General features: G+C 56.8%; 47 protein-coding genes (1 of these 47 only partly in view). 26 read left to right on the top strand and 21 right to left on the bottom strand.

What is annotated here, in order from left to right:
- The 3 genes in view from fepD to fepC are tightly spaced (each overlapping or abutting the next) and all read left to right on the top strand, a layout consistent with a single transcriptional unit that may run on beyond the window.
- Window positions 1-747 carry the 3' portion of a Fe(3+)-siderophore ABC transporter permease gene (gene fepD, locus ABLU86_RS01885; RefSeq protein ID WP_086630825.1) on the top strand. 261 nt of this gene lie to the left of the window's left edge, so the window shows 747 of its 1,008 coding nt (coding positions 262-1,008); the start codon falls outside the window, past its left edge; its stop codon occupies window positions 745-747.
- Window positions 747-1,736: an iron-enterobactin ABC transporter permease gene (fepG, locus tag ABLU86_RS01880; RefSeq protein WP_086630824.1), complete on the top strand. Its 990-nt coding sequence runs from the start codon at window positions 747-749 to the stop codon at window positions 1,734-1,736. Before fepD ends, fepG begins: the two co-directional genes overlap by 1 nt.
- Window positions 1,733-2,527, top strand: coding sequence for an iron-enterobactin ABC transporter ATP-binding protein (gene fepC, locus ABLU86_RS01875; protein WP_020079374.1), 795 nt, complete (start codon window positions 1,733-1,735; stop codon window positions 2,525-2,527). Before fepG ends, fepC begins: the two co-directional genes overlap by 4 nt.
- Before the next feature lie 87 nt (window positions 2,528-2,614).
- Here fepC and entF read toward each other — a convergent pair whose 3' ends face one another.
- The 3 genes from entF to fes are packed head-to-tail and all read right to left on the bottom strand — an operon-like array spanning window position 2,615 to window position 7,982.
- Window positions 2,615-6,496 carry an enterobactin non-ribosomal peptide synthetase EntF gene (gene entF, locus ABLU86_RS01870; protein WP_348796170.1) on the bottom strand — a complete coding sequence of 1,294 codons (3,882 nt, stop codon included), beginning with the start codon at window positions 6,494-6,496 and terminating at the stop codon, window positions 2,615-2,617.
- 10 nt (window positions 6,497-6,506) lie between these two features.
- A complete protein-coding gene (locus tag ABLU86_RS01865; protein WP_015367778.1) occupies window positions 6,507-6,710 on the bottom strand; it encodes an MbtH family NRPS accessory protein in 204 nt (67 codons plus the stop codon).
- A 3-nt stretch (window positions 6,711-6,713) separates the two neighbouring features.
- Complete coding sequence (fes, locus tag ABLU86_RS01860) at window positions 6,714-7,982, bottom strand: enterochelin esterase (RefSeq protein ID WP_348796181.1); 1,269 nt, start codon at window positions 7,980-7,982, stop codon at window positions 6,714-6,716.
- Between the two features lie 236 nt (window positions 7,983-8,218).
- On the opposite strand from fes, the gene fepA reads away from it, so the two are divergent.
- Window positions 8,219-10,447, top strand: coding sequence for a siderophore enterobactin receptor FepA (gene fepA / locus ABLU86_RS01855; RefSeq protein ID WP_171830062.1), 2,229 nt, complete (start codon window positions 8,219-8,221; stop codon window positions 10,445-10,447).
- A 44-nt stretch (window positions 10,448-10,491) separates the two neighbouring features.
- On the opposite strand, the gene ABLU86_RS01850 is transcribed toward fepA, so the two are convergent.
- Together ABLU86_RS01850 and ABLU86_RS01845 are read right to left on the bottom strand one after the other, a co-directional pair.
- Window positions 10,492-11,433 (bottom strand): transketolase C-terminal domain-containing protein, encoded by a 942-nt coding sequence (locus tag ABLU86_RS01850; protein WP_047063586.1) that lies wholly within the window; start codon window positions 11,431-11,433, stop codon window positions 10,492-10,494.
- The gene (locus ABLU86_RS01845) at window positions 11,426-12,256 is read right to left on the bottom strand and encodes a transketolase (protein ID WP_015367782.1); all 831 of its coding nucleotides are present in this window, start codon (window positions 12,254-12,256) and stop codon (window positions 11,426-11,428) included. The genes ABLU86_RS01850 and ABLU86_RS01845 overlap by 8 nt, the downstream gene beginning before the upstream one ends.
- A 372-nt stretch (window positions 12,257-12,628) precedes the next feature.
- On the opposite strand from ABLU86_RS01845, the gene ABLU86_RS01840 reads away from it, so the two are divergent.
- From ABLU86_RS01840 to ABLU86_RS01795, 10 genes are all read left to right on the top strand, one after another.
- Entirely contained in the window at window positions 12,629-13,579 is a 951-nt protein-coding gene (locus tag ABLU86_RS01840) for a sugar-binding transcriptional regulator (RefSeq protein WP_015367784.1), read from the top strand.
- Between the two features lie 348 nt (window positions 13,580-13,927).
- Window positions 13,928-15,448, top strand: coding sequence for an FGGY-family carbohydrate kinase (locus ABLU86_RS01835; RefSeq protein WP_149270615.1), 1,521 nt, complete (start codon window positions 13,928-13,930; stop codon window positions 15,446-15,448).
- A gap of 170 nt (window positions 15,449-15,618) precedes the next feature.
- On the top strand, window positions 15,619-16,554 hold the full coding sequence (locus ABLU86_RS01830; protein ID WP_015367786.1) for a D-ribose ABC transporter substrate-binding protein: 936 nt from the start codon (window positions 15,619-15,621) through the stop codon (window positions 16,552-16,554).
- Between the two features lie 43 nt (window positions 16,555-16,597).
- Entirely contained in the window at window positions 16,598-17,218 is a 621-nt protein-coding gene (locus ABLU86_RS01825) for a DUF2291 domain-containing protein (protein ID WP_348796169.1), read from the top strand.
- Between the two features lies 1 nt (window position 17,219).
- Entirely contained in the window at window positions 17,220-18,764 is a 1,545-nt protein-coding gene (locus ABLU86_RS01820) for a sugar ABC transporter ATP-binding protein (RefSeq protein ID WP_047047098.1), read from the top strand.
- A 17-nt stretch (window positions 18,765-18,781) separates the two neighbouring features.
- A complete protein-coding gene (locus ABLU86_RS01815) occupies window positions 18,782-19,849 on the top strand; it encodes an ABC transporter permease (protein WP_032712823.1) in 1,068 nt (355 codons plus the stop codon).
- A 62-nt stretch (window positions 19,850-19,911) separates the two neighbouring features.
- Complete coding sequence (locus ABLU86_RS01810; protein WP_045361948.1) at window positions 19,912-20,709, top strand: SDR family oxidoreductase; 798 nt, start codon at window positions 19,912-19,914, stop codon at window positions 20,707-20,709.
- Window positions 20,710-20,797: 88 nt separating this feature from the next.
- Window positions 20,798-21,583, top strand: coding sequence for an SDR family oxidoreductase (locus ABLU86_RS01805; RefSeq protein WP_015367791.1), 786 nt, complete (start codon window positions 20,798-20,800; stop codon window positions 21,581-21,583).
- 307 nt (window positions 21,584-21,890) lie between these two features.
- Entirely contained in the window at window positions 21,891-22,871 is a 981-nt protein-coding gene (locus ABLU86_RS01800) for a DUF1852 domain-containing protein (RefSeq protein ID WP_045411852.1), read from the top strand.
- Window positions 22,872-22,897: 26 nt separating this feature from the next.
- Window positions 22,898-23,929: a methionine synthase gene (locus tag ABLU86_RS01795; RefSeq protein WP_015367793.1), complete on the top strand. Its 1,032-nt coding sequence runs from the start codon at window positions 22,898-22,900 to the stop codon at window positions 23,927-23,929.
- A gap of 98 nt (window positions 23,930-24,027) precedes the next feature.
- On the opposite strand, the gene ABLU86_RS01790 is transcribed toward ABLU86_RS01795, so the two are convergent.
- Genes ABLU86_RS01790 through ABLU86_RS01780 form a run of 3 tightly spaced genes read right to left on the bottom strand, consistent with a single transcriptional unit; the run spans window position 24,028 to window position 27,011 of the window.
- Window positions 24,028-25,491, bottom strand: coding sequence for a DUF1254 domain-containing protein (locus tag ABLU86_RS01790; protein WP_171830088.1), 1,464 nt, complete (start codon window positions 25,489-25,491; stop codon window positions 24,028-24,030).
- A 17-nt stretch (window positions 25,492-25,508) separates the two neighbouring features.
- On the bottom strand, window positions 25,509-26,414 hold the full coding sequence (locus ABLU86_RS01785) for a DUF1214 domain-containing protein (protein ID WP_348796168.1): 906 nt from the start codon (window positions 26,412-26,414) through the stop codon (window positions 25,509-25,511).
- Window positions 26,415-26,471: 57 nt separating this feature from the next.
- Window positions 26,472-27,011 carry a DUF1254 domain-containing protein gene (locus tag ABLU86_RS01780; protein ID WP_348796167.1) on the bottom strand — a complete coding sequence of 180 codons (540 nt, stop codon included), beginning with the start codon at window positions 27,009-27,011 and terminating at the stop codon, window positions 26,472-26,474.
- 273 nt (window positions 27,012-27,284) lie between these two features.
- Between ABLU86_RS01780 and ABLU86_RS01775 the strand changes: the two genes are divergently transcribed.
- Complete coding sequence (locus ABLU86_RS01775; RefSeq protein ID WP_020079389.1) at window positions 27,285-27,923, top strand: helix-turn-helix domain-containing protein; 639 nt, start codon at window positions 27,285-27,287, stop codon at window positions 27,921-27,923.
- 80 nt (window positions 27,924-28,003) lie between these two features.
- Here the strand turns inward: ABLU86_RS01775 and ABLU86_RS01770 are convergent, their stop codons facing one another.
- Together ABLU86_RS01770 and betT are read right to left on the bottom strand one after the other, a co-directional pair.
- Window positions 28,004-28,366, bottom strand: coding sequence for a hypothetical protein (locus tag ABLU86_RS01770; protein ID WP_171830065.1), 363 nt, complete (start codon window positions 28,364-28,366; stop codon window positions 28,004-28,006).
- 313 nt (window positions 28,367-28,679) lie between these two features.
- Entirely contained in the window at window positions 28,680-30,713 is a 2,034-nt protein-coding gene (betT, locus tag ABLU86_RS01765) for a choline BCCT transporter BetT (RefSeq protein WP_015704693.1), read from the bottom strand.
- A gap of 128 nt (window positions 30,714-30,841) precedes the next feature.
- Between betT and betI the strand changes: the two genes are divergently transcribed.
- From betI to betA, 3 genes are read left to right on the top strand one after another with little or no spacing between them, the layout of a single operon-like run.
- Window positions 30,842-31,435: a transcriptional regulator BetI gene (gene betI, locus ABLU86_RS01760; protein WP_015367796.1), complete on the top strand. Its 594-nt coding sequence runs from the start codon at window positions 30,842-30,844 to the stop codon at window positions 31,433-31,435.
- Window positions 31,436-31,446: 11 nt separating this feature from the next.
- Window positions 31,447-32,919, top strand: a complete 1,473-nt coding sequence (betB, locus tag ABLU86_RS01755) for a betaine-aldehyde dehydrogenase (RefSeq protein WP_045388609.1) — start codon at window positions 31,447-31,449, stop codon at window positions 32,917-32,919.
- Between the two features lie 14 nt (window positions 32,920-32,933).
- Window positions 32,934-34,598, top strand: a complete 1,665-nt coding sequence (gene betA, locus ABLU86_RS01750; RefSeq protein WP_015367798.1) for a choline dehydrogenase — start codon at window positions 32,934-32,936, stop codon at window positions 34,596-34,598.
- Here the strand turns inward: betA and ABLU86_RS01745 are convergent.
- A complete protein-coding gene (locus ABLU86_RS01745; protein WP_253906604.1) occupies window positions 34,595-34,945 on the bottom strand; it encodes a hypothetical protein in 351 nt (116 codons plus the stop codon). The two genes, betA and ABLU86_RS01745, sit on opposite strands and share 4 nt — an antisense overlap.
- Before the next feature lie 181 nt (window positions 34,946-35,126).
- Here ABLU86_RS01745 and ABLU86_RS01740 point away from each other — a divergent pair, with 181 nt between their 5' ends.
- Both ABLU86_RS01740 and ABLU86_RS01735 read left to right on the top strand, forming a co-directional pair.
- The gene (locus ABLU86_RS01740; protein WP_015704689.1) at window positions 35,127-36,242 is read left to right on the top strand and encodes a YbdK family carboxylate-amine ligase; all 1,116 of its coding nucleotides are present in this window, start codon (window positions 35,127-35,129) and stop codon (window positions 36,240-36,242) included.
- 48 nt (window positions 36,243-36,290) lie between these two features.
- The gene (locus ABLU86_RS01735) at window positions 36,291-37,019 is read left to right on the top strand and encodes a phosphodiester glycosidase family protein (RefSeq protein ID WP_015704688.1); all 729 of its coding nucleotides are present in this window, start codon (window positions 36,291-36,293) and stop codon (window positions 37,017-37,019) included.
- A gap of 44 nt (window positions 37,020-37,063) precedes the next feature.
- On the opposite strand, the gene ABLU86_RS01730 is transcribed toward ABLU86_RS01735, so the two are convergent.
- The gene (locus ABLU86_RS01730; RefSeq protein ID WP_348796367.1) at window positions 37,064-39,787 is read right to left on the bottom strand and encodes a cation-transporting P-type ATPase; all 2,724 of its coding nucleotides are present in this window, start codon (window positions 39,785-39,787) and stop codon (window positions 37,064-37,066) included.
- Between the two features lie 501 nt (window positions 39,788-40,288).
- On the opposite strand from ABLU86_RS01730, the gene ABLU86_RS01725 reads away from it, so the two are divergent.
- Window positions 40,289-40,537 (top strand): DUF1158 domain-containing protein, encoded by a 249-nt coding sequence (locus ABLU86_RS01725; protein ID WP_045366499.1) that lies wholly within the window; start codon window positions 40,289-40,291, stop codon window positions 40,535-40,537.
- A 58-nt stretch (window positions 40,538-40,595) separates the two neighbouring features.
- On the opposite strand, the gene ABLU86_RS01720 is transcribed toward ABLU86_RS01725, so the two are convergent.
- On the bottom strand, window positions 40,596-40,937 hold the full coding sequence (locus tag ABLU86_RS01720; RefSeq protein ID WP_015367806.1) for a RamA family antibiotic efflux transcriptional regulator: 342 nt from the start codon (window positions 40,935-40,937) through the stop codon (window positions 40,596-40,598).
- A gap of 32 nt (window positions 40,938-40,969) precedes the next feature.
- A complete protein-coding gene (locus tag ABLU86_RS01715; protein WP_020079396.1) occupies window positions 40,970-42,070 on the bottom strand; it encodes an MBL fold metallo-hydrolase in 1,101 nt (366 codons plus the stop codon).
- Between the two features lie 188 nt (window positions 42,071-42,258).
- Here ABLU86_RS01715 and ABLU86_RS01710 point away from each other — a divergent pair, with 188 nt between their 5' ends.
- The 3 genes from ABLU86_RS01710 (at window position 42,259) to nfsB (ending at window position 43,982) form a co-directional block, all read left to right on the top strand.
- Entirely contained in the window at window positions 42,259-42,840 is a 582-nt protein-coding gene (locus tag ABLU86_RS01710) for a TetR/AcrR family transcriptional regulator (protein WP_032714030.1), read from the top strand.
- The gene (locus ABLU86_RS01705) at window positions 42,840-43,208 is read left to right on the top strand and encodes an MmcQ/YjbR family DNA-binding protein (RefSeq protein ID WP_045366501.1); all 369 of its coding nucleotides are present in this window, start codon (window positions 42,840-42,842) and stop codon (window positions 43,206-43,208) included. The genes ABLU86_RS01710 and ABLU86_RS01705 overlap by 1 nt, the downstream gene beginning before the upstream one ends.
- A 120-nt stretch (window positions 43,209-43,328) precedes the next feature.
- Window positions 43,329-43,982, top strand: coding sequence for an oxygen-insensitive NAD(P)H nitroreductase (gene nfsB / locus ABLU86_RS01700; protein WP_015367810.1), 654 nt, complete (start codon window positions 43,329-43,331; stop codon window positions 43,980-43,982).
- A 472-nt stretch (window positions 43,983-44,454) separates the two neighbouring features.
- On the opposite strand, the gene ABLU86_RS01695 is transcribed toward nfsB, so the two are convergent.
- Together ABLU86_RS01695 and ABLU86_RS01690 are read right to left on the bottom strand one after the other, a co-directional pair.
- Window positions 44,455-45,492: a DUF2157 domain-containing protein gene (locus ABLU86_RS01695; RefSeq protein WP_015367811.1), complete on the bottom strand. Its 1,038-nt coding sequence runs from the start codon at window positions 45,490-45,492 to the stop codon at window positions 44,455-44,457.
- A gap of 24 nt (window positions 45,493-45,516) precedes the next feature.
- The gene (locus tag ABLU86_RS01690; protein WP_020079399.1) at window positions 45,517-46,386 is read right to left on the bottom strand and encodes a helix-turn-helix transcriptional regulator; all 870 of its coding nucleotides are present in this window, start codon (window positions 46,384-46,386) and stop codon (window positions 45,517-45,519) included.
- A 109-nt stretch (window positions 46,387-46,495) separates the two neighbouring features.
- Between ABLU86_RS01690 and ABLU86_RS01685 the strand changes: the two genes are divergently transcribed.
- Both ABLU86_RS01685 and ABLU86_RS01680 read left to right on the top strand, forming a co-directional pair.
- Window positions 46,496-47,923 carry an MFS transporter gene (locus tag ABLU86_RS01685; RefSeq protein WP_348796366.1) on the top strand — a complete coding sequence of 476 codons (1,428 nt, stop codon included), beginning with the start codon at window positions 46,496-46,498 and terminating at the stop codon, window positions 47,921-47,923.
- Window positions 47,924-48,000: 77 nt separating this feature from the next.
- Window positions 48,001-49,245, top strand: coding sequence for a mechanosensitive ion channel family protein (locus tag ABLU86_RS01680; RefSeq protein WP_047049418.1), 1,245 nt, complete (start codon window positions 48,001-48,003; stop codon window positions 49,243-49,245).
- A 41-nt stretch (window positions 49,246-49,286) separates the two neighbouring features.
- Here the strand turns inward: ABLU86_RS01680 and pheP are convergent, their stop codons facing one another.
- The 5 genes from pheP to ABLU86_RS01655 all read right to left on the bottom strand — a co-directional run bounded on the left by pheP (window position 49,287) and on the right by ABLU86_RS01655 (window position 57,596).
- Window positions 49,287-50,663, bottom strand: a complete 1,377-nt coding sequence (gene pheP, locus ABLU86_RS01675) for a phenylalanine transporter (protein ID WP_015367815.1) — start codon at window positions 50,661-50,663, stop codon at window positions 49,287-49,289.
- A 106-nt stretch (window positions 50,664-50,769) separates the two neighbouring features.
- Entirely contained in the window at window positions 50,770-52,968 is a 2,199-nt protein-coding gene (locus ABLU86_RS01670) for a TonB-dependent siderophore receptor (RefSeq protein WP_020079400.1), read from the bottom strand.
- Window positions 52,969-53,027: 59 nt separating this feature from the next.
- Entirely contained in the window at window positions 53,028-54,110 is a 1,083-nt protein-coding gene (locus tag ABLU86_RS01665; RefSeq protein ID WP_046883721.1) for an SMP-30/gluconolactonase/LRE family protein, read from the bottom strand.
- Between the two features lie 368 nt (window positions 54,111-54,478).
- On the bottom strand, window positions 54,479-55,783 hold the full coding sequence (locus ABLU86_RS01660) for an NAD(P)/FAD-dependent oxidoreductase (protein WP_045388587.1): 1,305 nt from the start codon (window positions 55,781-55,783) through the stop codon (window positions 54,479-54,481).
- A gap of 328 nt (window positions 55,784-56,111) precedes the next feature.
- On the bottom strand, window positions 56,112-57,596 hold the full coding sequence (locus ABLU86_RS01655) for an aldehyde dehydrogenase family protein (protein WP_020079403.1): 1,485 nt from the start codon (window positions 57,594-57,596) through the stop codon (window positions 56,112-56,114).
- Window positions 57,597-57,671: the final 75 nt, after the last annotated feature.

Genomic DNA, 57,671 nt, shown 5'->3' with positions numbered 1-57,671 from the left:
CCGTTGGCCGACCCGGGCCTGCTCGGCGTCAACTCCGGCGCCAGCTTCGCCATCGTGCTCGGTGCGGCGCTGTTGGGCATCACTTCGCCGCAGGAGCAGTTGCTGATGGCCTTCTGTGGCGCCTTCGCCGCGTCGCTACTGGTCGCGTTTACCGGCAGCCAGGGCGGCGGCCAGCTTAGCCCGGTGCGCCTGACCCTCGCGGGCGTGGCGCTAGCGGCGGTACTGGAAGGCTTATCTAACGGCATCGCCCTGCTCAACCCGGACGTGTATGACCAGCTGCGCTTCTGGCAGGCCGGCTCGCTGGATATTCGCACCCTGCAAACGCTGAAAATCGTCCTGCTGCCGGTGCTGATTGCCGCCGTGGTAACCCTGTTTCTTAGCCGGGCGCTGAACAGCCTGAGCCTCGGCGCCGACACCGCCACCGCGCTCGGTAGCCGGGTCGCGCGCGCGCAGCTTATCGGCCTGCTGGCAATTACCGTCCTGTGCGGCAGCGCGACGGCGCTGGTCGGCCCTATCGCCTTTATCGGCCTGATGATGCCGCATATGGCCCGCTGGCTGGTGGGGGCGGATCACCGCTGGTCATTGCCGGTTACGCTGCTCGCCACCCCCGCCCTGTTGCTGTTTGCCGACGTGCTTGGCCGCCTGTTGGTGCCTGGTGAACTGCGCGTTTCGGTGGTCAGCGCCTTTATCGGCGCGCCGGTGCTGATCTGGCTGGTTCGCCGTCAGCCGCGAGGAGGTGCGCTGTGATGGCTCCCTCCCGCCGCCTGATCTTCTGCTGCCTGCTGCTGATCGCCGCCAGTCTGCTGGTGTCCCTGCTCGGTCTGGGTAATGGCCTGGTGCCGCTCAGCCTGGAACAGGTGGTTTCCGCGCTGCTCGGCGACGCGCCTCGCAACGTCAGCATGGTGGTCAACGAATGGCGCTTGCCGCGCGTGCTGATGGCGCTGCTGATCGGCGCCGGGCTTGGCGTCAGCGGCGCCATTTTTCAGTCATTGATGCGTAACCCGCTGGGTAGCCCGGACGTGATGGGCTTCAACACCGGCGCCTGGAGCGGCGTGCTGGTGGCGATGGTGATGTTCGGCCAGAACCTGACCGCCATCGCGCTGGCGGCGATGCTTGGCGGCGTGCTGACCTCGCTGGTGGTGTGGCTGCTGGCGTGGCGCAACGGCATTGAAACCTTCCGCCTGATCATTATCGGCATCGGCGTGCGCGCCATGCTGGTGGCATTCAATACCTGGCTGCTGCTGCGCGCGTCGCTTGAGACTGCCCTTTCCGCCGGGTTGTGGAATGCCGGTTCGCTCAACGGCCTGACGTGGGGCAAAACCTGGCCATCGGCGCCGCTGATCCTGCTGATGTTAGCGTGCGGCGCGCTGCTGGCGAGGCGGATGCGGCTGCTGGAGATGGGCGACGATACCGCCTGCGCGCTGGGGGTTCAAGTCGAACGTTCACGCCTGCTGCTGATGCTGGTGGCGGTGCTGCTGACCGCTTCCGCCACCGCGCTGGCCGGGCCTATTTCTTTCGTCGCGCTGGTCGCCCCGCATATCGCCCGGCGGATAAGCGGCACCGCACGCTGGGGGTTAACCCAGTCGGCGCTGTGCGGCGCGCTGCTGCTGGCGCTGGCCGATTACTGCGCCCAGCGCCTGTTCATGCCTTATCAGTTACCGGTAGGGGTGGTCACCGTCAGTCTTGGCGGTATCTACCTCATCGCGTTATTAATTCAGGAGTCCCGCAAAAAATGACCGCTGTAACTTCCCGTTTGCGCGGCGACCAGTTGACCCTGGCCTACGGCAAAAAGACCATCGCCGAATCGCTGAACGTCACGATTCCTGACGGCCATTTCACGGCGATTATCGGCCCCAACGGCTGTGGTAAATCAACCCTTCTGCGCACCCTCAGCCGCCTGATGACCCCGTCCAGCGGCCACGTTTATCTCGATGGCGAGCAGATCCAGCGCTACGCCAGCAAAGAGGTGGCAAAGCGGATCGGCCTGCTGGCGCAGAATGCCACCACGCCCGGCGATATCACCGTACAGGAACTGGTGGCGCGCGGGCGCTATCCGCACCAGCCGATGTTTACCCGTTGGCGTAAAGAAGACGAAGCAGCGGTAAATAACGCGATGCGGGCGACGGGTATTGTCGACCTCGCGCTGCAGAGCGTGGATACCCTCTCCGGCGGCCAGCGCCAGCGAGCGTGGATTGCGATGGTACTGGCGCAGGAGACGGCGATTATGCTGCTTGATGAGCCGACGACCTGGCTGGATATCAGCCATCAGATCGACCTGCTGGAACTGTTAAGCGAGCTGAATCGCGAGAAGGGATATACGCTGGCGGCGGTACTGCACGATCTCAATCAGGCCTGTCGTTACGCCACCCATCTGATCGCCCTGCGCGACGGTAAGATCGTTGCCGAAGGCGCGCCGAAAGAGATCGTCACGGCGGATCTGATTGAGCGTATCTACGGTCTGCGCTGCACGATCATCGACGATCCGGTGGCGCATACGCCGCTGGTAGTGCCGCTGGGTCGCCGATAATCTTTTCTATACCATCTCAACCAACGCATTCCCGGCTTGCGCTGCGCTGAGCCGGGCTACCCAAAACGGGTAGCCCGGGCTCTACCGTTACCCCAGAATCTCCCGCACTACCGGGCCTATCGCTTCAAAGGTCTGCGGTGAGATAATCTCGACGTGGGCGCAGTTCTGGCTGAACACCTCCAGCTCGCCAACCCATGGCCCCCATGCGACCTGCGGATCCATCCCTTTCTGACGCGTTTTCTCCGCCACAAATAGCGTTGCCTTACCGTCAAACTTCGCGCTGTGCGCGGTCGTCAACAGGCGCACCGCATCGGCGTAGTTACCTTCGATCGCGCTGAACAGCTCGCCGGAAGCCTGCCCCTGCTGAGCAGCGAGAAACGCTTCGCGCTCGCGGGCGATTTCCGCCAGCACTTCGGGATCCAGACCGTTCGCCTCTTTCTCCGCCCAGTTTTGCGTCTCCGGCGGCCAGGTATCCAGCAGGCCGAGGAACGCCACCTCTTCGCCGCGCTGGCGTAAACGGGCGGCAATCCCCTGCGCCAGCGTTCCGCCGAGCGAATAACCAAACAGATAGTAAGGCCCATGCGGCTGCTGCGCTAAAAGCGTGCGCAGATGGTGCTCGCAGACTTCGTCGAGGTTGGCGGCGGAAGCCATCGGCCCCGTCGGACGCGGCGACTGAATACCGGTAATTGACCAGCGCGGGTTAAGATAACGCGCCAGCACGCTGAACTGCCAGGCAAAACCGGAGGCCGGATGGAAGCAGAACAGCGTCGGACCGTCGCTCTCACGCAGCGGCAACAGCGCATCGAAGCCCAGGCGCTGCGCCTGCTCGTCGCTCAGGTCGGAAGCCAGCAGCGCGCTCAGCTTGCCGACTGTCGAAGCGACCATCACCTGCCCCGGCGTCACCTGCCGCGCCAGCTCGCGGCTAAGCTGCGCCGCCAGCCGCATTGCCAGCAGCGAATGGCCGCCGAGGGCGAAGAAATCGGCGTCGATGTCATTTACCTCGCAGCCCAGCAGCTGGCTGAACGCCGCGGCAACGGCCATTTCGGTAGCCGATTGCGGCGGGCGACCGCAGCGCTCGCTGCTTAAGGAGGGGAGCGGTAGCGCTTTACGATCCAGCTTACCGTTGGCGCTGAGCGGGAAGGATTCCAGCTGGATTAACACCACCGGCACCATGTGCGGCGGCAGCTGTTCGCTAAGACGCGCCTTCAGTGCCGCCACGTCCAGCGGCTGGCCGGACTCGCTCACCAGATAACCGACGAGCTGGCGGGCATCGCCGCCGGTGGCCGCCGCCTGATTGAAGACGCAGGCGTGGCACACCGCCTGCGCGACGTCCGGCAGCGCCGCCATCACCCGGTCGATCTCGCCAAGCTCAATGCGCTGGCCGCGAATTTTCAACTGATCGTCGCTGCGGCCAAGATACTCTACCGCCCCGTTATCCAGCCAGCGCGCCACATCGCCGGTGCGGTACATGCGCTCGCCGGGGGCAAACGGGTCGGCAATAAAGCGGCTGGCGGTGAGATCAGGGCGCCCCATATATCCCTGTGCCAGCTGAATGCCCGTTAAGTACAAATCACCCGCCACGCCCGGCGGCACAGGGCGCATCGCAGCATCAAGAATACGTAATCCGGTGTTCCATACCGGCCAGCCGATAGGCACGCTGTTGCCGGTTACCGCCGCCAGCTCTGGCCCGCAGGCGGGATACCAGCTGACATCCACCGCCGCTTCTGTCGGCCCGTACAGGTTATGCAATGGCGCGCCGGTTAAGCGCTCCCATTCGCGACACAGTTCCGTCGGCAGCGCTTCGCCGCTACAGAAAACGCGTTTTAGCGTCCGGCAGGAAGACACATTATCGCTATCCAGCGAGGCGACAAACGCCGCCAGCATCGACGGAACAAAGTGGGTGGTGGTCACGCCATAATCCGTGAAGAACCGCTGCATCGCCTGTGGATCGCGATGCGCCTCCGGCGCCGCCATCACCAGCTGGGCGCCGGTCATAAACGGCCACCAGAACTCCCATACCGAGACATCAAAGCTGCACGGCGTCTTCTGCGCCACCACATCGGCGGCGGTTAACGGATAGTGATTTTGCATCCACAGCAGGCGGTTCACGATGGCGGTCTGCCCGACCATCACCCCTTTCGGCCGTCCGGTGGAACCGGAGGTGAAGATGATATACGCGGTATGTTCCGGTTTTGACAGCGCCAGCGGCGTATCATCTTCAGCAGCCAGCGGCTGCTCATAACACAAGCTGGTCAGTCCCGGAATATCGCTAAAACGGGCCAGTTGATCGTCAGAGGTAATCAGCAGCGAAGGCCGCGCATCTTCCAGCATCATCCGCAGACGATCATCCGGGTAGCCGGTGTCCAGCGGCAGCCAGGCGGCGCCGGCTTCGACAATGCCGTGCAGCGCCAGCGTCAGGAACACCGAACGCGGTAAGGCAACCGCCACGCTATCCCCCGGCTTCACGCCGCGTTGCCGCAGCAGGTTGGCCAGCGCCACCACCTGTTGGCGCATTTCGCGGTAGCTAAAGCGCCAGTTGGCATCCGCCAGCGCCGGGGCATCCGGCGTTTTCCGCGCCTGTTCCGCCACCAACGCGCTGAGGGTAGTGGTCGGCAGTGGCATCGCGGTATTGTTGATCAATGCCAGCTGCGCGCCTTCTTCCGCCGACAGCATCTCCGCCTCGCCGCAGCGTAGCGCCGGGTTGGCAGCGAACTGCGCCAGCAGCGCGGTCAGCCGCGACACGTGGCGGTTCAGCGTCGCCTCATCATAACGCGCTTTATTGGCGAGGATCTCCAGCGACAGACCGCCGCGTTCGTCCGGGAACAGTGCCAGCTCGAGGTCATTCACCGGGCCGGTGGCGAGGGTATGCGTCTGCGCCTGCACGTCGTCGATATCCAACTGGTAATCAAAGACTTTGATGTTCAGCACCGGGCCAAACAGCGGTTCGTCGCCCGCCGCTTTACCGCTATCGCGGACAATTTGCTCGGCATCGTAGCGCTGATGGCGGCGCATTTTTTTCAGTTGTCCGGAGAGACGCGTCGCCAGTTGCGCCAGCGTCTCCTGCGCGTCGATATTCACCGCCAGCGGCAGTACGTTGAGTACCGGGCCGGTGGCGGTCAGCGCCGCCGATCCCATGCGGCGCATAAAGATAAAGCCAGCCGCGTAATCCATTCGGCCGCACAACCGCCCCAGCCACAACGTCGTCAGCGCCAACGCCAGATCGGCGCGCTGGCACTGCGGCGCGCTGGCCGCGAGCTGGCTGAAGACAGCCGGATCGGCCTCCAGTTTCAGGCGCCAGATATCGCTGCTGGTCGCCCGCCCGGCCAGCGGCGCGTCTGATAGCGAGGCCGGAGACGGCAACGCCTGACGCTGCGCCTGCCAGAAGGCTTTATCGCGCTGCCACGCCTCGCTGCCGTAGTAGCGCTGATACTCTTCCACCACTTCGGCGAACGGCGTAAACGGTGAATCCGGCGTCTCTTCGCCGCGTTGCCAGGCACGATAAATAGCGGCGATCTGGCGGGTAATGGCCGGGAAACTAAAACCATCGACCAGTAAATGGTGATAGCGCTGATACCAGTACCAGCAGTCGTCGCCAACGCGCATGAGCTGATGGCAGACCAGCGGATTACCGCTGTCGACGCGCAGATTCTGCCCGAGATCGCTTTGCATCAGCGTCAGCGCGGACATATGCGGATCGGCCTGCTGGCGCAGGTCGACGCTTTGCGGCTCGGCAAACTCGCGCGCGTCATCAACCCACTGCCACGCTTCGCCATTATCTTCGCAAAAGCGCATGCTCAGGGTATCGGCCTGCTTAAGCCCGGCGACGATCGCCTTACTCAGCAGCGCCGGATCAAGATTGCCGCGCAGTTCAACATAGTGGGCAACGCTCCAGGCGCCGGGTAGCGTGGAGAGGCGTTCAGCCATCCAAATTCCCGGCTGCGCCGCAACCAGCGGTAAACGTGTACTCATCGAAAGCTCCTCAGGAGGCGTAGTGCGCTGGGATAAGGGTTGACCAGTTGGCGGCAAGCCAGGCGTTACACGCCTCTAATGACTGCGGCGGACACTCCACCGTCCAGCCTGTCGGCAGCGCGCAGTGATGCGGCCACAAACTATATTGCCCCTGTGCGTTGCGCAGAATGTAAAACTGCCCTTGCGGATTGTCGAAGGGGTTGCTGAATTGCATCTCTCACTCCTCATTAAGCGCGTGTTGTTGCCCGCGGCGCAAAGGCTGCCATAGCTGGATAAGCCCGGACGTCAGCCCGCCGCGCCAGCATAGCGCGTCATGACCGCCGTCAACCTGGCGCCAGAAAACGGACGGCGTGGTCTGCCGTAGTTGCGCGAAAAGCGCCTGGTTGGCGCGAAAAATAATCGGCTCACGCACGCCGGCTTCCAGCCAGATACGCAGCCCCTGCGGTCGAAGCTCGCCGCGCTGCAGTTGTTCAAGTATCACTCCCGGCTGGCTACTGCCGCGCTGCGGCCACCAGTACGACCCCGACTGGCTCAGAACGCAGCCAAAACGCTGCGGCCAGTGGAGCGCGGCATACATCGCCGCCAGACCGCCGAAGCTCTGCCCCGCAACTACCGTCCTGTCGGCGCGATCGCTGAATGGCGCCACGGCCTGCACCAGCGGCAGCAGTTCTTCCTGTACCGCCAGCCAGAAATCACGATTGCAGGGCAGCTCCACGCCGCGGTGTTGATTGTCGATAACGTCGATCAGCACATAGACCGCCGGCGGCAGGCGGCCTTCCCGCGTCAGCCCCGCCAGCGGCGCAAAGACAGGCATGCTTTCGGCCCAGAACTGGCCGTCAAGCAGGACCGCCAGCGGGCGATCCGCCCCACTGCCGGTGGTGTAAATCCACACTCGTCGCTGGTTTCCTAATCGCTGGCTGCGCCATTCAATACAGCGCGGCGCAGGCGAAACCGGCTCGCGATAATGCCAACCCGGCTGTTCCGGCGCCTGCGGCAGTTCCAGCGCCGAGACCGCGTGGCCGCGTCCCCCCTTCCAGCTTTGCGGATTGCGGGGATCGGCAATCGCCCGTGGCAGCAGTTTGCGCCAGCCTTCGCGCAGCAGCGCGCGGTCCGGCGCTTCATCGTTAAAAAGCTGCGGGGAAAAATCGTCGTCGCGTTCGGAGGGAATAAAACAGTAGCTGCCGCGCCAGCTGGCGGGGAGCGTGGTTTGCCAGCGCCAGGCATCGGTACCGGGGATGCGCTGCAGGGTTTGCGGCGCCGCGTTGTGGTGATGATCGGTGACGCCGGTAATGTAAACCCACACCCGCCGAATCGGCGATGTGGTTTCGCTGCCCGCCGGATCGCGCCACCAGAAGGTCACCCGATATGCGTCGCCCAGCGCCTCTGTCTGCGGGCCGGCGATCCCCCGCCACCAGTCGTCACTTCCCGTTATTTGCATTCCGTCAGTAACCCTATGTTTACCGTGATTTTTATCAACAAAGGTAATATTTATTGATAATATTATTGATAACTATTTGCATTTGCAATAGCGTATTAACGCGCCTATGGGTAGCGCGTCTTCTCATTACATTAAATCAAGGTCAGAGAGGGTCTTTTCAGAGCGTTTGGCTCGGTCGGCTACGGAAAGCGTTCACCTTCTACTGGCTACATTTATGCCGCCTCCTCTCCCGGTGGGAAGGGGCTTCTGGGGAAAGCGGCAAAGAAAAGCGGAACTGACTTACAATGAATAACAGGATTAAGTCCCTGGCCTTAATGGTCAATCTGGGTATCTACGGGGTGGCATTCCCGCTGTGCGCGGCGGAAGAAACCACCGACAGTAAACAAGCCGCCGGTGAAGAAACGATGGTGGTCACCGCCGAGGTGCAAAACCTACAGGCGCCGGGCGTTTCCACTATTACCGCCGATGAAATTCGCAAACGTCCGCCGGCGCGCGACGTCTCTGAAATCATCCGTACCATGCCGGGCGTCAACCTGACCGGCAACTCCACCAGCGGCCAGCGCGGCAACAATCGCCAGATTGATATTCGCGGTATGGGCCCGGAAAACACTTTAATCCTGATTGATGGTAAGCCCGTGACCAGCCGTAACTCTGTTCGTCTCGGCTGGCGCGGCGAACGCGACACCCGCGGTGATACCAGCTGGGTACCGCCGGAAATGATCGAACGTATAGACGTTATCCGCGGCCCGGCGGCGGCGCGTTACGGTAACGGCGCGGCGGGCGGCGTGGTCAACATCATTACGAAAAAATTCGACAACCAGTGGCATGGTTCGTGGAACGCCTACATGAACATGCCGGAGCATAAAGACGAAGGCGCGACCAAGCGTACCGACTTTAGCCTCAGCGGCCCGCTGGGCGGCGATTTCAGCTTCCGCATGTACGGTAACCTCGATAAAACCCAAGCTGACGCCTGGGATATCAACCAGGGCCACCAGTCTGAACGTACCGGCATTTACGCCGATACCCTGCCCGCCGGGCGTGAAGGGGTAGAAAACAAAAACATCAACGGCGTGGTGCGCTGGGATTTCGCGCCGATGCAGTCGCTGGAGTTTGAAGCTGGCTATAGCCGCCAGGGCAACCTGTACGCCGGTGATACGCAAAACACCAACAGCAACGATCTGGTGAAAGAGAACTACGGTAAAGAGACCAACCGTCTCTATCGCAATACTTACTCCGTGACCTGGAACGGCGGCTGGGATAACGGCGTGACCACCAGCAACTGGGCACAGTACGAACACACCCGCAACTCGCGTAAAGGCGAAGGTCTGGCGGGCGGCACCGAGGGGATCTTCAGCAGCAACCAGTTCTCGGATATCGATCTCTCCGACGTGATGCTGCACAGCGAAGTCAATATTCCGTTCGATCTGTGGGTTAACCAGAATCTGACGCTGGGTACCGAATGGAACCAGCAGCGCATGAAGGACAACGCCTCTAATACCCAGGAACTCTCCGGCGGTGAAATCCCGGGCTACGACAGCACCGGCCGCAGCCCGTATTCAAAAGCGGAAATCTTCTCGCTGTTCGCCGAGAACAACATGGAAGTGACCGATACCACCATGCTGACGCCGGCGCTGCGTTTCGATCACCACAGCATCGTTGGTAATAACTGGAGCCCGTCGCTGAACCTGTCGCAGGGTCTGGGCGACGACTTTACCCTGAAAATGGGTATCGCTCGCGCCTATAAAGCGCCGAGCCTGTATCAAACCAACCCCAACTATATTCTCTACAGTAGAGGCCAGGGCTGCTATGCCAGTAAAGAAGGCTGCTATCTGCAAGGGAATGATGACTTAAAAGCAGAGACCAGCATCAACAAAGAGATCGGCCTGGAGTTCAAACGCGACGGCTGGCTGGCGGGCGTCACCTGGTTCCGTAACGACTACCGCAACAAGATTGAAGCAGGCTATGCTCCGGTCTATACCAACGGCAAAGGCACCGATCTGTACAAATGGGAAAACGTGCCGAAAGCGGTAGTTGAAGGGCTGGAAGGCACGTTGAACGTGCCGGTCAGCGAGACGGTGAACTGGACCAACAACATCACCTACATGCTGCAGAGTAAGAACAAAGAGACCGGCGATCGCCTGTCGATTATTCCGGAATACACGCTGAACTCAACGCTGAGCTGGCAGGTTTATCAGGACGTTTCTGTGCAATCGACCTTCACCTGGTACGGCAAGCAGGAACCGAAGAAGTACAACTACAAAGGCCAGCCGGTCACCGGCAGCGAGAAGAACGAGGTCAGCCCGTATAGCATCCTCGGCCTGAGCGCGACCTGGGACGTGACCAAAAACGTCAGCCTGACCGGCGGCGTGGATAACGTCTTCGACAAGCGCCACTGGCGCGCGGGTAACGCCCAAACCACCGGCGGCGACAAAGGTTATATGTACGGCGCTGGCGCGGAGACCTATAACGAATCCGGCCGTACCTGGTATATGAGCGTCAACACCCACTTCTGATAATATTAATGTCTGACGCCCTCCCCGCCGGAAGGGCGTTTTTTTCAACACTGCGCTATTTTCTGTACCCGCGCGACAATCGACGCCGCGTCAAAACCGTGATGTTGACGCAGCCATCCGCGATCGGCGGCCGCCGCATACTCGCCATCCGGGATCCCCAGACGCTGCAAGGCAATCCCCGTACCCGCTTCCGCCAGCACTTCGGCGACCAGGCTCCCCAGCCCGCCATTGACGTTATGTTCTTCGACGGTAATAACTGAACGGCATGACTGCAGCGCCGCCAGCAGCGCCGCGGTATCGCAGGGACGAATCGACGGCACGCTGACCACTTTCGCCTCAATGCCGAGGTCGGCAAGCTGCTGCGCCGCCTCCACCACTTCGTGCACGGTTGAACCGGTCGCCACCAGCGCCACCGCTGCGCCTTCGCGCAGGGTCAGCACCGCGCCGGGCACAAAACGGTACGCTTCGTCATGCAACTCCGGCAGCGCCTTGCCGTCAAGGCGGATATAAACCGGCCCCTGATACGCCAGGGCGTAGTCGATAATCTGCCGACATTCGCGCGGCGTGGAGGGGGCGAAAATCTGGATATTGCCGAAACCGCGCATTACCGCCAGGTCGTCAATAGCATGGTGGGTACTGGCCAATGGGCCATAGCTGGCCCCGGCGTTAAGGCCAAAGAGCTTGACGTTGGTGTTGTTGTAGCAGACATCGACTTTAATCTGCTCGTTAGCGCGGGAGACAAGGAACGGCGCGGCGTTACAGGTCACCGCCACTTTACCGCCGAGCGCCAGCCCCGCGGCGGTGCCGACCATGCTCTGCTCGGCGATACCGACGTTAACCAGCCGTCCGGGGAACAGCTTAATAAAGGGAGCGATCTTGGCCGTTGAGGTGGAGTCCGCGACCACCGGCACCAGATCGACGCCCTTTTCCACCGCGGCGATAAACGCCTCGACCATCACGTTCGCCAGGTGTTCTGCATTACTCATCTTTCAGTTCCTCCAGCGCCAGTGCGATTTCCTCGCCTTTCGGCACCCGGTGGTGCCACTCCGGGCGCCCCTGGATAAAGGAGATGCCCGCGCCCTTCGTGGTGTTGGCAATAATGACGTTAGGTTTACCGTTCTGCTGCAGCCCTTCGATAGCCGCGACCACCGAGGCCATATCGTTGCCGTCGCATTCGCTGACCTCCATGCCGAAGGCCCGCCATTTATCGGCCAGCGGATCGGTATTCATAATTTCACGGGTTGGCCCGGCCAGCTGAAGATTGTTCTTATCATTAATAATGACCAGGTTATCGAGGCCATAATGGGCCGCCGCCAGCGCCGCCTCCCAGTTACTGCCTTCTGCCAGTTCGCCGTCGCCGGTGATTAAAAAGATGCGGCGGGGGCTGTTGCTTTTCTTTGCGGCCAGCGCCAGCCCCACCGCAACAGGCAAACCGTGGCCCAGCGCGCCGGTGTTAAGCTCAATGCCCGGCGTTTTCTGCCGCACCGGATGACCGGGAAGGTGCGAGTTCGCGTGCTGGTAGGTCTCCAGCCAATCGATCGGGAAAAAACCGGCTTCCGCCAGTACGCAGTAGTAGCAGCCCACCGCATGGCCTTTCGACTGGATATAGATATCGCGCTGCGGGTCGTCAAGACGATCGGGCGCCGCATTGAGTACGCGGAAATAGAGCGCGGTTAACAATTCGACCTGCGACAGGTCAGCCCCGGTGTGACCGCCAGCCGGACTATTGGCGTTTAAGCGGACAATGTGGCGGCGCACGGCGCGCGCTTTGCGCTCAAGCGTCTGGATATCAAATCTGTAGGGATTCATTTAATACCTCTGAATTTATTTTCAATATGGAATATTTATTCCAACAGGAACTAAAAAAACCAGATATCCCCATGTCGGTGGTTAGCCTTACACCACTGCGCCGTACTCAGGAACATTCTGCCTCCCGCTCCAGGCAAGCCCGGATAAACTCGTTGACTCAAAGCCACCTTGAATATATATTCAATGATGATTCTTTATTCGATTATGGCCTGGCTGTTTTGTTTTTGTCCATAGTCGATTTTGATGAGTGGTAAAAATTTGACCACCATCACACTTAAGTGTGATTTTTTTTCGCGTATGATAGAAGTCACTACGATAATGGCTGCAGCTAAACGCCTGAAGAAAGGCGATAAATGATTTACGAGGATAAATATGGCTAAGCAGGATGAACAACGGCTATTGGTGAAGATTGCCACGCTTTACTATCTGGAAGGACGAAAGCAGTCTGATATCGCCCAACTTCTCTCGCTGTCTCAGTCATTTGTCTCTCGTGCGATTACCCGCTGCCAAAAAGAGGGCGTCGTCAAAATCAGCGTCGTGCAGCCATCGAATATCTTTCTCAATCTCGAAAAGGGGCTTGAGGATCGCTACGGGCTTAAACAGGCGGTGGTGGTCGATACCGAAGAAGAGGCCAGCGACCATACCATCAAGCGGGCGATTGGCTCCGCCGCCGCGCACTACCTGGAAACCCGCCTGCGGCCAAAAGATCTGATTGGCGTCTCTTCATGGAGTTCGACCATCCGCGCGATGGTTGATGAGGTCCACGCGCAAAACCTGAAGGCCAGCGGCGTCATCCAACTGCTTGGCGGTGTCGGGCCCAACGGCAACGTGCAGGCGACGATCCTCACCCAGACGCTGGCCCAGCGTCTTAACTGCGATGCCTGGCTGCTGCCGTCGCAGAGCATCGAAGGCTCCATGGAAGAGCGCAATCGCCTGCTGGCCAGCAAAGATGTCGCCGACGTGGTTTCACGCTTTGACGAGGTCGATATCGCCATTGTCGGCATTGGAATTCTCGAACCTTCCCAGTTGCTGAAAACGTCGGGTAACTATTATCACGAAGATATGCTGCAGGTGCTGGCGGCGCGCGGCGCAGTTGGCGATATCTGCCTGCACTACTACGACAAATACGGCCAGCCGGTGTTACGCGAAGATGAAGATCCGGTGATCGGCATGGCGTTGGAGAAAGTCAAAAAATGCCCGAACGTGGTCGCGCTGGCCGGCGGCACCGACAAAGTCGCGGCAATTAAAGGCGCGCTTACCGGCGGCTATATCGATGTTTTAATCACCGATTACCCCACCGCCAGACTACTGGTTAGCGACTAATCCTCCGCAGTTTTATGCCTCGTCAATCCCTGAGGCTGTTTTTCAGCAACAGGGATTGCAAAACAACTCATTATAATTCAATACATTAAACAACCACCCTCCCCGCCTTCGTGTCATATTCCCAATCTGTGAAATGTGATTGCCAGCACAATTGATGATTTTTCAGGTAGCCCATCACTGGGTTTGTGGCTTAAGGTATCAAATAAATAATCACTATCGAATATATATTCAGTGATTAAAAAGCGATAACGATATGTCACATCATGGCCTGCATAGACGCATGCAATGGCCGGAGACCATCTCTGTTTCCGCCGTTCCAGGACAATGGGTGACCGAGGAGAGCATCATATGCAGGCGACAGCCAAAGAGTTCATCATTGCGCTGGATGAAGGCACCACCAACGCGAAAGCCGTGGTGCTGGACAGCAAAGGCAAGGTTAGCGTCAAGTTCTCGCAGCCGCTGGCGATCCAAACCCCGCGCGAAGGTTGGGTGGAACAATCCGGCGAGGCGCTGATGGCGGCCTCGCTGGCGGTGATCGCCAAAGCGGTGGCTCACGTCGGCGCGGAAAACGTTGCGGCGCTGGCTATCAGCAATCAACGCGAAACCGCCATCGGCTGGTATCGCGCCAGCGGCGAACCCATTAACGCCGCCATCACCTGGCAGTGCACCCGCAGCGCCGCGTTCTGCGACACGCTGCGTCGCGATCGTCAGGAGCAGCGCATTAAACACGCCACGGGCCTGCCGATTGCGCCGCTGTTTTCCGCCTCCAAAATGCGCTGGCTGCTGGACGCCACTCCCGATGGCTATCAGCTTGCCGCACGCGGCGAGATTTGCCTCGGCACTATCGACAGCTGGCTGCTGTGGAATTTAACCGGCGGACAATCCTTCTTCTGCGATTATTCCAACGCCGCCCGCACCCAATTGCTGAATCTGCACCGCGGCGAGTGGGATGACGAAATGCTGACGCTGTTTAGTATTCCGCGCGCGGCGCTGCCGGAGATTAAACCGTCGAGCGGTCTGTTCGGCTACACCAAAGGGCTGGCGGCGATCCCCGACGGTATTCCGGTGATGGCGATGATTGGCGACTCCCACGCCGCGCTCTTCGGCCACGCGCTTGGCGAAGCTGGCTGTGTAAAAGCCACTTACGGCACCGGCTCCTCGGTGATGGCGCCGGTCAAATCGGCCCAGTGCGATATTGCCGCCCTGGCGACCACCGTCGCCTGGCACGATGGCGACCAGCTGGTGTGGGGGCTGGAAGGCAACATTCCCCATACCGGCGATGCGGTAGCATGGATGGCGGACAGCACCGGACTGAGCGAACTCTCAGCAGCCGACCTGGCCCACGAGCTGAATACCCTGCCCGCCTCCGTCGATTCGACCTTAGGGGTCTACTTCGTGCCAGCGCTGACCGGGCTCGGCGCCCCCTGGTGGGATGACAGCGCCCGCGGGGTGATCTGCGGCCTCAGCCGCGGCGTCAAGCGCGCGCACCTGATCCGCGCGGCGCTGGAATCCATTACCTATCAAATCGCCGACGTGGTGGCGGCGATGCGCCAGCACAATGAATTCACCCTGACGGCGTTAATGGTCGACGGCGGCCCAACCAACAACGACTGGCTGATGCAATATCAGGCCGACCTGCTCGGCTGCCCGGTGATGCGCAGCGATATCCCGGAGCTGTCCGCCATCGGCGCGGCGCTACTCGCCCGCAAAGCCCTCACTCCGGGCGAGACCGCCGACCTGCAAGCCTTTTTAACCGAACACAGCGCTTTTCAACCCGACATGGCCCGCCACCAGCGCCTACAGCAGCGCTGGCGGGAGTGGCGCCATGCGGTAGACAGAACATTATGGAAACCGGATTCGCCAGCCTGATGCCCATCGGCATCAGATTGAGCGACGAACCTTATTAACCCACTACAGGAGAACCCCGGCCCATAACGATGTATCGCACCCCCGAATTTATTCTGGGGAAATTTCAGACCGTAAAATCCTGCCCGCTCAGGGGCTCATTTGTTCGAATATAAAAATATAGGAACAGAGTCATGAAATTACGTTTAACTCTTTTAACCGCTGCGACCCTGACTGCCTTTTCCTTTGCCGCGCATAGCGCCGAAAAAGGCACCATTATGATAATGGTTAACTCGCTGGATAATCCTTATTACGCCTCGGAAGCCAAAGGCGCCAGCGAAAAAGCGCAAGCCCTCGGCTATAAAACGACCGTGCTCTCGCATGGCGAAGATGTCAAAAAGCAAAATGAGCTGATTGATACCGCCATTGGTAAAAAGGTGCAGGGAATTATTCTCGATAACGCCGACTCCACCGCCAGCGTCGCGGCCATTGAAAAAGCCAAAAAAGCGGGTATTCCGGTGGTCTTAATTAACCGTGAAATTCCGGTTGATGATGTCGCGCTGGAACAAATTACCCACAATAACTTCCAGGCCGGTTCAGAAGTCGCCAACGTATTTGTTGAGAAAATGGCGGAAAAAGGCAAATACGCCGAACTGACCTGCAACCTTGCCGATAATAACTGCGTCACCCGTTCTAAATCCTTCCACCAGGTGATTGACCAGTACCCGGATATGGTCAGCGTGGCAAAACAGGATGCCAAAGGCACCCTGATCGACGGCAAACGCATAATGGATAGCATTCTCCAGGCTCACCCGGATGTCAAAGGGGTGATCTGCGGTAACGGCCCGGTGGCCCTTGGCGCCATCGCGGCGCTAAAAGCGGCCAATCGTAACGATGTGATCGTCGTCGGTATCGACGGTAGCAACGACGAACGCGATGCGGTGAAGGCCGGTACGCTACAGGCGACCGTGATGCTCCAGGCGCAGGCCATCGCCGCCCAGGGCGTTACCGATCTGGATAACTACCTGCAAAAAGGCGAGAAGCCGGCGAAGCAGCGCGTGATGTTCCGCGGCATTCTGATTACCCAGGATAACGCAGATAAAGTTCAGGACTTCAACATCAAGTCCTGAGTTCGGGTGGTTGCGCCCCTGCGGGGGCGCAGAGGAGAGCATTATGTACAAGAAAACCTGTCTCGCGCTGGCCGTCCTGGCGCTTGGCGGCTGCCGCATCGTCTCGCAGCAGGAGCTGGCAGACCTGAAATCCCCGCCCAATCCGCATATGGCGAACATCGATAAAACCTGGCAGCAGAGCATCGTGCCGCAGGTGGTCGCCCACGCCCGCCCGGCGGCGGAGTTAATGAGCGCGCTGAAGGCGCAAAAAGATATCGATAGCGCCTGCAAAGCGCTGGGCTACCGCGCCCAGGACGAAAACCCGTGCATCTTTTACGTTAAGGTGACAGGCGCCGTCAGCAAGCTGGATAGCGCCTCGCGCAGCGGCAAAATGACCCTCACCGATGGCAGCATAGGTAATGTGATGGTGCAGATTGGCCCTACCCTGCGCGGCACCCTGCTGCGTGACGGTTATCACGACGCCAGCTACCAGGACTTTAACGACCAGGTGCTGTTTGGCGAATACAGCAAAAATATTAACAGTCAGGCGGTCAAAATGATTCAGGCGGCCAACCTGAAAACCGGCGACAACGTAGAAGTGTATGGCGTCTTTTCGGCCTGGGATATTCCACAAACTATTCCGGAAATCACCCCGGCGAAAATCGTTCATCCGGGAGGTCAATAATATGACGCCGCAAGATATCGTCGCTCCCCAACCAGTCGAATCTGAAGTGATTATCGAAACCCGCGGCCTTTCGCGCATTTATCCCGGCGTGACCGCGCTGGATAACGTGAATTACCGGGTCTATCGAAATAAGGTTAACGTTCTGATCGGAGAAAATGGTGCGGGTAAATCCACCATGATGAAAATGCTTGCCGGCGTTGAAACGCCCTCCTCCGGTCAAATTATTCTCGATGGCGAGGCGGTGACTTTAAACTCTACCCATCAGGCAGAGAAATTCGGCATCAGCATTATTTTCCAGGAACTGAATTTATTCCCCAATATGAATGTGATGGACAACATATTCATGGCTAATGAATTCTTTCAGAAAGGACGCATCAACGAAAAATATCAATATGCGTTAGCCAAATCGCTACTGGAGCGGCTGGAGCTCGACGTCGATCCCTACACGCAGCTGGGCGAACTGGGGATTGGCCATCAGCAGTTGGTTGAAATCGCCCGTGCGCTATCAAAAGACACCCGCGTGCTGATTATGGATGAACCCACCTCGGCACTGAGCCAGTCCGAGGTCAAAGTGCTGTTTAAGGTCATCGAGCAGCTTAAGCGCCGCGGCGTCACCATTATCTATATTTCGCATCGCCTCGAAGAGCTGATGGAGATTGGCGACAACATCACCATTTTCCGCGACGGTCGCTTCATCAGCGAACGCAACGTCAGCGACGCCAGCGTGCCGTGGATCATCGAGCAGATGGTCGGCGATAAGAAAAAGCACTTTGATTATCAGCCCGCGCCAAAAGGCAACGCGGTGCTTGACGTCAAGGGGCTGACCGCGTTGCATCCGAGCGGCGGCTACAAACTCAATGATGTCACCTTTACCCTCAGCAAAGGCGAAGTGATCGGCATTTACGGCCTGCTGGGCGCCGGGCGCACCGAGCTGTTTAAAGGGCTGGTTGGCTTGATGCCCTGCCAGAACGGCGAGGTACATCTTAACGGCGAAAGCATCGGCAAATCTCGCTTTCAACACCGTCTGAAAAAGGGGCTGGCGCTGGTGCCTGAAGACCGTCAGGGCGAAGGCGTGGTGCAGATGATGTCGATTCAATCCAACATGACGCTCTCTGATTTTAGCCTGCAGGGTTTTCGCCGCGCCTGGCGCTGGCTGAATCCGCAGAAAGAAGAGTCCTGCGTAAAAGAGATGATTCAGCAATTGGCTATCAAGGTGAGCGACGCCAATTTGCCCATCACCTCGCTGAGCGGCGGCAATCAACAAAAAGTGGTGCTGGGTAAGGCGCTGATGACCCAGCCGCAGGTGGTGTTCCTTGATGAACCGACGCGCGGCATCGACGTCGGCGCGAAAACCGACGTCTATCACCTGATCGGCAAAATGGCCCAGCAGGGGCTGGCGGTTATGTTCTCCTCTTCGGAGCTGGATGAAGTGATGGCGCTGGCCGACCGCATCCTGGTGATGGCCGATGGCCGCATTACCGCCGATTTACCGCGCCATGCGGTGACCCGCGAAAAGTTAATCGCGGCTTCAACACCTCAAGATTAATCAGGCTGGAATCCATCATGAACCAGAAATATATGATTTATATGTACCTGCTGAAGGCCAGAACCTTCATCGCCCTGCTGCTGGTGATCGCATTCTTCAGCGTGATGGTACCGAACTTCCTGACCGCCTCTAACCTGCTGATCATGACCCAGCACGTGGCGATTACCGGCCTGTTGGCCATCGGTATGACGCTGGTGATCCTCACCGGCGGCATTGACCTGTCCGTCGGCGCGGTGGCGGGGATCTGCGGGATGGTCGCGGGCGCGCTGCTGACCAACGGGTTGCCGCTATGGAACGGCGACATCATCTTCTTTAACGTCCCGGAAGTGATCCTTTGCGTCGCGGTCTTCGGCGTGCTGGTGGGGCTGGTTAACGGCGCGGTGATTACCCGCTTCGGCGTCGCGCCGTTTATCTGCACCTTAGGGATGATGTACGTCGCCCGCGGCTCCGCCCTGCTGTTTAACAACGGCAGTACCTACCCGAACCTCAACGGCATGGAAGCGTTGGGCAATACCGGTTTCGCCACGCTGGGCTCCGGTACCCTGCTCGGGATTTATCTGCCGATCTGGCTGATGATCGGCTTCCTGGTACTGGGCTACTGGCTGACCACTAAAACGCCGCTCGGCCGCTACATCTACGCTATCGGCGGCAACGAATCCGCCGCTCGCCTCGCCGGCGTACCGATCGTCAAAGCCAAAATTTTCGTCTACGCCTTCTCCGGCCTGTGCGCCGCCTTCGTCGGCTTGATCGTCGCCTCCCAGCTACAAACCGCGCACCCGATGACCGGCAACATGTTTGAGATGGATGCCATCGGCGCCACCGTGCTCGGCGGTACCGCGCTGGCTGGGGGCCGCGGCCGGGTGACCGGCTCGATTATCGGTGCCTTCGTGATCGTCTTCCTTGCCGACGGCATGGTGATGATGGGCGTTAGCGACTTCTGGCAGATGGTCATTAAGGGCCTGGTGATCGTCACCGCCGTTGTCGTCGACCAGTTCCAGCAGAAACTGCAGAACAAAGTCATCCTGATGCGCCGCCATGAAGAGAAACTGGCCGCCATCCCGCCGAACGGCGCCACCTCCAGCTAATCGGCAACCGTATTCACGTATTCCGCCGGGCCTGACGCCCGGCTTATCGAAAGGGAAAAAATATGCAACGAGATTTCCATAATAAAACGGTGGTTATCACCGGCGCCTGCCGCGGCATCGGCGCAGGTATTGCGGAGCGCTTTGCCCGCGACGGCGCTAATCTGGTGATGGTCTCCAACGCCGAGCGCGTTCACGAGACCGCCGAAATCCTGCGTCAGCGCTATCAGGCGGATATTTTATCGCTGCAGGTCGATGTGACCGACGAAGCCCAGGTACAGTCGCTGTATGAGCAGGCCGCTGCGCGCTTCGGCACCATTGACGTCTCCATTCAGAACGCCGGGGTGATCACCATCGATTACTACGATCGGATGCCAAAAGCCGATTTTGAAAAAGTGCTCGCGGTTAACACCACCGGCGTGTGGCTGTGCTGCCGCGAGGCCGCTAAATATATGGTGAAACAGAACCACGGCAGCCTGATTAACACCTCTTCCGGCCAGGGGCGTCAGGGCTTTATCTACACGCCGCACTACGCCGCCAGCAAAATGGGCGTGATCGGTATTACCCAAAGCCTGGCCCACGAACTGGCGCCGTGGAACATCACCGTCAACGCCTTCTGCCCCGGCATTATTGAGAGCGAAATGTGGGATTACAACGATCGCGTGTGGGGAGAAATTCTCAGCACCGAGCAAAAGCGTTACGGCAAGGGCGAACTGATGGCGGAATGGGTCGAAGGGATCCCGATGAAGCGCGCCGGTAAGCCGGAAGACGTAGCCGGGCTGGTGGCCTTCCTCGCCTCCGATGATGCACGTTACCTCACCGGGCAGACCATCAATATCGATGGCGGTTTGATTATGTCCTGAACGCGGTAGCCCGGATAAGGCGCTACGCGCCGCCATCCGGGAAACCGGGCTTCCGACGTTCGACACTATATTGAAGAGAGTAATCACTATGATCGGCAAAGACTTTGCACAGCAGCTGTTTAACCTGCAGGAGCGCGTCGCTTTCGTGACCGGCGCCGGCAGCGGCATCGGCCAAACCATCGCCTGCGCGCTCGCCAGCGCCGGCGCGCGGGTGGTCTGTTTTGATCTTCGCGACGACGGCGGGCTGGCGGAAACGGTCAGCCATGTTGAATCCATCGGCGGCCAGGCCTGTTCTTATACCGGCGATGTCCGCCAGCTTGCCGACCTGCGCGCCGCCGTTGCGCTGGCCAAAAGCCGTTATGGCCGCCTCGATATCGCCGTTAACGCCGCCGGTATCGCCAACGCCAATCCGGCCCTGGAGATGGAAAGCGAGCAGTGGCAGCGGGTTATCGACATCAACCTCACCGGCGTATGGAACTCCTGCAAAGCAGAAGCGGAATTGATGCAGGAGTCCGGCGGTGGGTCGATTATCAATATCGCCTCGATGTCGGGGATTATTGTTAACCGTGGCCTCGATCAGGCGCATTACAACTGTTCGAAAGCCGGCGTTATTCATCTGTCGAAAAGCCTGGCCATGGAGTGGGTTGATAAAGGGATCCGCGTCAACGCCATCAGCCCAGGCTATACCGCCACGCCGATGAATACCCGCCCGGAGATGGTGCATCAAACCCGCGAGTTTGAAAGCCAGACCCCGATGCAGCGCATGGCGAAGGTAGAAGAGATGGCCGGCCCGGCGCTGTTCCTCGCCAGCGACGCCGCCTCATTCTGCACCGGCGTGGATCTGGTGGTCGACGGTGGGTTTGTCTGCTGGTAAAACCGGTCTTGCCCCGGCTAACGATGCACAAGCCGGGGCGTTTTCTTTCCGCACGCACCTCTCCCGGCGCAATTTTCTTCAGCCGTCTTGCACATCTATGCAGAGCACATGATGGATCATGAAGATGGCTCATGCAGTATTGAAATTAACTCTCTTTCACTCACTCAATGACTCTGGCAAAAATAGTCTTCAGCAACTGCAGACAATATGAATGCTACTGAATAATAAATCCAGATAAATCGCAAGGTCATTCTGGGAATGTGAAATACCTGCATTTTTATATCAGAACCCAGGGTGGAAAGAGACGATGACAGACTTTACCTTTACGATTAAACGTAGTCGTTTTGATGAACACTATAACCCGGCGGAAAATACGCGTATTACCACCAATTTTGCCAACCTGGCGCGGGGCGAAAACCGTCAGCAGAACCTGCGCAATGCGCTGGCAATGATTGATAATCGCTTTAATAACCTGGTGCAGTGGGACAACCCGAACGGCGACCGCTACTCCGTCGAGCTCGATATCATCTCGGTCGAAATGAATATTAGCGATAACGGCCATAATGCGGCATTCCCGGTGATTGAGATTCTGCAAACCAATATTATTGATAAAGCCACCAACGCGCGAATCGAAGGTATTGTTGGGAATAACTTCTCCTCTTATGTGCGCGATTATGATTTTAGCGTATTACTGCCGGAATATAATAAAGATAAAGCAACATTCAGCGTGCCGGAAAATTATGGCGTTCTGCATGGCAATATTTTCAAACATTTCATACGCTCTGCCGAATACCATGAATGTTTTAAAAAGTCGCCGGTCATCTGCCTGAGCGTATCTAATAAGCATACCTATCGCCGGACCGGCAATCAGCACCCTATTCTCGGCGTCGAGTACCAGCAGGATGGCGTGGCGCTGACCGAGGCCTATTTCAATAAGATGGGCCTGCAGGTGCGTTACTTTATGCCGGCCAATAGCGTAGCGCCGCTGGCCTTCTTCTGCGCGGGCGATCTGCTCAGCGATTACAGCAACCTTGAGCTTGCCAGCACCATCAGCACCATGGAGACGTTCCAGAAGATTTATCGCCCGGAAATTTATAACGCTAACTCCGCGGCCGGGCAGTGCTACCAGCCGAACCTGAATAATCAGGATCATTCGTTGACCCGGATTGTTTATGACCGCGAAGAGCGTAGCCGCCTGGCGATTGAACAGGGCAAATTTACCGAACAACAGTTTATTAAGCCGTACCAGCATATTCTTGAGCAATGGTCAGCTCATTACGCTCTCTAAATCATAAAAAAATAAAGGTCACCTGTATGAAAACATTGCTCCCGACATCCACCGCAGGCAGTTTACCGAAACCGACCTGGCTGGCGCAGCCCGAGACGCTGTGGTCACCGTGGAAATTACAGAATGAAGAGTTGGTATTAGGAAAGCGCGATGCGCTGCGTTTATCGCTCGACGATCAGCTGCGCGCAGGCATTGATATCGTCAGCGATGGCGAGCAGACGCGTCAGCACTTTGTCACCACCTTTATTGAACATCTCAGCGGCGTCGATTTTGAGAAACGGCAAACGGTGAGAATTCGCAACCGCTATGACGCCAGCGTGCCGACCGTCGTCAGCGCCGTCGAGCGCCAGCAGCCGGTGTTTGTCGAAGATGCGAAATACCTGCGTCAACTCACCAACAAACCGATTAAATGGGCCCTGCCGGGGCCAATGACCATGATCGATACGCTGTATGACAATCACTATAAAAGCCGTGAAAAGCTGGCCTGGGAATTTGCCAAAATTCTCAACCAGGAAGCCCGGGAATTAGAAGCCGCCGGGGTAGATATTATTCAGTTTGATGAACCCGCGTTTAACGTCTTCTTTGATGAAGTCAATGACTGGGGGATCGCCGCGCTGGAAAGAGCCGTTGAAGGGCTGAAATGCGAAACCGCCGTGCATATCTGCTATGGCTACGGTATTAAGGCCAATACCGACTGGAAAAAAACGCTCGGCTCCGAATGGCGCCAGTATGAAGAGGCGTTCCCGAAACTCCAGACCTCCTCTATCGATATTATTTCGCTGGAGTGCCACAACTCGCGCGTACCGATGGACCTGCTGGAGCTCATCCGCGGCAAGAAAGTGATGGTCGGAGCTATCGATGTGGCGACCAACGCCGTTGAGACGCCAGAAGAGGTGGCCAGCACGCTACGCAAAGCCCTGCAGTTCGTCGACGCCGACAAGCTCTATCCATCAACCAACTGCGGCATGGCGCCGTTATCGCGTCAGGTCGCCAGCGGTAAGCTACATGCGCTAAGCGCCGGGGCGGATATTATTCGCCGGGAGCTGGCGGCGAAATAATCGCCGCCCGCCGTTCACTTCTGAAAATAAAACAGGATCCGCTCACATCTGGATCCTGTTGTTAGCTATGGCTTCCTCAAAGAAAGAACGACTAAGCGCTAGTTAATCTTATCAATTTTAGGCGGCTGCCAGGTTCCATCCAGAATCGGTTTCTCTCCCCAGTATGCGCGAATATAGAGCGAGAATGTCCCATCCGGCGCCGGAAGCCAGTTGTTGATTTTGTCTGCAGCCGGACGATCTTTGCTGACGTAAAGCGTCAGCGAGCCATCATTATTAAATTTGAGATCCTTATTCTTGGTACCCAAAGAATAACGATTAAGCTCATTCGGGCTGAAGAGATGCTTACTGTTATACAGTGTCAGCGACCAGAAGCCTTTCACCGGCGGCAATTCGCCTTTCGGGAAAGTAACGGTATAAGCATGATCGCCCGAAAGCTGAACGCCGCCCGCATCATTATCCGTGTAGAAATATTGCGTTTCGTCCGGCTTATTATCGAACATATTCGACTTCGCGGTGCCGGTACGGTTGTAGTAATCAACACCAAACTGGGCATTGTTCTTCGAACGATTCCAGCCGTTGCCTGCCGGAACACCGTTATTTTTCCATTTAAAGAACTCGGCGATAACCGTTTTATCGGTCTCAACGGCAGCTTCATCCATCCACTTACGGATTTGCGGATCTTTCTTACCAGCTTCAATCAAATGACGATACTGGGCGTACATCGCCTCTTCACCCGGCAACGGCGCAACTTTATTCAGTACATTCGCTAGCTGATCGAAATATTTTTCCGGAACCACCCATTTCGTTTCACCGGCATTTGGATCCGGTTTATCGCCAATTGCCGGAATTTTCGCGTATTCATAAGACTTCATTTTGCCGTTGAATTCGCTGAGCGGGTACGACATCACCTCTTTAATTGGCGCCTGGATAGCGGCGCGATCTTCCGGTGTATCATCCATCTGGATACGCGGGATCATATTCGCCATCTCGGTAGACGAATGGATCACCCCGTTAAAACCTTTCGGCGTTTCGCCTTTCCAGTTTGGCCCGACAAGCAGATAGAAACCCGGTTTAGTCGCGTAAGGTTTACCGACGTTACCGATTTGGTTAGTACGCGCATCATAAATTGCATATACCCAGAAACGATCGCCAAAATCAGGCACCTGAATGACAACCGGCTCTTTATCGAGTTCATAAAAACCTAATCCATATGCCACGTCCTGGTTAGGACAGGTGACAAAGGTCTCCTGCGGTTTGATGTAGTCGGTCAGCATGCTCAACTGACCCATCGGCGCCACCGGAACCATCCCGCCATTAAGCGCTGGGTAAGGTGCTTTAGTGATGGTTTCACGACGGTTAAACTGGTTCACCATCGGCCACCCCCAGATATAGGCCTGCTGAGCGATTGCTTTCACGTAGGCCTCAGGCATTTTGACATCGGTCGGCGTAGTCGCTAACTGGTCAAACTGAGTGGGGTGAGGGATAGTTAACGGCGCCGATTGTGCCGCCGCGCCAGCGCTGAACGCCAATGCGGTCAGCAGCGCCAGAGATTTGAGTTTCATCATTTTTCCTTTCTTATTCATTTATTTGTCTGAACCAGATCGTCAGGTACCCAGGTCTGATCGTAGAAACCGTCTTCGGTGCCATATAGCCTGAGGGCAACGAGGAAGTTGCGATCCGGTACCGTCTTGATAAAGGCGTTATCCGCCACACCATCCGGTTTTTGCGGACCAAACCAGATATCAATCGAGCCGTCGCTGTTTTTCGGCAGATTGTAATAACCATTGGTGGATGGCAGTAACTGGTCGGTTTCCGGCATAGTGCCATCGGTAATGTTGTAAGCCGTTACTGCCCAGAACAATGCGGCTGGCGGATTAGGCGGCAGATGCAGCTTATACGTATTGCCGCCGTTGAGGAATTTGCCCTCTTTGTCCCGGGTGGTATAAGGATATTTCGAACCCGCCCCCGTGGTATGCATCACCATCGCCGCTGCGCTGGAATACGCAATCTGGAAGAACGCCGCGCGCTGATTTTCATCCAGGGTACCGTATTGCATCCACTCTGCGGTTGCGCCTGCCCAGGAGTTCTCGTACTGGCGGTCTTTGTAGTACAACTGACGCTGATCGTCTCGTCCAACCTGACGACGGGCGAGAATCATCCGCGGCGCCGTTTCCACTGCTTTCTTCAGCAGTTCTTGCTGTTTCGCCGTAGGCTTAAACGGTTTTCCTTTAACAATACCGATACTCAATAACGCGCTGCGGGTATCTTCCGGGATTGCGGTCAGCGGTTCGTAGTCGACAAAATCTTTTAGTTTTTTCCAGTAGTTGCTGTCCGTTGGGTACATCATGTTGACACGCTTACCGCTGGCATCCGGGAACTGCATTGGTTTGACTTCTTTTTCAACATCCCAGAGCGGATAAATACGGGTAGTTTCCGCATTTTTGACCGCCGGCGCCGGGTCAGGTTTGCCCTCTCCTTTACCCATAATGGTGCGGAAGAACAGGAATACGTTGTAGGTGGAAGATTTAAATGCGTAATACCCCTACGGAACTGGGCCGTTATAATCTGGCGGTAACAGCAGATATAACCCACCGCGAGCACGATCGGGACCAATGGCGCCGACATCGGTGATAGTTTTCTGGAAGAAGTCCGTAAACATGCCGATGACATTTGCCGGAGCCTTAATCACCAGTGGACCCGTTTCTTTCAGATCCAGATAGCTCATGGAATAGATAACATCACCATTTGGCGTGGGCACCACCGCCCGGCTGTCCATACGCTCCTTCCAAATTGGCAGCACGTTGTAGCCTTTGCCGAATGCCGCTTCTGAACCATCGCGTAAACCAATAGTGTTCAACAGAGGCAGCGTCTGAATGTAGGCGTGGATAGCATCCTGATAATAGAGCTCATCGCTTAGCGATTGCGCTTCCTGTTGTGGTAGCCAATTGCCGTTATTTAATTGCTTCATCAGCGGTGAAAGCGGCGCACTGGCTGGGGCTGCAAACGCCGAACTATTGCTAAGGCAAGCAAACAGCACTGCGCTTGCGATAAGGCGCAGGGGCGGTTTTTTCTTGGTCATCATAAACTCCATCAGGTAAGCGTCAATCCACTAAGCGTAGACACTAATTCTCGAAAAAATATAGTGTTACTAACATTTGTGACGGCACGCTATGTAGCACTGGAAATGAGAAGTTAAGGATTGGATAGCCGTAACTCATCCAAACTCACTTAAGTTTAATGACTGAAGCATTTCAAAAAAGTCCCGGTGGGGACCTTTTGTAAAAAAAATGGCCTGGAGATTGATACCATGTCGCTAAACTGACATAGTGCTCTGTGCTCAGGAGGGACCGTATTGATGTTAGCCTTTGAAACTATTCATGAATTCTACCGCAAACAGAATTTTAGCGAACATCGTCACCGCGTGATCGAGGCAGGCATTCGATTTAATATGAAATCAAATGAAATCCTCAATATGGAGAAAAATTTTATTTACTATGTTGATACCGGGGTAATGTCTATCGCCGTTGATGACGATGAGCGAATTATCGGTACAACCATTGAATATATGCCGATTGGGCTTTTAGAAAGATTTTGCCCTATCGCTCAATTCCGTTACTCCGCGCTCACCCCAACTTCCATGATTAAAATTTCTCAACAAGAGTTTGATCGGATATTTTTTGGCAATACAAAAGAGTATATGCAAGAACTTGCAGCAATCCTTTCGTATATGCTGATTTTTATTCTGGATGTGCATGTAGAGCGCAGAACAGACTCTGGCTATCATACTATCAAGGCGATGTTGCATCGTTACATGTATCGTAGAAGCGTTAATTCATTTGAAAGGGAAGGCATTGCCAATTTTATTATTCGTAGAACCAACCTTTCCAGAAGCTATGTTTTCCGTGTTTTGGCAGAATTGAAAGAAGGTCAATACATTACAATACAGAAAGGAAAATTGATCGCTATTAACCGGAAGCTACCCAATGATTTTTAACTAACCGGGGATCGCCCCCCAATAAATAAAAAACATTCAAAACCCACCTACGCCTGGGGCGCCAATCCGCTAGCAAACTCTCAATATTTTAATTCTTCATGATAATAATCTAACTGACTGAACTTCGGATTAGCCCGATAGTAGATCACGGGCACCTCTTTTCCCACATAAACCTTAGCGCGATCCACCGTATTAATAGTCATAAACTGATTGGCCTTGCTATAAAGTTTACCTTCGACACTAAAGCTATACGTTAATACAATACTCACCTCGCCACGATCGTTCGGCGTTTTAGGGTAGTAAGTCACGATACTGGCGCGGGTCGCTACGGGATCCCTTTTGATCATCCAGTAGAGGAAAAAACCTCTGGAAAAACAGAAGACAACCGCGGCCATCATCGCATAGAAGGGCCCCCAAATAATGATCCCTGAATATTTTTCCATTATATTTCTCATGTACTGATTGTTATTGTTAATAGTGCGATTTATACGAATTTAAAACGTGATATCGTTGTCGTCCCTGGAAGCAATCCTGCAGGACTCATTATTTCATTTCATTATTTGCAAATAACGATATTTAAGCGTAGATACTCCCCCATGACTATATGACAACCAGTAATAACACAAATAAAACAATTTAATTAAGCACAAATAGTACATTAAATGGCTATTTAATAATTAAAGCTGTAAATTGACAATGTATTAGATTGCAAAAAAAGGGCGTCATTTATTACATGACGCCCTGGTAAAAGCGGGTTTACATTCCAGGGAAGGTGACGCTATTCCCCGGCGCTTCCCTGTGTAGATGAATAAAGTTCAGGTGTCGCTCGTACTGGTCGAGAATATCGGTGATCACCTGCTCTTTGCTGTAATCCATCAGGTCATTGCCCTGGCTCCCCTCCAGCAGGAAAGTCTCAAGACGGTAGTAGGTCGATTTGCCGCTGCGCGCCCGGTAGGTAAAACCAGGAATCGAGTACTGCTGCGGCCAAATCTGGTAGACGAAGTTTTGTTCGTCGCCCATATGCACCAGCAGATCGAGGTGACCAAGGTTATCGCCCTCTTCCGGCGGCAGGCTTTTCAGCTCAACGTAAGCGCCGCGCAGCTTCAGCTCCTGCGCCACCTCTTCCATCGCCGGGAAGCACACCGTCTCCATCATCTGGCGGGTATAGCGCGTGCCAGGATAGTTCATTAAGCGTGACAAGCGCTTTTTCCAGCTCAGACGATCCTGCACGCCCAGCGGGCGCGGCGCAGTGTCGCGATTGGCGCTTTCGCGGCGATAATCCTCCACCTTCAATGACTTATATAACCCCGCCATCACGAAGAAAATCACAAAGCTGAACGGTAGCCCCATGATCACCGTCGCGTTCTGTAGCGCGGAGATGCCGTTAGTCATCAGCATACCGAGGGTCAACAGGCCAATCACCACCGACCAGAAGATGCGCAGCCAGTTCGGCGCATCGCTATTAATATCCTTCAGCTTCGAAGTGAAGTTGCCGAGCACCAGCGCGCCGGAGTCCGCTGAGGTGACGTAAAACAGCAGGCCGGTAATGGTGGCGACCGAGGCGCTAAAGGTAAACGCCGGATACTGCGCCAGCAGGTTATAGAAACCGCGCTCCGGGTGAGCGATGGCTTCGGCGGCAAAATCCGCATTGCCGTGAATAATTTCATACAGCGCGCTATTGCCGAATACCGACAGCCACAGCAGGGTGAAAGTGAACGGAATAATCAGCGTACCGACCACAAACTGGCGAATGGTGCGCCCGCGCGAAATACGCGCTAGGAACAAGCCGACAAACGGCGACCACGCCACCCACCAGGCCCAGAAGAATAGCGTCCAGTTATTCATCCATTCAACCGGACGGTCGAAGGCGAAGCTGTTTAGCGTCATTCCCATAAAGCGATTGACGTAATCCCCGACGTTCAATACCAGCGCATTGAGCAGGAACTCGGTATCGCCCATAAACAGAATGAATAAGATCAGCCCCAGCGCCAGTACCACGTTGAGCTCGGAAAGGATGCGAATGCCCTTATCCACGCCGGAGGTCACCGAAATGGTGGCGATAATCACCGACAATACAATCAGCGCCGCCTTTGCTCCCAGGGAATCAGGAATATGGAACAGCACGCTCAGACCGTAATTGAGCTGCACCACGCCGATACCGAGGGTAGTGGCGATGCCGAAAATCGTACCGATCACCGCGGCGATATCGACGCTGTGGCCGATGGGGCCATTAATCTTTTTCCCGAAGATAGGATAGAGCGCGGAGCGGATGGTGAGCGGCAAATTATAACGATAGCTAAAGTATCCCAGCGCCATTCCCATCAGGGCGTACATCGACCAGCCGGTGAGGCCGTAGTGGAATAGCGTCCACACCATCGCCTGGCGCGCCGCTTCCATGGTCTGCCCCGCCCCTTCCGGCGGCTGCATATACTGCGTGACCGGTTCGGCGACCGAGAAGAACATCAGGTCGATGCCGATACCGGCGGCAAACAGCATCGCCGCCCAGCTCAGCACGCTGAACTCCGGCTTCGAGTGTTCCGGCCCCAGCTTCACCGAGCCAAAGCGCGAACAGGCAATACAGACGACGAATACGATATACAGCGTGGCGGCGAGTAAATAATACCAGCCAAATGTCTTAGAAACCCAGTTCAGGGTACGGCCAATCCAGGCCGCGGAAAAATCGCTGAAGAAGATAGTCATCAGGGAAAACAACAAAATCAGTCCTGCGGAAGTGTAAAAAACCACCGGATTGATTTTGTCCTTTTCTCTGCTCGGCGAAAGGTCTGTCATCCATTCTCCTTACATTTATTGCAACTATTAAAAAGCAAATCGGCAACAATTAAGACACATTTTATATTGAACGTCCAATCAAAAACCGCTTTAATAGATAAACAAATCTGATGAATGGAGTCCGGGAAATGCCAAAACTGGGGATGCAATCGATACGTCAGCGGCAGCTGATCGACGCCACGCTGGCGGCGATTAATGAGGTCGGCATGCATGACGCCACCATCGCGCAGATCGCCCGCCGGGCGGGCGTATCGACGGGCATCATCAGCCACTATTTCAAGGATAAAAACGGACTGCTGGAAGCGACGATGCGCGACATCACCGGCCAGCTACGCCATGCGGTGTTACAGCGGCTGCGGGCGCTACCCGGCGCCAGCGCTGAACGGCGTCTGCGGGCCATCGTCGCCGGCAATTTCGATGACAGCCAGATAAGCGGCGCGGCGATGAAGGCGTGGCTCGCCTTCTGGGCCAGCAGTATGCATCAGCCGATGCTCTATCGCCTGCAGCAGGTCAGCAGTAAGCGTTTGTTGTCGAACATCGTGTATGAGTTTCAGCGTCAGCTACCCCGCGAGCAGGCGCAGGAAGCGGGTTACGGTCTGGCGGCGCTGATCGACGGCCTGTGGCTGCGGGCGGCGTTAAGCGGTAAACCGCTCGACAAAACGCGTGCCGAAACTCTCGCCGACCATTTTATCAGTCAGTATCTGCCACCGACTTCGCAATAATGGAGGAAACCATGTCCCGAATGGCCGAACAGCAGCTTTATATTCACGGCAAGTTTGTCGCCGCCACCAGCGATAAAACTTTCGAGACCATCAACCCTGCCACTGGGGAAGTGCTGGCAACCGTCCAGGCCGCCGGGCGTGAAGACGTCGACCGCGCGGTAAAAAGCGCCCAACAGGGGCAAAAAGTGTGGGCGGCGATGAGCGCGATGGCGCGCTCGCGGATCCTGCGTAAAGCGGTTGATATCCTGCGCGAACGTAACGATGAGCTGGCGCGTCTGGAGACGCTTGATACCGGCAAACCGCTGAGCGAAACCGCCGCCGTCGATATCGTGACCGGCGCCGATGTGCTGGAGTACTACGCCGGATTGATCCCGGCGCTGGAAGGCAGCCAGATCCCGCTGCGCGACAGTTCCTTTGTTTACACCCGCCGCGAGCCGCTTGGCGTGGTCGCCGGTATTGGCGCCTGGAACTACCCGATCCAGATAGCGCTGTGGAAATCGGCCCCGGCGCTGGCCGCCGGTAACGCGATGATCTTTAAACCGAGCGAAGTCACTCCGCTCACCGCGCTGAAGCTGGCGGAAATCTACCGCGAAGCGGGTCTACCGGAAGGGGTCTTCAACGTCCTGCCGGGAATCGGCGCCGAAACCGGCCAGTACCTGACTGAGCATCCGGATATCGCCAAAATCTCCTTCACCGGCGGTGTCGCCAGCGGCAAAAAAGTCATGGCCAACTCCGCCGCCTCTTCTTTAAAAGAGGTGACCATGGAGCTGGGCGGTAAATCACCGCTGATTATCGCGGAAGATGCCAACCTCGACCTCGCCGCCGATATCGCCATGATGGCTAATTTCTACAGCTCCGGTCAGGTCTGCACCAACGGCACCCGCGTGTTTGTGCCCGCGAAGTTTAAAGCCGAATTTGAACACAAGATCCTGGAGCGCGTGGGCCGTATCCGCGCCGGAGACCTGTTTGCCGACGATACCAACTTCGGCCCGCTGGTCAGCTTCCCGCATCGGCAGAATGTCCTGCGCTATATCGAGAGCGGCAAAAGCGAAGGCGCTCGCCTGCTGTGCGGCGGCGATGTGCTGAAAGGCGAAGGCTTCGATAATGGCGCATGGGTCGCTCCGACGGTCTTCACCGACTGCACCGACGACATGACTATCGTGCGCGAAGAGATCTTCGGACCGGTGATGTCGATTCTTAGCTATGACGACGAAGCGGAAGTGATTCGCCGCGCCAACGCCACCGAGTACGGCCTTGCTGCTGGCGTCGTCACGCCGGATCTGAACCGCGCTCACCGCATCATCCACCAGCTGGAAGCCGGCATTTGCTGGATCAACAGCTGGGGCGAATCGCCGGCGGAAATGCCGGTCGGCGGCTATAAACACTCCGGCATTGGCCGAGAAAACGGCGTGATGACGCTACAGAGCTATACCCAAGTGAAATCCATCCAGGTTGAGATGGGTCAGTTTCAATCCATATTTTAACCAGGAGGTCATTTTTGCAGTTTGACTACATCATTATTGGCGCCGGCTCCGCCGGCAACGTCCTCGCGACGCGTTTAACGGAAGATCCCAACACCACCGTCCTGCTGCTGGAAGCGGGCGGCCCGGATTATCGCTTTGATTTCCGCACCCAGATGCCCGCCGCGCTGGCTTTCCCGCTGCAGGGCAAACGCTACAACTGGGCCTATGAGACCGAACCGGAACCCTATATGAACAACCGCCGCATGGAGTGCGGACGCGGTAAAGGGCTCGGCGGCTCCTCGCTGATTAACGGCATGTGTTATATCCGCGGCAACGCCATGGACCTTGATAACTGGGCCGCCGCGCCGGGGCTGGAACACTGGAGCTACCTCGACTGCCTGCCCTATTACCGGAAAGCGGAAACCCGCGACATCGGCCCTAACGACTATCACGGCGGCGACGGCCCGGTGAGCGTCGCTACGCCGAAACAGAATAATAACCCGCTGTTTCATGCAATGGTGGAAGCCGGCGTGCAGGCGGGCTATCCGCGTACTGACGATCTCAACGGTTATCAGCAGGAAGGGTTTGGCCCGATGGACCGCACCGTGACGCCGCAGGGACGCCGTGCCAGCACCGCCCGCGGCTATCTCGATCAGGCCCGCAGCCGCGCGAACCTGACCATCCGCACCCATGCCATGACCGATCACATTATTTTTGACGGCAAACGCGCCGTTGGCGTCGAGTGGCTGGAAGGCGACAGCAGCGCGCCGTCGAAAGCCATGGCCAATAAAGAAGTGCTGCTCTGCGCCGGCGCCATCGCCTCGCCGCAGATTCTGCAGCGTTCCGGGGTCGGCAATCCGGAACTCTTGCGCCAGTTTGATATTCCGCTGGTCCACGCCCTGCCCGGCGTCGGTGAAAATCTGCAGGACCATCTTGAGATGTACCTGCAGTACGAGTGCAAAGAGCCGGTATCGCTGTACCCGGCGCTACAATGGTGGAATCAGCCGAAAATCGGCGCGGAATGGCTGTTCGGCGGCACCGGGATCGGCGCCAGCAACCAGTTTGAAGCGGGCGGATTTATCCGCAGCCGCGAGGAATTCGCCTGGCCGAATATTCAGTACCACTTCCTGCCGGTGGCGATTAACTACAATGGATCCAATGCGGTTAAAGAGCATGGTTTCCAGTGCCACGTTGGCTCGATGCGTTCACCAAGCCGCGGTCACGTGCGTCTGAAATCGCGCGACCCGCATGCCCATCCGGCAATCCTGTTCAACTATATGTCGAGCGACCAGGACTGGCAGGAGTTCCGCGACGCCATCCGTATTACCCGCGAAATCATGAACCAGCCGGCGCTGGATAAATATCGCGGGCGCGAAATCAGCCCTGGCGTTGAGTGCCAGAGCGATGCGGAGTTAGATGAGTTTGTGCGTAATCACGCCGAGACCGCGTTCCACCCGTGCGGCACCTGTAAGATGGGGTACGACGACATGGCGGTGGTCGACGGCGAAGGCCGCGTCCACGGCATGGAAGGGTTGAGAGTCGTCGACGCGTCGATTATGCCGCAGATTATTACCGGCAACCTGAACGCCACCACTATCATGATTGGCGAGAAGATGGCCGATGCCATTCGCGGGCGTCAGCCGTTACCGCGCAGCACCGCGGCCTACTATGTCGCCGGCGACGCGCCGGTTCGCCGCTAAACGAGCAGATCCCCGGATTGCGCTGCGCTCATCCGGGCTACCAAATAGCACAACTCTGTAGCCCCGGTAAGCGACAGCGCCACCGGGGATTTTGAAGCCACCAGCACCGGTGTCAGCGATACACCACCCGGCCTCCCGGATTGCGCTACGCTAATCCGGGCTACCAAATCGCACAACTCTGTAGCCCCGGTAAGCGGCAGCGCCACCGGGGATTTTGAAGCCGCCAGCACCGGTGTCAGCGATACGCCACCCGCCTTCCCGGATTGCGCTGCGCTAATCCGGGCTACCAAATCGCACAGCGCTGTAGCCCCGGTAAGCGACAGCGCCACCGGGGGTTTTGAAGCCACCAGCACCGGTGTCAGCGATACACCACCCGGCCTCCCGGATTGCGCTGCGCTCATCCGGGCTACCAAATCGCACAACTCTGTAGCCCCGGTAAGCGGCAGCGCCACCGGGGTTTTCTCATCCCGTCCGCACTCACTGCGCTTCTCCTATACTTGCAGTTTAAGCGGGGACAGGAGAAAGACGATGACGCTACCCGATTTTCACGTTTCAGCGCCTTTTACGCTTGGTATTGAGCTGGAGTTACAGGTCGTCAACCCGCCGGGATACGACCTCAGCCAGGATGCCTCCACGCTGATTGCCGATATCCAACGCGAACTGACGGCGGGAGAGGCCAAACACGACATCACCGAAAGCATGCTGGAGATAGCCACCGGCATCTGTCGCGATATCAGCCACGCCACCACACAGCTAGGCGCCATCCATCAGGCGGTACAGCGCGCCGCTCTCCATCACCACCTGCAAATCTGCGGCGGCGGTTCGCATCCTTTCCACGCCTGGCAGCGTCAACAAATCAGCGATAACCCGCGCTATGTGAAAACCGTCGAGCACTTCGGCTATCTGGCAAAGCAGGCGACGGTGTTTGGCCAACATGTCCACGTCGGCTGTCAGAACGGCGACGACGCCATCTATTTGCTGCACGGGCTGTCACGCTTTGTACCGCACTTTATTGCCCTCAACGCCGCCTCGCCGTGGTTCGACAGCACCGACAGCCGCTTTGCCTGTTCGCGCCTGAACCGTTTCTCTTCCTATCCCGATAACGGGCCGATGCCGTGGGTAGAGAACTGGCAGGCCTTTCAGCGTTTATTCCGCCGCCTGAGCTACACCAGCATGATCGACAGCATGAAGGATCTGCACTGGGATATTCGCCCGAGCCCGGTTTTCGGTACCGTCGAGGTGCGGGTGATGGATACGCCGCTGACGATAGGCCAGGCGGTGAATATCGCCGGATTTATCCAGACGCTAGCCTGTTGGCTGTTAAGCGAACGGCCGTTTAAACATCAGCCGGAGGATTACCTCCTCTACCCTTTCAACCGCTATCAGGCCTGTCGTTACGGCCTCGACGGGGTGATAACCGATGTCTGGTCCGGAGAACAACAAAGCATCCGCGCGAACATTCTACAGTTAGCCGACAGACTGGCGCCCTTTGCCCATAAGGTGCACGCCAGCGCGGCACTGGAATCGGTTGTGCGCCAGGCCAGGTCCACCATCAGCGAAGCGCAGCAGATGCGCGAATTCATCGCCAACGGCGGTTCGCTGATCGGCCTGGTACAAAAGCATTGCGAGATTTGGGCGGTATAAGGAAGCGAAACGGGTATACTCGGTACAGGATATTCAAAAGGATTGTTCATGTTATTACGCCGCCTGATCCCGCTTGCGCTTCTCCCCTTCACCGCCTTTACCCATGCTGCCTGTACGCTCACCGACCCAACGCTGACCTTGCAAAGCTATACGGTTAATCCGCAGCAAGAGCGCATCGTGATGTACTGGCAAAAGCAAAATGGCAAAGCCTGGGGCTCGCTACGCTCGCTGCTTGCGGATATCAATAAAGACGACCGCGTCCAGATGGCGATGAACGGCGGGATATACGATAAGGCCTACGAACCGCTGGGCTTGTATATCGAAAATGGCGAGCAGATAAAGCCCCTCAACCGCGCCTCCGGCGGCGGCAACTTTTTCATTCGCCCCGGCGGCGTATTCTGGCTGAAGGGCCAGCGGGCGGGAATAACGCCTATCAATAAATTTAAGCCTTCGCCTGAGATAACCTACGCCGTGCAGTCCGGGCCAATGCTGATTGAAAACGGCGCCATCAACTGGCGGCTGAAGCCCTCCGCCAGCTCACGCAAACTGCGCAACGGCGTCGGCATTGATAAGCAGGGACGGGTGGTATTTATGCTTAGCGAGCGCGAAACCAATTTCTACGATTTCGCCTGTTACGCACAGTCCAAACTCCACGTGCGCCAGATGCTCTACCTCGACGGTACGATTTCAAAAATGTATCAAAAGGGCGGCAGCATACCGTGGCAATACCATCCGTTCGTCACCATGATCGCGGTGGAAACCCAAAAACCTGGCTAAACGAAAATGGCGCCCGCTCTATCCTGAAGGGGCGCCATTAGGTATCAGGTAGGTTTACGCAAACGGCGGGTTAGCCGCTTCTCGACTTCGACCACCAGGAACATGGCCACGCCAATCGCCAGGGTCACGAACCAGTAGCGCAGCGGTAGTGCTTCGGTGCCGAACATGTTCTGCATCAGCGGCACATAGATGATGACCAGCTGCATCAGCAACAGGACGCCGGTCACCAGCCAGATGCCTTTGTTGCGCAGCAATCCTTTGTTCAGGGAGAAGCTGTCGCTGCTGCGGCAGTTGATCATATAGACCCACTGGGCGGTCACCAGCATCTGCAGTAGTACGGTGCGGATGAACTCAGCGCTGTGGCCGCGCGGCGCCAGCCAGGCTTCGAGAACAAAAGCGGCGACGGCAATCATCGAACCGACAAAAGCGACGCGCCAGACGGCGAACCCATCCATTACGTGCTGGCCGGTCTTACGCGGTGGACGGTTCATCACGTTGCGCTCGGCGGCTTCAAAGGCCAGGCCGAAGGAGAGCGTGGCCGAGGTCGCCATGTTCATCCACAAAATCAGCACCGGCGTCAGCGGAATAATATTGCCCGCCAGCAGCGCAATGATGATCAACAGTCCCTGCGCGAGGTTGGTCGGCATGATGAACAGGATAGTCTTTTTCAGATTGTCGTAGACGCGACGCCCCTCCTTCACCGAGCTGGCGATGGTGGCGAAGTTGTCGTCGGTAAGCACCATATCGGCGGCCTCTTTGGTCACCTCGGTTCCTTTAATGCCCATGGCGATGCCCACGTCGGCCTGACGCAGCGCCGGGGCGTCGTTAACGCCGTCACCGGTCATCCCGACCACTTCGCCGCTATCCTGCAGCGCCTTGACCAGACGCAGTTTATGCTCCGGACTGGTACGGGCGAAAATATCAAACTCCACTGCCGCCTTCGCCAGCTCGGCATCATCCATATGCTCAAGCTGATAGCCGGTCATCGCCTGGCGGCTGTTGGCGATCCCCAGCATCTGACCGATGCTCATCGCCGTCTGCGGGTGGTCGCCGGTGATCATCTTCACGCGGATCCCGGCGGTCTGGCAGGCGTGGATCGCGTCAATCGCCTCCGGACGCGGCGGATCCATCATTCCGGCGATGCCGAGGAACACCAGACCTTCCTTCAGATCATCGTGGGTCAATGTGGCGCTGCCGACGGTTGCCGGTTTACAGGCGGCGGCAACCATCCGTAACCCCTGACGGGCGAAACGCGCCATTTCGTCTTCCCAGTATTGACGGTCAAACGGCCTTGGCCCCTGCTTGCTCATCTGCTGGCCGCACAGGGCAAAGATGACATCCGGCGCGCCGGTAATCAGCACCCGCTCCTCATCGCCGATCTGCTGATGGGTGGCCATATATTTGTACTGCGAGTCGAAGGGTATTTTCGCCACCAACTGGGTGGCGACCGGCGCTAACTGGGCTTTCGCCGCCAATACCTTCAGCGCCCCTTCGGTCGGGCCGCCGGTGATCCCCCACAGGCCACGCTCGTCCTGAACGATCTGGCTGTCGTTGCACAGATCGATGGTACGGAGGTAGGTTTCCAAAACGCTGCCCGGCTGGACCACCACCGGCTCGTCGCTGCCCTCCTGGAAAATGCGCCCCTGCGGCTCATAGCTGTCGCCTTCAACGCGGTAGCAGCAGTCGGCGGTGATGATCGCTTTCACCGTCATTTCGTTCATGGTCAGGGTGCCGGTCTTGTCCGAACACACCACGGTCATCGCGCCAAGCGTTTCAACCGTCGGCAGCTTGCGGATAATCGCCCGCTTGCGCGCCATCGCCTGTACGCCGAGCGACAGGATAATCGAGATAATCGCCGGCAGGCCTTCCGGCACCGCCGCTACCGCGAGGCTTATCAGCGACAGCAGCAGCTCGCCCAGCGGGATATCGCGCAACGCGAGGCTGAAGAAGAACAGCGCCACCATCATCGCGAGGATGATGACAAAAATCGCTTTCCCCAGTTTATCCATCTGCACCAGCAGCGGAGTACGGTGCTTTTCAATAGCCGCCATCATCTGATTGATGTGGCCTAGCTCGGTCTCTTGACCGGTAGCGGTAACCACACCGACGCCACTGCCGGCGCTGATAGTGGTGCCGGAGAAGACCATATTGGTGCGGTCACCCAGCGGTAGCTCGCCGTGCAACGCCACAGTGGTTTTATCCACCACCGTTGATTCGCCGGTGAGAATCGCCTCTTCGACCCGTAGATTGTGGCTTTCAATCAGGCGCATATCCGCCGGGACGCGATCGCCGGCGCGCAAAATAACAATATCGCCCGGCACCAGGTCACGGGTGGGAATCGTTTCATGCTTGCCGTTGCGCTGGACGCGGGCGTCGCTGGAGAGCATGTTGCGGATCCCCTGCAGCGATTTTTCGGCATTGCTCTCCTGAATATGACCGATCAACGCATTAATGACGGTAACGCCGAGAATAACCAGGGTATCGACCCAGTGGCCCATCACCGCGGTGAGCGCGGCAGCGGCCAGCAGGACGTAAATCAGGACATCGTTGAAGTGGGCGAGAAAACGCAGCCAGGCCGGTTTGCCTTTCTTTTCCGGCAGCGCGTTAGGGCCGTATGATTTCAGGCGCCCGACGGCTTCAGCGGTGCTGAGACCGTCGGCATGGCTCTTTTTTTGCGCCAGTACCGCTTCGACTGTTTGCTGATAAGCCTGCTGTGGCGCGCTGTCGCCTGAAGGCGTGATGTTGTGGGGGTTAATCATCCGGGTCAAAATTAAGTTTCCTTTTAAATTCCGTCATTCGGAAAGCCTGAAATCATTTCTGGCCAATGAATTAATGCGTTTTGCGAGCAAGATCAAATTATCCAGCCAGAATATTTATTTACTCGCAAATTAAAAAATACATGGTAAGTTGGTTCTGAAAAACAAATATTACAGGGTATTTCTAAACCATTTATAAACGAGGTAAAACATGTTTGGAATCTACCGCGGACGCCGTCTGGTGCTGTATGTCGCACTGGCAATTATTATCGCCACAATAGTGGGATATAGTACCTATACTTTTGTAAAAATGCTGGGATAATAAATGACGTTAATTTACATCACGGTGCAATTAACTTAATTACAAATATTAATCAATAAATTAACAGAGGGGTTTTAATTAATAGTATTAGAAATAATATGAATAACGTAAATTAATAAGCGGATAAAGCATATTGCGTTAACGGACTTTTTACCAGACAATATGTTTTTTAACTGACGATTAACATTATAATGAAACACCCGCTGGAAACGCTGTTATCCGCCGCCGGCATTTTGCTGTTAGCCCTGATCTCATGCTTATTGCTGCCGGCGCCCTCGCTCGGCCTGACGCTGGCGCAAAAACTGGTCACATCCTTCCACCTGATGGATCTCAACCAGCTCTATACCCTGATCTTCTGCCTGTGGTTCTTAGCGCTGGGAATCGTTGAGTACCTGGTATTGCGCTGGGTATGGCGCCGCTGGTTCTCGCTGGCAGATTAAGCCGCAGGAGAGCAAAAAAAAGCCCGCCGATAGAGGCGGACTGGTCTGTGGCCGGCGCTCAGTGCGCGCGGCTGTGGTTCTCTTTGCGATACGCGCCCGGCGGCTGATTGAAGGTACGGGTAAAGATACGGGTAAAGGTCTGCTGCGAATCAAAGCCGTATTTCAGGCAGATATCATAAACCCGCTGATCGGTATCGCGCAGGTCGCGCGCTGCCAGCAGCAGTTTACGCTCGCGAATGTAGCGCCCGAGACTTTCCCCTTTATACTGCAAAAACAGCCGTTGCAGATGCCATTTCGAGTATCCGGCATGGCGCGCAATATCATCAATTCGCAGTGGCTGATGTAGATTGTCATCAATCCATTCCACGATAGTGTCAATCACCTGAGCGGATATATTCATATCTCTTCTCTCCTTCTGAACCACTCTGGCGGTTAGCGCCACCAGGCGTTAAATGATTGTGTCTTATCAGCGACCCACACCGGTTCGCCCAGCATTGGCGTGACTAAACGCCACTCACGTCCTTCGCTGGCTGCCGCCAGCCGCTGGTACGGATCGTCCCAGCTGTGTTTTGCCAGCACAAAGCGTCCGGCGTGCCCCGGTAATACCGACCGGGCGCGTAAATCATCGGCGGCCTGCGCCGTTTCTTCCGGCATCATGTGGATGTACTTCCAGTCCTGGTCATATTGACCGTTTTCCATGATTGCCAGATCGATAGGGCCAAACTGTTCGCCAATGGCCTTAAAATGCGGGCCATAGCCGCTATCGCCGCTGTAATAAATCTTTTCCTGCGGGGTGACGAACAGGAAGCTGGCCCACAAGGTCTGGTTGCGTTTCAGCCCGCGGCCGGAGAAATGGCGAGCCGGCAGCGCGTGTACGGTGAGTTCATCGCTGATTTTTATCGTCTGGTTCCAGTCCACTTCATCAATAATCGCCGCATCCATTCCCCAGTAGCGCAAATGCGAGCCGACGCCGAGCGGCGTCACCACGCGTTTAACTTTCGGCATCAGCGCCTTAATGGTGGCGTAGTCGAGATGGTCGTAGTGATCGTGGGAGATAATCAGCAGATCGATCTCCGGCATCCGCTGCGCGTTCCACGGATAATCACCGGGGAAGGCCTTATTGATGAAGGAGAACGGCGCGGCGTAATCGCTAAATACCGGGTCGATCAGGATACGTTTACCCGCCAGCTGCAGATACCACGATGAGTGACCGAGCCAGACCATGACGTCTTCACCAGACGGCAAACCGGCAAGATCGGTATTCACCAGCGGCAACGGCTGCTGGGGGCGCGCGTTTTCTCGCTTCGTGACCAGGAAATCCCACCACGCGGCCAGCATGTTTTTCTGGCCGGTGAATCCCGGCGTCGGCAATTGGTTATGGAACTGGCCGTCACGGTAGTTCGGCGACTGTTCGACAAGACTGAGCTGCGCACCCTGCGGCGCTTTGCCAAAACCGGCATTAAGAACAAACGGCAATGTCGTTGCTGCTGCTAATAACATAATGGCGACCACGCTAAAGGTGACACGGTTCATATCCTGACCAGACGAAAGCCCCATCCAGGAGACTTTATGATATAACTTGATTATGAGTGAGTAAGCACTCATTATTAGGAAGGAGTAGAAAATCGTCAAGACTATTTTCAATTTTTGACATCTGGCGTTGCAGTTGTGCGGTCCGCCGTGATTAGATCGAGGTTTAACTTTCAGCGAGGTAAAATGTAGTGGCTCGTCCTAAGAGTGAAGATAAAAAACAAGCGTTACTGGAAGCCGCCACGGCCGCTTTCGCCCAGTCCGGCATTGCCGCTTCAACATCGGCGATAGCCCGCAGCGCGGGGGTTGCCGAGGGAACGCTGTTTCGCTATTTCGCCACTAAAGATGAGTTGCTCAACGAGTTATACCTCGCCATTAAGATGCGCTTAGTACAGACAATGATCGCCGGGCTCAATCCTGACGAAAAACGCCCAAAAGAAAACGCGCGGAACATCTGGAACAGTTATATCGACTGGGGGATGCGTAACCCTATGGAATACCGCGCCATTCGCCGTATGGCATTGAGCGAACGCATTACCGATGAAACCCGCAGCCAGGTCAAAGAGAGTTTTCCCGAGCTGAACGAGATGTGCCAGCTGTCGGTGAAAGCGGTTTTCCTTAGCGACGCCTATCGCGCTTTCGGCGATGCCCTGTTCCTGTCGCTGGCTGAAACCACCATCGAGTTCGCCAGCCACGATCCGCAGCGCGCCCGCGAGATCATTGCCCTCGGTTTTGAGGCCATGTGGAATGCGCTGCATGAGAGTGAGTCGTAATGGATAACGAAGCGCTACACCATCACGCGCAGCGTATCGCGCTGACCTACCCTTTTACCGAACACTGCTGGCCGTTTGGCCCGGAGTATGACGTGTTTAAAGTCGGTGGGCGTATTTTCATGTTGACCATGACCCTTCGCGGGCGTGCCATAGTCAACCTGAAGGCCGATCCGCAAAAATCGCTGCTCAATCAGCAAATTTACCGCAGCATCGAACCGGGCTATCACATGAACAAAAAGCACTGGATCACCGTGCTCCCGGGCGAGGATATCAGCGAGGATTTACTTGCCGAGCTTATTGACGACTCGTGGAATCTGGTGGTGGATAAGCTGGCGAAAAAAGACCAGCGTCGGCTGCGTCCCGGCTGATTTTCAAATAAATGCGATAAGTGTTATCGCATTTTTCACTCTTATCATTTCCCGCGCATCGCTGTACTCTTCCTCCCACGAAATGTGCCCGTAAGGGGCTGAAAATTGTGAGGAAGAGTCATGGATATTATCTCAGTTGCCTTAAAACGTTACTCCACTAAGGCTTTCGATCCGGCGAAAAAACTGACGGCTGAACAGGCGGAAAACCTGAAAACGCTGCTGCAATATAGCCCGTCGAGCACCAACTCCCAGCCATGGCACTTTATCGTCGCCAGCAGCGATGAAGGTAAAGCTCGCGTCGCGAAAGCAGCCAGCGGCACCTATGTGTTTAACGAACGTAAAATCCTCGACGCTTCCCACGTTGTCGTGTTCTGTGCGAAAACCGCAATGGACGATGCGTGGCTGGAAAAAGTCGTTGATCAGGAAGATGCCGATGGCCGTTTTGCCACTCCGGAAGCCAAAGCCGGTAACCACAAAGGCCGCACCTTCTTTGCCGATATGCACCGCAAAGAGCTGAAAGATGACGATCAGTGGATGGCGAAACAGGTTTATCTTAACGTGGGCAACTTCCTGCTCGGCGTGGCGGCAATGGGTCTGGATGCGGTGCCGATCGAAGGCGTCGATTTCGCCATCCTCGACGAAGAGTTTGGCCTGAAAGCGCAAGGTTATACCAGCGTGGTCGTGGTGCCGGTCGGTCATCACAGCGTGGAAGACTTCAACGCCGCGCTGCCGAAATCCCGCCTGCCGCAGTCCACCACCATCACCGAGATCTAATCTCCGCGCGCTGCCCTCCCCGGATGGCGGCGCTTTGCGCCTTATCCGGGCTACCTCCGTTACAACCGCATCAATGCTGACTGAAACTGCTGGTGTTGGTGGCCTCAAAATCGCTGAGACGTTCCCGGAAGGCCGGGGCAGCCCGCATGGATGCGGGCTGAGGGCCGTGATTTGCAAGGACGCTGCCTCGGCCCGACCCGAAGCCTGCAGGGATAAGTCGAAGGTACCACGAAGTGGCGATTTTGGCGGCCAGAGCCCGGGAGTACAGAGGGCGGCAGCGACTGGCCGCCCTCTGTGCGCTCCCTGCACCATGAGAGACATAACGCAGAAGAATTATCGGGAGCGCAATGTGCTCGGAAACAGCGCAGAACAACCGTTTTTCCAGGAGCGAAGCAATCGAAAACCGATAACAAGGGCTACGGTCCAGTACTCGGTTGGTAGCCCTGGTAAGCGTTAGCGCCACCGGGGAGGGTTACTTTTTCTCCCCCTCGCCGGCGTGCCAGATCCGCTCGGCGTAACGGCCAATCATCGCCAGCGATACCGCCAGGATCAGGAAAAACACCACCTTGTGCAGGCTGTACCAGAAGAATTCGAAGAAGCGGGTGTAGAGGTTGATGGCAAGAAACGTCAGGCCAAATCCACGCAGCATGCCATCGTCGGTTTTCAGGCTGATATAAATACAGATCGCCGCCGCCAGCGCAAACAGCAGCCCCCACGGCAGCAGTTGCGCCTGGCTCACCCCATACCAGCTATCGGAATCGTAGTTGCCGAAAATCGACAGGATCCACAGCGCGACAAACAGCCAGGTCAGCCCCATCGCCTTACTAACGGTAAACAACTGCCGCTGACGTAACACATTTTGCATCAAGTAGCACAGCGCCAGCAGCACGCCACCGAACAGCACGAAACGAATCGGGAAGCTCATCCCCAGCCAGTAGGCGCCCCAACCTGATATATAGCCGGTTTCCGCGCCAAACCAGTTACCTAACGCCAGCAGGAAGAACAGCCACACCAGCCCGGAGCGGGCGAAAAACCCTATCAGGCCGTAAATGGCGCAGCCGAGCAGTATTAGCGGCGCCACGTGGCCGCTGCCGTCGTCCAGCCGATCGCCTAGCTGCCACAAGGCAATGGCGGTACAGACGACGCCGAGGAACAAAATCGCCTCGGTGCTGTAGTGCCACTGGGATTCGCGCCGCTGGCGGCGGAACCCCCAATAGTAAAATGCGATGGCCAGCAGCGTCGGCAGGATAATCCGCGCCACGGCGGAGTCGCTGAACAGATTGATAATCGCCGCAATCAATTCAGCATCGGCGAACAGACTCCCCAGCGCAATCAAGACGCAGGCTATCGCGGTCCAGAAGGCATAGCGGCTCAGGCGCTGCCAGTCGAAAGTACGGACAGATAGCGACGCTGACAGCCGTTGGCCGTCACTGCTGTTCAGGACCCCCTCCTGCTGCCATTGCTCAATAGCGCGTTGAAGAATCCGCTGCTGCTTGCGGGTGACGTTCATAAGCGTTCCTTGTCCATTGCGGGCTTAGCCCTGTTGATCCAGCCAGGCCAGCGCCTGTTCTCCGGTTTCATCCAGCGGTAAATAGACCAGCAGACGCGAACCGTTGCGCGGCGCGGAATACCAGTACATTTGCTGCAGGCTAAAGCGCCCGAGCTGCGGATGGTTAAAATTTTTCACCTGGTTTTCGACGCCGCGCACCTCATAGCGCTGGTGCCATAGCGCTTCGAACTCCGCTGAAGCGGCGAAAAAGCGCGCCAGCTTATCTTCCCACTCTGGAGAACCGCGATGCTCAGCCATCGCCGCGCGAAAATAGGAAACAAAAGTCGGCAACACGTCACGATTTTCAATGCGGCTACGCCAGGCTTCGCAGGTGAGATAGAGATAGATGCAATTGCGGTCTTCTTCGGCAATCGTCGCGAAATCAACGCCCATCAGGCGGCAAAAGCTGTCATTCCAGGCGACGATATCAAAGTTCGGTTTCTGAATGCTGGCGGGCTGCGGCATCAGGCTATCAAGCATGCGTCGGGTTCCGGGACTGATCCCCTCGCAAACCGTGGCCTGCGTATTCTCCGGCGGCGTTAAGCCGGCCAGTACGAACAGATGGCGGGTTTCCAGCGGGCTGCACTGTAGCGCGCTGGCCACGCCGCTTAATACCGCCGCCGACGGATTCACTTCTCGCCCCTGCTCAAGCCAGGTGTACCAGGTCACGCCGACGTCCGCCAGCATCGCCACCTCTTCCCGGCGCAGCCCCGGCGTCCGCCGCCGCCCGACGCGCGGCAGGCCGAGTCGCTGCGGGTCAAGACTCTCGCGGCGGGCGCGCAGAAATGCTCCCAGCTGTTTACGGCTATCATCGGGCGCGAGATTCAGCGCCTCACGTTGCAGCATTAGCGTCATTGTTCCTCCAGCATGGTAGTACCAATACCAGTATAGACAGGAACTGGTACCCGTTTAATTAATCGGAGATGCTACGGCCATCCGCTGAATGACGCAATGGAGAGATCCGATGAATTCGTCTGCTGTTTCACCCGGCCGCGCCGGATTACTGCTGTTACTGACCGGCCAGATGCTGCCGTTAATTGATACCTCGATAACCAACGTGGCGCTGGACTCGATCACCCACTCCCTCGACGCCAGCGCCACCCAACTGGAGCTTATCGTCGCGCTGTACGGCGTGGCCTTTGCCGTCTGCCTGGCGATGGGCAGCAAACTGGGCGATAACTATGGACGCCGCCGCCTGTTTCTGTGGGGGGTGGCGGTATTCGGCATCGCCTCACTGCTATGCGGAATGGCTAACTCCATTAACGCCCTACTCGCCGCACGAACGCTGCAGGGCGCGGGCGCGGCGCTGATCGTGCCGCAAATCCTCGCCACCCTGCACGTCACCCTGAAAGGCACCGCTCACGCCCGGGCGATAAGCCTGTACGGCGGTATCGGCGGCATCGCGTTTATCGTCGGCCAGATGGGCGGCGGCTGGCTGGTCTCCGCCGATATCGCCGGGCTCGGCTGGCGTAACGCCTTCTTTATCAACGTGCCAATCTGCCTGCTGGTGCTCGCTTTTAGCCGCCGCTATGTGCCGGAAACCCGCCGCGAAAGCCATTCCAGCATCGACTGGCAGGGAACTTTCAGCCTGGCGTTAATCCTCTGCTGCCTGCTGTTCCCGATGGCGCTGGGGCCGGAACTGCACTGGCCATGGGAGCTACAGCTGCTTTTGCTGGCCGTACTCCCCCTGCTCGGCTGGATGCGCCTGAGCGCGCTGCGTAAACAGCAGCGCGGTGAGCAACCGCTGCTACCGCCGCGGCTGTTAAAGCTCACCAGTATCCGCTTTGGGATGGCTATCGCGCTGCTGTTCTTCAGCGCCTGGTCCGGCTTTATGTTTTGTATGGCGCTGACCATGCAGGCCGGGCTTGGGATGGCGCCGTGGCAGTCCGGCAACAGTTTTATTGCTCTCGGGGTGGCCTATTTTATCTCCGCGTTGTACGCGCCGAAGCTTATCGCCCGCTACAGCATGGGGCGCATTTTGCTGATAGGCCTGGCGGTGCAGATTAGCGGCCTGCTGCTGCTGAGCGCCACCTTTTATCAACTTGGCCTGCGGACCACGACGCTGGCGCTGGTGCCCGCCACCGCGCTAGTCGGCTATGGTCAGGCGTTAATCGTCAACAGTTTCTATCGTATCGGGATGCGGGACATTCGCGCCTGCGACGCCGGAGCCGGTAGCGCCATCCTCAGTACCCTGCAGCAGGCGACGCTGGGCCTGGGGCCGGCCATTCTTGGCTCGCTGTTCTTGACCCTGGCCCAGCGCGGCGGCGGTGACTATACGCAGGCGCTGATCGTCTTCCTGCTGGTCGAGGTGGCGATGATGCTGCTGCTGGGCGCTATAGCCCTCTGGCTGCGCCATCACCTGAACCTGCAGCCGGCGGCGACGGCGTCCTGATTCACAACTGTGTAACCTCTGATTTGCATAATAGTCATCCAGCGGTCATCATAACCGCTGGATGTACAGGAGACGTTATGCAGGAATTAATATCGCAAATCGCCGCATTAGGCATCAAAATCACCCCTACCACCTCGCTCATCATTACCTTTGGCATTATTTTTCTGACGGCGATTGTCGTTCATCTCATTCTGCACAAAGTGGTACTGCGCACCTTCGAAAAGCGGGCGCAGGCCAGCAGCCATTTATGGCTGCAAATCATCACGCAAAATAAACTCTTTCACCGCCTGGCGTTCACCCTACAGGGAATTATCGTCAACGTTCAGGCCGTGCTCTGGCTGCAGAAAGGCAGCGAAGCGGCGGAAATTTTATCCACCTGCGCGCAGCTGTGGGTAATGGTTTACGCCATGCTTTCCTTCTTCTCGCTGCTGGACGTGATTTTCAATCTGGCGCAAAAATTCCCCACCGCCTCGCAGCTGCCGCTAAAAGGCATCTTTCAGGGAATTAAGCTGGTTACGGCGATTATTATCGGCATTCTGATCATATCGCTGCTAATTGGCCAGTCGCCGGCGATTCTGATTAGCGGCCTTGGCGCGATGGCCGCCGTACTGATGTTAGTATTTAAAGACCCGATTCTTGGCCTGGTGGCCGGGATCCAGCTTTCCGCCAACGACATGCTCAAACTCGGCGACTGGCTGGAGATGCCGAAATATGGCGCCGATGGCGCGGTTATTGATATCGGTCTGACCACGGTAAAAGTGCGCAACTGGGATAACACCATCACTACAATCCCCACCTGGTCGCTGGTCTCGGATTCGTTTAAAAACTGGAGCGGGATGTCGGCCTCCGGCGGTCGTCGCATTAAGCGCAGCCTGAACATCGATACCACCAGCATCCATTTTCTTGACGAGCAGGAGCAACAGCGCCTGATTCAGGCCAAATTGCTAAAGCCCTATATGGACTCGCGCCATCAGGAAATTAACGAGTGGAACCAACAGCACGCCAATGCGCCGTCGGTGCTCAACCTGCGCAAAATGACCAATATCGGCACCTTCCGCGCCTATCTGCAGGAGTATCTACGTAACCATCCGCGGCTACGCAAGGATATGACCATGATGGTGCGCCAGCTAGCGCCGGACGCTAACGGCCTGCCGATTGAGATCTACTGCTTTACCAATACCGTGGTGTGGGCGGAGTATGAAGGCATTCAGGCGGATATCTTCGACCATATCTTTGCCGTGGTTGACGAGTTCGGCCTGCGTATTCACCAGACGCCAACCGGCAACGACATTCGTTCACTGTCGGGCGCGCTGTCGTCATAGCATTTGTAATGTCGCCCCGCCATTCCGCGGGGCGATAAGCCTTACGCCGGGCGGCGCAGCAGTTTGAAAGCGGCAAACAGGAAGATAATCCACACCGGCAGCAGTATTGCCGACAGACGCATCCCGTCAATGGTGCACATCAGCACCAGAATCAAACCGAGAAAGGCGATACAGAAGTAGTTGCTGGCTGGCGCCAGTAACGCTTTGAACTTCGATTCACGCCCCTTACGACGCTGCGCGGCGCGAAACTTCAGGTGCGCCATACAGATCATGATCCAGTTCAGCAGCAACGTCGCCACCACCAGCGCCATCAGCAGCCCCAGCGCTTCATGCGGCAGCAGATAGTTGAGCACCACCACCAGCGAGGTAATAACGCCTGACAGCAGCAACGAATTCACCGGCACGCCGCGTTTGCTGACGCGGGCGAGAAACTTCGGCGCATTGCCCTGTACCGACAGGCCGAACAGCATCCGGCTGTTGGAATAGACGCCGCTGTTATAGACCGACAGCGATGCCACCAGAATGACGAAGTTCAGCGCGGAGGCCACCACGTTGCTGTCAAGATTATGGAAAATCATCACAAACGGGCTGCTATCGGATTTAATCTCTACCCACGGATAGAGCGCCAGCAGCACCACCAGTGAACCGATGTAAAACAGCAGGATACGGTAAACCACCTGGTTAACCGCTTTCGGAATGCTCTTTTCCGGATTTTGCGCTTCCGCAGCGGTGATGCCGATAAGCTCCAGGCCGCCGAAAGAAAACATAATCACCGCAAGCGACAGCACCAGGCCATGCCAGCCAGTGGCGAGGAAACCGCCATGCTTCCACAGGTTATCAAAACCGGCTTTGCTGCCGCCGTGGCCGCCAAACAGCATCCACAGGCCAAAGGCGATCATGCCGATAATCGCCAGCACTTTTATCAGCGCGAACCAGAACTCCGCCTCGCCGTACAGGCGTACGTTGACCAGGTTGACGGCGTTAATAATGATGAAGAAAGCCGCCGCCCAGACCCAGGTGGGAACATCGGGGAGCCAGTACTGCATATAAATCCCGGCGGCAGTCAGTTCCGCCATTCCTACCAGCACGAACATCACCCAGTAGTTCCAGCCGGACAGGAAACCGGCGAACGGGCCCCAGTATTTATAGGCAAAGTGGGCAAAAGAACCGGATACCGGCTCTTCCACCACCATCTCGCCAAGCTGGCGCATAATCAGAAAAGCGACAATACCGGCCACGGCGTAACCCAGCAACACCGCCGGGCCAGCCATTTGAATCGCGGGACCAATGCCAAGAAATAGGCCAGTCCCAATCGCGCCGCCAAGGGCGATAAGTTGAATATGTCGGTTCTGTAAACCGCGATGAAGCGTCGGGCCGCTCTCTTCTACGGCATCCGACGACGTTGACGCGTCTTTCACGTCGTTCCCCTGTGTGTTTTTGTGAAGGGGCACCTTTTATCACTTAGGGGGGATTGTCGCAAGTTGCGCGGGGCAAGCATCAGCCGCCCGCCCCGCTTTTTTAGCGTTAGAAGTCGTAGCTCATTGAGACGCGAACGGTACGCGGATCGCCTTCGAACAGATAGGTTCCGGTATCGTCAATGCCGGACCAGTACTTCTCGTTGGTCACGTTGGTCACCCCGATGCGCCAGGTCATTTCGTTCTGGTCGGCGTTCAGGCGCATACGATAGCGCAGGCCTAAATCCAGGGTGGTGTAGCTATCCAGCTTCTTGGTGTTGGCCGCATCGGCATACTGCGAGCCGCTATGATTGACACGCGCTGTCGCGGTCAGGCCTTCCACCGGCTTAATATCATACTCGGCGCCGAGCACCGCGTAGAAATTAGCCACCCCGATGGCATCTTTACCATCGGTTGCGCCTTTAGCGGTTTTAGTCTGTTTGGCATCCAGCCACACCGTACTGGCGTTAAGACGCAGCCCCAGCATCGGCTCGCCGAAGACGTTCATCTCTACGCCGCGGTTACGCTGCTCGCCATCGAGGCCGTAATTGCCAGCGGTATCGGAAATGGCGTTCGGTTTTTTGATTTCAAACAGCGCCAGCGATCCGCCGATCGTTCCGTAGTCGATCTTGACGCCCACTTCGTCCTGCTTCGAGTGCGCGATCCCGGTACTCTGCCCGGCATTGGCCGCCGTAGTCGGCGCCACAGAGCCCGGCTGCAGCGCTTCGGTATGGTTAGCATACAGCGACAGCTGCTCCCACGGCTTGTACACCAGGCCAAACGTCGGCATCCAGCGGCTTTGGGTATAACGCGAAGAGGTATCTTCCAGTCCGGTGGCGTTGCTGTAGTTGCGCACGACCACTTTCTGATGACGAGCAGCCGCGGTAAACAGCACCTTATCGTTAAAGAAGCCGAGAGTGTCGCTCAGCAGCCAGCCCTGCGTACGGCTGCGCGAGGTGACCAGCGGATCGTGGTAGTTGCCGCCAAAATAGGCGTTATCCGGCATTGCCACATCGCGGTTGTCATAGATATTGGTGGTCGGATTCTTCGCCGACATCCGCCAGGCGGTCGCATCGGTATGCACCTGCGCCGCATAGCCGAGATTCACCTTATGCGAAATCGCACCGGTATTGAAATCGCCGCGTACCCCGCCCATGCCGCTGATCGCGTCGATGATGCGGTTAGTATCAAGGCGGCCAACCGTTGCATCGCCGTTTTTATTGAGCAGCTTCGGCGCGCTGTAGGTGCCGATTTCATGCGAATGCTGACCGCCGAGGGCGCTGTATACCGTCCAGCTATCGCTCAGGTCATATTCCGCCTTCGCCATGCCGAACTCGCTTTCAATATCGCTATAGCCCCACTTCTGGCTGTAGTTTTTGCTGTTGTCCGGCAGCGCCGGGATGAAATCTACGCCGCTGATATTGACGCCCATCGTACCGCCGTGGAACGTTTTCTTCTGATAGCCGAAATCGAGCGAGGAGCGGAAACGATCGCCACGGTAATCAAGCCCCAGCGAAGCCAGCGTGGTACGGCGTTTATCGTTATCGATAGCGCCTTCGCCCTCGCGATGCACCAGGTTGACCCGGGCGCCGAACTGGTTGTTATCGCCGAAACGGCGTCCCAGGTCGAGGGTACCGCCAACCTGCGAATCAGAGGTATAGTCGACGCCAACACGTGCGGTCGGCAGATCTTCCGCCCGTTTCGGCTCGAGGTTAATCATCCCGCCGACGCCGCTGCTGGCCGCGCCGTTAAGCAGGCTGTTAGCCCCTTTGAAAATTTCAACGCGCTCCAGCATCTGAGTGTCCATCACCTGACGAGGCACCACGCCCGCCAGACCGCCCATGGTCATGTCATCGCCATCGAGCTTAAACCCGCGGATTCGATAGGTCTCGGCGAAGTTGCCGTAGCCCTGTACGGCCTGCACGCCAGCGTCGTTACTGACGACATCGGCGATGGTTTTCGCCTGCTGATCCTGAATCAGCTTCGAGGTATAGCCGATGACGTTAAACGGGACGTCCATCGCCTTTTGTTCGCCAAGCATCCCCAGACGGCCGCCGTGGGCGATCTGCCCGTCGAGGAATGCCGGAACCACCAGGTCGCCGCCGGATTTAAAATCGCTGGTTTCGTTAGCCTCGACGATGAGGGTCTCTTCGCCAGGTTGTTTCGCGGCGGTAGCGTCCGCGGCCATCGCCGTTTGACTGGCGGCGCCGATGGCTAAGGCCAACAGCGTTTTACGCAGCGGGAAGGATGAATAGTGCGTGGTGTGCATAATTTGCCCCATGGATGAGGATAAATGGATCAAAGGGCCCGTCACCGGGCCAGTTATTTTTATTGCTCGTTCAGGTCGATGCGTACGACGCTGTCCGGGCCTTTAGTGGAGTGGTCTTTATTGAAGGGCTGTTTGACGGTGACAAACAGCGTCTGACCATCGGCGGAAAGCAGCAGGCTGTTGGGATTGGCCGGCAGCGCCCAGCTTTTCTTCAGCGTGTAGCGGCTGTCGTCAAGGCTGATAACCTTGCCGGATTCACGCTGTGAAATATAAATTTCGTGGCGTTTCCCATTGAACTGCACCGCCAGCGAATCGCCGACCTCGAGCTGTTTAAGCAGTTTGCCACTGTGGATATCCAGCACCAGGGTGGTTTTCGCTTTCGAGTTATCGGTCACGAACAGACGACCGGTGTCGCTATCTTCGGCCATATTAAGCAGCAGCGCCGGCTTGTCGCCCAGCGGCTTCCAGCGCTGTTCAATGCGTTGGTTACGCGGGTTAATCACCAGAATTTCACCGCTGCCGTTGGCGGCGTATACGCGCCCGGTTTGTGCAGAATAGTGCAGGCCGGTCATCCATTTACCGGTGTTTTTAATCCGCGTTTTCAGCTTCATGGTAGCGGCGTCAACCACCCAGATTTGCGCCGGGTCGGCGACCGCGCCAACGTAGAGGGTATTATTTAACAGCAGCAGCTGACGCGCCCCATAGGGGAGCCCTTTTTCATTGCGCTCGCTGAACAGCAGGCGGTTTTTTACCTTGCCGGTGGCGGTGTCGATAGCGCTGATGCCGCCGTCAAGCGAATTGCTGACGTATAGCGTTTTACCATCCGCAGAGAGCTGCAAAGCGAAGTTTTTCAGATCGGTATGCGTCAGGCCGATGGTATTAAGGGTTTGCGGATCCAGCTTGTAAACCGCCCCGCCCTGCACATCTTTAAAGCCTTCGGCGCTGGCGACGTACAGCGCATCGCCCTGCGGGCTTAGCGCCATCTCGTACAACCCTTCCGCTAGCTGGCGCTGCAGCGGTTGCGCCACGTTAGCCGCAGGAGAGTTAACAACCGGTTGCGCGACGGCAGCGGAATGGTGAGTCGCGCAGCCGCCTAACGTCGCGCTGATGGCCAGCGCCAACGCCGGAAGAGTGTATTTCATTGGAACAACCCTATAAAAAATCAATGACCCGGTGGTCGCGCAGTGGCCGATATTGTATGTTTCCGGCCTGCTGTCTTTGCGTCACCCTACGCCTTTGCTGTTCCTTGTGAACGACTCACTGGCGCAGATCGATCCCTGCTTAGCCTGCGAACAAAAAAGAGAATGAGAACTATACGCATTATCAGGTATCAGGCAACCCCCGGCGGGCAAAAAAGATCATCTGCTGATTATTTAACGTGGAATAGCGGATTGATAGGGGAAGAAAGAAACTTCGGGATCGATACATACCCGGATAGCGGCGCACTACGCCTTATCCGGGCGACAGGAGGCTATGCCGCACGCTTCTTGCGAAGGGCGGCTTAGCACGCTTAATGCAATTTCAGGCGCGGGCGAATAATCCGGTTAATCCCGCCGGACAACATCATCAGGCCGGTTTTTAAATAACCGTGCAGCGTCACCTGGTGCATCCGATACAGCGAATCGTAAACCATCCGCGCAATACGGCCTTCGACCATCATCGGGCCGATCGGTAGATGCCCCATGATGCTGCCAAAGGTCGTGTAGCCGGAGAGCGAAACCAGCGAACCACGATCGCGATAGGAGAACGATTTCAACTTATGCCCCTTCATCCGGGCGATAATATTGTCGGCAGTGAAGAGCGCCATTTGATGCGCCGCCTGGCCACGCGGTGGAATAAATCCACCTTCCGGACGCGGGCACGCCGCGCAGTCGCCGAAAGCAAAAATATCAGCGTCGCGCGTGGTTTGCAGCGTCGGGGTCACCACCAGTTGATTAATACGGTTGGTCTCCAGCCCGGCAATATCCTTCATGAAGTCCGGCGCTTTTATCCCCGCCGCCCAGACGATTAAACTCGCCTCGATAAACTGGCCATCTTTGGTATGCAGGCCGCCTTCTTCAACGCCGGTGATCATGGTATTGGTCATCACATTCACGCCAAGTTGGGTCAGCTTTTCGTGCACAGCGCTGGAAATCCGTTTTGGCAGCGCAGGTAAAATACCGTCGCCGGCTTCTATCAGGCTGACATTTAACGCTTCGTTGGTCAGATCTTTATAACCGTAGCTACGCAGTTCTTTTACCGCATTATGTAATTCGGCAGATAATTCAACCCCGGTAGCGCCCCCGCCAACAATGGAAATATTGACCTTACCTGACGTCTGAGGGTCGGCAGAATAGCGCAGAAATTGGTTCAGCATTTGCTGATGAAATACTTTTGCCTGCTCAGAACTGTCGAGAAAAATACAGTGCTCTTTAACACCCGGCGTATTGAAATCATTGGAAGTACTGCCCAGCGCCATTACCAGAGTGTCCCAACATAATTTACGCTCCGGCACCAACACCTCGCCTTGTTCATCCCGCAGCGCGGCGATAGTAATCGTTTTATTCTGCCGATCGATATCCATTACCGAACCGTGCTGGAAGGAAAAGTGGTGTTTGCTGGCATGGGCAAGAAAGCTTAACGCATCCACGCCTTCATCCAGCGAACCAGTGGCGACTTCGTGCAGCAGCGGCTTCCACAGATGGCTCTGGCTGCGGTCTACGAGAGTGATATTCGCTTTCCCTCGGCGCCCTAATTTACGTCCCAGTTGGGTCGCCAACTCCAGCCCACCGGCGCCGCCGCCGACAATAACGATCTCTTTTAATGGCGTAGTCAATGTGACCTCCAAAATAATTAATTAAATGTTAATTAAAAACACTCTAAATAATTTTTAGTTAACAATAATCCAAACAATAAAATGCCAGACATCCATTAGATGATGACGCGGTGCATATTGGTAATCGCAAATTTAATTGGCGGCAATTTTTAATCGGGATATTATTGTACAAGTTTCCGGGTAATTTTCCTGCACGTATATTCGAGGTAAACAAAAAGGCCACCAAATTATTATTTGGCGGCCTGGTGGTGGATTAGATAATAATAACCAGCAAGTCTTATATTTCACTAATTAATGGTGATTAGCGGCATCCCGGTATTCCTGTGGTTTAATAACGCATCATCACCGATTTAAGTTCAGTATAATCATCAATAAACGCGCTACCAAACTCACGGCCAATACCCGATCCTTTCATGCCGCCGAACGGCACCGCCGGGTCGAGGAAGGTATGCATATTGACCCAGACGATCCCGGCGTCAATGGCCTGAGAATAGCGCAGCGCCTGGCGGATATTATCCGACCAGACGCTGGCCGCCAGTCCATACGGCGAAGCATTAATTCGGGCCAGCGCCTCCTCTTCACTGCGATAACCAATAAAGCTGCATACCGGGCCGAAGGTCTCCTCGCGCATCAGGGTGCTCTCTTCGCTGCGCACCTTAACCGCCGTCGGCTGCAGGAAATAGCCCTCGCCGGGCAGCGCTTCGCCGCCGCAGATGATGGTATCCCCCTCTTCGCGTGCGGTCTGAATGAGCCGCAAGACCTTGTCATACTGCTGGCGGTTGGCCAGCGGCCCCATCAGCGCTTGTTCATCCAGCGGCGACCCCGGCGCGAAAGCGCTGAGCCTGTCTTTCAGCAGCGCCAGCACCGCATCCAGTTTGCCCTGCGGCAGATAAAAGCGCTCAGCGGCGGCGCAAATCTGCCCCTGGTTGAGGTAACCGGCTTCGATAATGCCGTTCACCATGGCCTCCGGCGTCAGGTCATCGAGAAACAGCGCGGCGTTTTTACCGCCCAGCTCCAGCGTAACCCGTTTACCTGACGCACTGGCCGACTGCTGGACTTTTTCCCCGGTCGCCACCGAGCCGGTGAAGCTCACCTTGGCGCAGGCCGGATGCGTGATAAGGCGTTGGGCAATCTCGCCGCCGGCGCCGTTGACCACGTTAATGACGCCATCCGGGATACCTACCGCTTTCGCTAGTTCCGCCACCCGCAGCAGCGTCAGCGGCGTATACTCGCTCGGCTTGAGGACGATAGTGCAGCCACAGACCAGCGCCGCCGCCATCTTCCAGATGGCAATCATAATCGAGAAGTTCCACGGTACGATGCCGACCACCACGCCCAACGGCTGGCGGCGGGTAAAGGCGGTATATTTCTCCCCGGCCATCGACGGCAGCGAGACATCCAGGGTTTCGCCGGTGATTTTCCCCGCCCAGCCGGCGAAGTAGCGCAAAAACGCCACCGACTGATCCAGCTCGAGCATTCTCGCCAGCATGATGGTTTTACCGGAGCAGAGACTTTCCAGCTGCGCCAGCTCTTCGCGATGCTCTGCCAGCGTGTCCGCTAGTTTCAGCAGCAACGCGCCGCGCGCCAGCGTCGGCATCTCGCGCCACTGATTAAACGCCTGGCGCGCGCTTTCCATGGCGCGGTCCGCCTGGCCGACATCCGCCGCCGTGATTTCGGCAATCGCCTCTCCGGTCGCCGGGTTTATCACCGCGAACGGCGCGCCGTGGCCCGCCTCCCGATGACCGGCAATAAACTGCCCGTGCGGCTGGCGTAAAAAGGCGGTCACTTCCGCCAGTAAGGTGATTTCGCTCATCGTCAGCACTCGTTTTTCAGCAAAGTTAGCCCATCACAGCACGGTTGCGCCGCGCCGCCCATCGTTCTAAAGAAC

It is taken from the genome of Klebsiella sp. JN_Kp121, assembly GCF_040062145.1.
GTDB classification, from domain to species: Bacteria; Pseudomonadota; Gammaproteobacteria; order Enterobacterales; family Enterobacteriaceae; genus Klebsiella; species Klebsiella aerogenes.
This window is presented reverse-complemented; position numbering and strand designations above follow the sequence as displayed.

What these genes read in the sequence shown, in the direction of transcription:
- fepG (WP_086630824.1), top strand. Translation starts at nt 747, where the DNA reads ATGGCTCCCTCCCGCCGCCTGATCTTCTGCTGCCTGCTGCTGATCGCC.
- fepC (WP_020079374.1), top strand. Translation starts at nt 1,733, where the DNA reads ATGACCGCTGTAACTTCCCGTTTGCGCGGCGACCAGTTGACCCTGGCC.
- entF (WP_348796170.1), bottom strand. Translation starts at nt 6,496, where the DNA reads ATGAGTACACGTTTACCGCTGGTTGCGGCGCAGCCGGGAATTTGGATG.
- ABLU86_RS01865 (WP_015367778.1), bottom strand. Translation starts at nt 6,710, where the DNA reads ATGCAATTCAGCAACCCCTTCGACAATCCGCAAGGGCAGTTTTACATT.
- fepA (WP_171830062.1), top strand. Translation starts at nt 8,219, where the DNA reads ATGAATAACAGGATTAAGTCCCTGGCCTTAATGGTCAATCTGGGTATC.
- ABLU86_RS01850 (WP_047063586.1), bottom strand. Translation starts at nt 11,433, where the DNA reads ATGAGTAATGCAGAACACCTGGCGAACGTGATGGTCGAGGCGTTTATC.
- ABLU86_RS01845 (WP_015367782.1), bottom strand. Translation starts at nt 12,256, where the DNA reads ATGAATCCCTACAGATTTGATATCCAGACGCTTGAGCGCAAAGCGCGC.
- ABLU86_RS01840 (WP_015367784.1), top strand. Translation starts at nt 12,629, where the DNA reads ATGGCTAAGCAGGATGAACAACGGCTATTGGTGAAGATTGCCACGCTT.
- ABLU86_RS01835 (WP_149270615.1), top strand. Translation starts at nt 13,928, where the DNA reads ATGCAGGCGACAGCCAAAGAGTTCATCATTGCGCTGGATGAAGGCACC.
- ABLU86_RS01830 (WP_015367786.1), top strand. Translation starts at nt 15,619, where the DNA reads ATGAAATTACGTTTAACTCTTTTAACCGCTGCGACCCTGACTGCCTTT.
- ABLU86_RS01825 (WP_348796169.1), top strand. Translation starts at nt 16,598, where the DNA reads ATGTACAAGAAAACCTGTCTCGCGCTGGCCGTCCTGGCGCTTGGCGGC.
- ABLU86_RS01820 (WP_047047098.1), top strand. Translation starts at nt 17,220, where the DNA reads ATGACGCCGCAAGATATCGTCGCTCCCCAACCAGTCGAATCTGAAGTG.
- ABLU86_RS01815 (WP_032712823.1), top strand. Translation starts at nt 18,782, where the DNA reads ATGAACCAGAAATATATGATTTATATGTACCTGCTGAAGGCCAGAACC.
- ABLU86_RS01810 (WP_045361948.1), top strand. Translation starts at nt 19,912, where the DNA reads ATGCAACGAGATTTCCATAATAAAACGGTGGTTATCACCGGCGCCTGC.
- ABLU86_RS01805 (WP_015367791.1), top strand. Translation starts at nt 20,798, where the DNA reads ATGATCGGCAAAGACTTTGCACAGCAGCTGTTTAACCTGCAGGAGCGC.
- ABLU86_RS01800 (WP_045411852.1), top strand. Translation starts at nt 21,891, where the DNA reads ATGACAGACTTTACCTTTACGATTAAACGTAGTCGTTTTGATGAACAC.
- ABLU86_RS01795 (WP_015367793.1), top strand. Translation starts at nt 22,898, where the DNA reads ATGAAAACATTGCTCCCGACATCCACCGCAGGCAGTTTACCGAAACCG.
- ABLU86_RS01790 (WP_171830088.1), bottom strand. Translation starts at nt 25,491, where the DNA reads ATGAAACTCAAATCTCTGGCGCTGCTGACCGCATTGGCGTTCAGCGCT.
- ABLU86_RS01785 (WP_348796168.1), bottom strand. Translation starts at nt 26,414, where the DNA reads ATGGGTAAAGGAGAGGGCAAACCTGACCCGGCGCCGGCGGTCAAAAAT.
- ABLU86_RS01780 (WP_348796167.1), bottom strand. Translation starts at nt 27,011, where the DNA reads ATGATGACCAAGAAAAAACCGCCCCTGCGCCTTATCGCAAGCGCAGTG.
- ABLU86_RS01775 (WP_020079389.1), top strand. Translation starts at nt 27,285, where the DNA reads ATGTTAGCCTTTGAAACTATTCATGAATTCTACCGCAAACAGAATTTT.
- ABLU86_RS01770 (WP_171830065.1), bottom strand. Translation starts at nt 28,366, where the DNA reads ATGGAAAAATATTCAGGGATCATTATTTGGGGGCCCTTCTATGCGATG.
- betT (WP_015704693.1), bottom strand. Translation starts at nt 30,713, where the DNA reads ATGACAGACCTTTCGCCGAGCAGAGAAAAGGACAAAATCAATCCGGTG.
- betI (WP_015367796.1), top strand. Translation starts at nt 30,842, where the DNA reads ATGCCAAAACTGGGGATGCAATCGATACGTCAGCGGCAGCTGATCGAC.
- betB (WP_045388609.1), top strand. Translation starts at nt 31,447, where the DNA reads ATGTCCCGAATGGCCGAACAGCAGCTTTATATTCACGGCAAGTTTGTC.
- ABLU86_RS01740 (WP_015704689.1), top strand. Translation starts at nt 35,127, where the DNA reads ATGACGCTACCCGATTTTCACGTTTCAGCGCCTTTTACGCTTGGTATT.
- ABLU86_RS01735 (WP_015704688.1), top strand. Translation starts at nt 36,291, where the DNA reads ATGTTATTACGCCGCCTGATCCCGCTTGCGCTTCTCCCCTTCACCGCC.
- ABLU86_RS01725 (WP_045366499.1), top strand. Translation starts at nt 40,289, where the DNA reads ATGAAACACCCGCTGGAAACGCTGTTATCCGCCGCCGGCATTTTGCTG.
- ABLU86_RS01720 (WP_015367806.1), bottom strand. Translation starts at nt 40,937, where the DNA reads ATGAATATATCCGCTCAGGTGATTGACACTATCGTGGAATGGATTGAT.
- ABLU86_RS01715 (WP_020079396.1), bottom strand. Translation starts at nt 42,070, where the DNA reads ATGAACCGTGTCACCTTTAGCGTGGTCGCCATTATGTTATTAGCAGCA.
- ABLU86_RS01705 (WP_045366501.1), top strand. Translation starts at nt 42,840, where the DNA reads ATGGATAACGAAGCGCTACACCATCACGCGCAGCGTATCGCGCTGACC.
- nfsB (WP_015367810.1), top strand. Translation starts at nt 43,329, where the DNA reads ATGGATATTATCTCAGTTGCCTTAAAACGTTACTCCACTAAGGCTTTC.
- ABLU86_RS01695 (WP_015367811.1), bottom strand. Translation starts at nt 45,492, where the DNA reads ATGAACGTCACCCGCAAGCAGCAGCGGATTCTTCAACGCGCTATTGAG.
- ABLU86_RS01690 (WP_020079399.1), bottom strand. Translation starts at nt 46,386, where the DNA reads ATGACGCTAATGCTGCAACGTGAGGCGCTGAATCTCGCGCCCGATGAT.
- ABLU86_RS01685 (WP_348796366.1), top strand. Translation starts at nt 46,496, where the DNA reads ATGAATTCGTCTGCTGTTTCACCCGGCCGCGCCGGATTACTGCTGTTA.
- ABLU86_RS01680 (WP_047049418.1), top strand. Translation starts at nt 48,001, where the DNA reads ATGCAGGAATTAATATCGCAAATCGCCGCATTAGGCATCAAAATCACC.
- ABLU86_RS01670 (WP_020079400.1), bottom strand. Translation starts at nt 52,968, where the DNA reads ATGCACACCACGCACTATTCATCCTTCCCGCTGCGTAAAACGCTGTTG.
- ABLU86_RS01665 (WP_046883721.1), bottom strand. Translation starts at nt 54,110, where the DNA reads ATGAAATACACTCTTCCGGCGTTGGCGCTGGCCATCAGCGCGACGTTA.
- ABLU86_RS01655 (WP_020079403.1), bottom strand. Translation starts at nt 57,596, where the DNA reads ATGAGCGAAATCACCTTACTGGCGGAAGTGACCGCCTTTTTACGCCAG.